At 70.2% G+C, this 45,361-nt stretch carries 38 protein-coding genes; 27 read left to right on the top strand and 11 right to left on the bottom strand.

From position 1 onward, the window contains the following. Positions 1 to 952 precede the first annotated feature (952 nt). Entirely contained in the window at positions 953 to 1,594 is a 642-nt protein-coding gene (locus ACFY1P_RS32895) for a hypothetical protein (RefSeq protein WP_390752705.1), read from the top strand. Between the two features lie 1,525 nt (positions 1,595 to 3,119). Here ACFY1P_RS32895 and ACFY1P_RS32890 read toward each other — a convergent pair. From ACFY1P_RS32890 to ACFY1P_RS32850, 9 genes are all read right to left on the bottom strand, one after another. Next, positions 3,120 to 4,115: a hypothetical protein gene (locus ACFY1P_RS32890; protein WP_390752704.1), complete on the bottom strand. Its 996-nt coding sequence runs from the start codon at positions 4,113 to 4,115 to the stop codon at positions 3,120 to 3,122. 395 nt (positions 4,116 to 4,510) lie between these two features. Further along, positions 4,511 to 4,690 (bottom strand): hypothetical protein, encoded by a 180-nt coding sequence (locus tag ACFY1P_RS32885; RefSeq protein WP_390752703.1) that lies wholly within the window; start codon positions 4,688 to 4,690, stop codon positions 4,511 to 4,513. A gap of 31 nt (positions 4,691 to 4,721) precedes the next feature. Next, positions 4,722 to 5,270 carry a hypothetical protein gene (locus tag ACFY1P_RS32880; RefSeq protein WP_390752702.1) on the bottom strand — a complete coding sequence of 183 codons (549 nt, stop codon included), beginning with the start codon at positions 5,268 to 5,270 and terminating at the stop codon, positions 4,722 to 4,724. Positions 5,271 to 6,483: 1,213 nt separating this feature from the next. Beyond that, on the bottom strand, positions 6,484 to 7,422 hold the full coding sequence (locus ACFY1P_RS32875) for a hypothetical protein (protein WP_390752701.1): 939 nt from the start codon (positions 7,420 to 7,422) through the stop codon (positions 6,484 to 6,486). After that, a complete protein-coding gene (locus tag ACFY1P_RS32870; protein WP_390752700.1) occupies positions 7,419 to 7,892 on the bottom strand; it encodes a hypothetical protein in 474 nt (157 codons plus the stop codon). Before ACFY1P_RS32870 ends, ACFY1P_RS32875 begins: the two co-directional genes overlap by 4 nt. An 11-nt stretch (positions 7,893 to 7,903) precedes the next feature. Beyond that, the gene (locus ACFY1P_RS32865) at positions 7,904 to 8,935 is read right to left on the bottom strand and encodes a hypothetical protein (protein WP_390752699.1); all 1,032 of its coding nucleotides are present in this window, start codon (positions 8,933 to 8,935) and stop codon (positions 7,904 to 7,906) included. Positions 8,936 to 9,159: 224 nt separating this feature from the next. After that, positions 9,160 to 10,719: a DUF2637 domain-containing protein gene (locus tag ACFY1P_RS32860; protein ID WP_390752698.1), complete on the bottom strand. Its 1,560-nt coding sequence runs from the start codon at positions 10,717 to 10,719 to the stop codon at positions 9,160 to 9,162. Next, positions 10,716 to 11,000 carry a hypothetical protein gene (locus ACFY1P_RS32855; protein WP_390752697.1) on the bottom strand — a complete coding sequence of 95 codons (285 nt, stop codon included), beginning with the start codon at positions 10,998 to 11,000 and terminating at the stop codon, positions 10,716 to 10,718. The genes ACFY1P_RS32860 and ACFY1P_RS32855 overlap by 4 nt, the downstream gene beginning before the upstream one ends. After that, positions 10,997 to 11,644: a WhiB family transcriptional regulator gene (locus ACFY1P_RS32850; RefSeq protein WP_390752696.1), complete on the bottom strand. Its 648-nt coding sequence runs from the start codon at positions 11,642 to 11,644 to the stop codon at positions 10,997 to 10,999. The genes ACFY1P_RS32855 and ACFY1P_RS32850 overlap by 4 nt, the downstream gene beginning before the upstream one ends. A gap of 207 nt (positions 11,645 to 11,851) precedes the next feature. On the opposite strand from ACFY1P_RS32850, the gene ACFY1P_RS32845 reads away from it, so the two are divergent. From ACFY1P_RS32845 to ACFY1P_RS32795, 11 genes are all read left to right on the top strand, one after another. Beyond that, a complete protein-coding gene (locus ACFY1P_RS32845) occupies positions 11,852 to 12,565 on the top strand; it encodes a GntR family transcriptional regulator (RefSeq protein ID WP_390752695.1) in 714 nt (237 codons plus the stop codon). Between the two features lie 1,058 nt (positions 12,566 to 13,623). Continuing rightward, entirely contained in the window at positions 13,624 to 15,252 is a 1,629-nt protein-coding gene (locus tag ACFY1P_RS32840) for a hypothetical protein (RefSeq protein ID WP_390752694.1), read from the top strand. 1,631 nt (positions 15,253 to 16,883) lie between these two features. Continuing rightward, positions 16,884 to 17,834: a hypothetical protein gene (locus ACFY1P_RS32835; protein WP_390752693.1), complete on the top strand. Its 951-nt coding sequence runs from the start codon at positions 16,884 to 16,886 to the stop codon at positions 17,832 to 17,834. Positions 17,835 to 18,028: 194 nt separating this feature from the next. After that, complete coding sequence (locus tag ACFY1P_RS32830) at positions 18,029 to 18,295, top strand: hypothetical protein (protein ID WP_390752706.1); 267 nt, start codon at positions 18,029 to 18,031, stop codon at positions 18,293 to 18,295. Then, positions 18,292 to 19,443 carry a conjugal transfer protein gene (locus ACFY1P_RS32825; RefSeq protein WP_390752692.1) on the top strand — a complete coding sequence of 384 codons (1,152 nt, stop codon included), beginning with the start codon at positions 18,292 to 18,294 and terminating at the stop codon, positions 19,441 to 19,443. The genes ACFY1P_RS32830 and ACFY1P_RS32825 overlap by 4 nt, the downstream gene beginning before the upstream one ends. Positions 19,444 to 19,464: 21 nt before the next feature. Beyond that, positions 19,465 to 19,800 carry a hypothetical protein gene (locus ACFY1P_RS32820; RefSeq protein WP_390752691.1) on the top strand — a complete coding sequence of 112 codons (336 nt, stop codon included), beginning with the start codon at positions 19,465 to 19,467 and terminating at the stop codon, positions 19,798 to 19,800. Continuing rightward, a complete protein-coding gene (locus tag ACFY1P_RS32815) occupies positions 19,797 to 20,375 on the top strand; it encodes a hypothetical protein (protein ID WP_390752690.1) in 579 nt (192 codons plus the stop codon). The genes ACFY1P_RS32820 and ACFY1P_RS32815 overlap by 4 nt, the downstream gene beginning before the upstream one ends. 43 nt (positions 20,376 to 20,418) lie before the next feature. After that, positions 20,419 to 23,025, top strand: a complete 2,607-nt coding sequence (locus ACFY1P_RS32810) for an ATP-binding protein (protein ID WP_390752689.1) — start codon at positions 20,419 to 20,421, stop codon at positions 23,023 to 23,025. Further along, the gene (locus tag ACFY1P_RS32805; protein ID WP_390752688.1) at positions 23,022 to 25,502 is read left to right on the top strand and encodes a hypothetical protein; all 2,481 of its coding nucleotides are present in this window, start codon (positions 23,022 to 23,024) and stop codon (positions 25,500 to 25,502) included. The genes ACFY1P_RS32810 and ACFY1P_RS32805 overlap by 4 nt, the downstream gene beginning before the upstream one ends. Before the next feature lie 73 nt (positions 25,503 to 25,575). Continuing rightward, on the top strand, positions 25,576 to 26,241 hold the full coding sequence (locus tag ACFY1P_RS32800) for a hypothetical protein (protein ID WP_390752687.1): 666 nt from the start codon (positions 25,576 to 25,578) through the stop codon (positions 26,239 to 26,241). Continuing rightward, positions 26,234 to 27,694 carry a peptidoglycan DD-metalloendopeptidase family protein gene (locus ACFY1P_RS32795; RefSeq protein WP_390752686.1) on the top strand — a complete coding sequence of 487 codons (1,461 nt, stop codon included), beginning with the start codon at positions 26,234 to 26,236 and terminating at the stop codon, positions 27,692 to 27,694. Before ACFY1P_RS32800 ends, ACFY1P_RS32795 begins: the two co-directional genes overlap by 8 nt. Positions 27,695 to 27,789: 95 nt before the next feature. Here ACFY1P_RS32795 and ACFY1P_RS32790 read toward each other — a convergent pair whose 3' ends face one another. Both ACFY1P_RS32790 and ACFY1P_RS32785 read right to left on the bottom strand, forming a co-directional pair. Then, the gene (locus ACFY1P_RS32790; RefSeq protein ID WP_390752685.1) at positions 27,790 to 28,089 is read right to left on the bottom strand and encodes a hypothetical protein; all 300 of its coding nucleotides are present in this window, start codon (positions 28,087 to 28,089) and stop codon (positions 27,790 to 27,792) included. Positions 28,090 to 28,206: 117 nt separating this feature from the next. After that, the gene (locus ACFY1P_RS32785; protein WP_390752684.1) at positions 28,207 to 28,854 is read right to left on the bottom strand and encodes a hypothetical protein; all 648 of its coding nucleotides are present in this window, start codon (positions 28,852 to 28,854) and stop codon (positions 28,207 to 28,209) included. A 459-nt stretch (positions 28,855 to 29,313) separates the two neighbouring features. On the opposite strand from ACFY1P_RS32785, the gene ACFY1P_RS32780 reads away from it, so the two are divergent. The 15 genes from ACFY1P_RS32780 to ACFY1P_RS32710 form a co-directional block, all read left to right on the top strand. Next, the gene (locus ACFY1P_RS32780; protein ID WP_390752683.1) at positions 29,314 to 29,832 is read left to right on the top strand and encodes a hypothetical protein; all 519 of its coding nucleotides are present in this window, start codon (positions 29,314 to 29,316) and stop codon (positions 29,830 to 29,832) included. Positions 29,833 to 29,854: 22 nt separating this feature from the next. Then, a complete protein-coding gene (locus ACFY1P_RS32775) occupies positions 29,855 to 32,293 on the top strand; it encodes a type IV secretory system conjugative DNA transfer family protein (RefSeq protein WP_390752682.1) in 2,439 nt (812 codons plus the stop codon). Continuing rightward, positions 32,290 to 33,303: a replication-relaxation family protein gene (locus ACFY1P_RS32770; protein WP_390752681.1), complete on the top strand. Its 1,014-nt coding sequence runs from the start codon at positions 32,290 to 32,292 to the stop codon at positions 33,301 to 33,303. The genes ACFY1P_RS32775 and ACFY1P_RS32770 overlap by 4 nt, the downstream gene beginning before the upstream one ends. A gap of 40 nt (positions 33,304 to 33,343) precedes the next feature. Then, positions 33,344 to 34,690: a ParB N-terminal domain-containing protein gene (locus ACFY1P_RS32765; protein ID WP_390752680.1), complete on the top strand. Its 1,347-nt coding sequence runs from the start codon at positions 33,344 to 33,346 to the stop codon at positions 34,688 to 34,690. Beyond that, positions 34,687 to 35,802: a hypothetical protein gene (locus ACFY1P_RS32760; protein WP_390752679.1), complete on the top strand. Its 1,116-nt coding sequence runs from the start codon at positions 34,687 to 34,689 to the stop codon at positions 35,800 to 35,802. The genes ACFY1P_RS32765 and ACFY1P_RS32760 overlap by 4 nt, the downstream gene beginning before the upstream one ends. Before the next feature lie 79 nt (positions 35,803 to 35,881). Then, positions 35,882 to 36,292, top strand: coding sequence for a hypothetical protein (locus ACFY1P_RS32755; RefSeq protein WP_390752678.1), 411 nt, complete (start codon positions 35,882 to 35,884; stop codon positions 36,290 to 36,292). A 77-nt stretch (positions 36,293 to 36,369) separates the two neighbouring features. Next, the gene (locus tag ACFY1P_RS32750; RefSeq protein WP_390752677.1) at positions 36,370 to 38,931 is read left to right on the top strand and encodes a hypothetical protein; all 2,562 of its coding nucleotides are present in this window, start codon (positions 36,370 to 36,372) and stop codon (positions 38,929 to 38,931) included. Beyond that, positions 38,931 to 41,189, top strand: a complete 2,259-nt coding sequence (locus ACFY1P_RS32745) for a hypothetical protein (RefSeq protein WP_390752676.1) — start codon at positions 38,931 to 38,933, stop codon at positions 41,187 to 41,189. The genes ACFY1P_RS32750 and ACFY1P_RS32745 overlap by 1 nt, the downstream gene beginning before the upstream one ends. A gap of 16 nt (positions 41,190 to 41,205) precedes the next feature. Continuing rightward, positions 41,206 to 41,664: a hypothetical protein gene (locus ACFY1P_RS32740; protein WP_390752675.1), complete on the top strand. Its 459-nt coding sequence runs from the start codon at positions 41,206 to 41,208 to the stop codon at positions 41,662 to 41,664. Beyond that, positions 41,657 to 42,340 (top strand): multiprotein-bridging factor 1 family protein, encoded by a 684-nt coding sequence (locus ACFY1P_RS32735; RefSeq protein ID WP_390752674.1) that lies wholly within the window; start codon positions 41,657 to 41,659, stop codon positions 42,338 to 42,340. Before ACFY1P_RS32740 ends, ACFY1P_RS32735 begins: the two co-directional genes overlap by 8 nt. After that, positions 42,337 to 42,762, top strand: coding sequence for a hypothetical protein (locus ACFY1P_RS32730; RefSeq protein WP_390752673.1), 426 nt, complete (start codon positions 42,337 to 42,339; stop codon positions 42,760 to 42,762). Before ACFY1P_RS32735 ends, ACFY1P_RS32730 begins: the two co-directional genes overlap by 4 nt. Positions 42,763 to 43,009: 247 nt before the next feature. Then, the gene (locus ACFY1P_RS32725; protein ID WP_390752672.1) at positions 43,010 to 43,519 is read left to right on the top strand and encodes a hypothetical protein; all 510 of its coding nucleotides are present in this window, start codon (positions 43,010 to 43,012) and stop codon (positions 43,517 to 43,519) included. 80 nt (positions 43,520 to 43,599) lie between these two features. After that, positions 43,600 to 44,127 carry a hypothetical protein gene (locus tag ACFY1P_RS32720; protein WP_390752671.1) on the top strand — a complete coding sequence of 176 codons (528 nt, stop codon included), beginning with the start codon at positions 43,600 to 43,602 and terminating at the stop codon, positions 44,125 to 44,127. Positions 44,128 to 44,181: 54 nt separating this feature from the next. Beyond that, entirely contained in the window at positions 44,182 to 44,586 is a 405-nt protein-coding gene (locus ACFY1P_RS32715; protein WP_390752670.1) for a hypothetical protein, read from the top strand. A gap of 5 nt (positions 44,587 to 44,591) precedes the next feature. After that, positions 44,592 to 45,361 (top strand): hypothetical protein (locus ACFY1P_RS32710; RefSeq protein ID WP_390752669.1); only part of this gene is annotated, 770 nt, incomplete at its 3' end.

The raw sequence follows: 45,361 nt of genomic DNA, 5'->3' as shown, positions 1-45,361 counted from the left end.
CCCCGCGGAGCGGGTACAGAGGGCGCGGAGCGCCCTCTGAGAGACCGTCAGCGCGGAGCGCTGACCGGCCGGCGGAGCCGGCCGAGAAGCCGGCCCGCGGAGCGGGACCGGAGGGCCGGGGGGTGTTCCGGCCGGTATCTTGCTTTCCCTTCCTGGGGGTTGGGGTTACTGAAATGGCTGGCTAGGTGGCGGGGGTTCTCCCGTTGTCCTTGCTTGCCTTTTCGGTGGTTTCTCTGACGGCTATTTCGTGACTCCGGTCCGGTGCTTTCGATCCGGTACCTGACTGCCTTGCCGTGTGAGACCAAGTATAGGGGTGACGGTCCGTCTTTTTCAACGCTCCCAAGGGGCTTGACGGGCAATTCGCTACCCGTATCCACGGGGTGGCCCGCCCTCGACCGTGGGGACCTCTGTGCGGCTCCAGGGCGAGCGTACAGGGCTGAGAGCGAGTCAGGGAAGGCAGTCCCGGGGCGAGGGCGTGTGAGCCGCGCACAGGCATCCCTGGGGGATTTTGAAGGCGGCGTTAGATTCACGTTCCGCTGCCTGCCGGTGCGTTAGATCCGTGGCGCCCGTGACCGTTAGTTCCGGGGCGGCTCAACACGCCGCGAACGGGGTGGCGTTAGATTCGCGACCGATCCGGCCGGGCGGCCTCCGGGAGCGTTAGATTCGCGGCCCCCGGAGTCCACGGGCAGGCGCGTGCACGAGCCTGCCGGGCGCGGTCACGGGGCGCCCGGGGGTACCCGGGCGGGGGCGCGGAGGGTCGCGGCCGGGAGCCGAGACGGACCGCCGACCGGACGAAGTTCCTACTTCGGAGGCCGGTTCAGAGAAGCGTAGACAGGGGAACTCTCTGCGTTGCACTTCGCGATTCTTGCGTGTACAGTAGTTATCACGAGGTCGGGGGAACGAAGAACCGGCCGAGAAACCAACCCAACTGACCCTTCTGGAGGGGACCTTCATGTCGACCAAGACCTTCACCACCGCCGCCGGTGCCACCTACTCCTACGAGATCGAGACCGGCGAGCACGGCGAGGCCGTCTACAACCTCTCCCGCGTCTTCCAGTCGGGCGCCCTCCCGGTCGGCGCGATCGTGGTCCACCCCGACTACAACCTGGACCCGGCCGTCCCGGGGCTGCTGAACATCCAGTTCGGCAAGAGCGGCGCGGACAGCTACGACCGCCACGACCGCACCGAGGTCCCCATGCTCGGTGGCGAGCACGACACCTACGTGATCGGTCACCAGCTCATCAACCCCGCCGACCTCGACGCCAAGGCGGACCCGGAGACCGGCGAGATCACCGACCCGAAGATCACCTTCACCCGCTCCGTGCGCGCCGCGAGCACCGCAACCGGCACCGCATCCATCCGCGCCACCCGCGAGACCTTCCACAAGGTCCAGGACCTCATTACCGCCCTGGTCAAGGAGTACCGGGCCGACAAGGCCACCCCCAAGCGCGAGGCCCAGTACGCGGCCTTCCTCAACGCCCAGCGCGCCGAGAAGATCCAGCCGGAGCTGGACGCGATCGACGCCCAGATCAAGGCCCTGATGTTCCGCAAGGCGGAGCTGACGGAGAAGCTGAACGGCTACAAGACCGCGTAACCCACCCACTGGGCCCGGGGCACACATCCCGGGCCCACGGGCGCCACAGACCGGGCCGGGCGGCCCCAACCCCCACCCCCTCCCCCGGGGCCGCCCGCGCCCACCAAACCCGGGGCGCGCACCCCAACACGCGCCCCGGACCCCCCGGCCCGGGGCCCCAACACCCCACCACCCCCGGGCCGGGGGACCCGTGTGCCGCTCTCTCATCTGCTCGCACGCCTTTCAGGAAGACCGCTGCCATGTCTAGTCGAACCTTCCGCGCCCTGCTTGCCGGTGACCCGCTGCCGCGTGACCGGTTACAGATGGCGCCGACTACAAGCCGTCCCGAGGCCGTCATCCATCCCGTCTTTAAGGAAGAGACATCGATGCACTCTGACCGGATCGACAACCTGCTCTCCCGCGCGGCTCAGGGGGACACGGACGCTGCCGCCGCGTTCATGAGGGCGCGCGACGCGCGTATATGGGCTCAGGGCCGGTTCACGGCCGCTGGGCGCGCTGCCGCATTGCGCATGCTCCGGGCGTCGAAGTAGCCCCCCCCAACGCCCGCCCACCCCGCCCCGCTCAGCGAATGCTGAGCGGGGCGCACCGTTTTCCGAATTGTCCTGTTCGGCCGGTGCCGGGTTCAGGGGGAGCGGTGCTCCCCGGCCGTCGGCAGTCATCGGCGGTTTCCCCGTGTGGTCCCCGGCGCATTCGCTGTGCTGCTCCCCGTACGTCGGTTGTCGTTGTGCTGCGTCGTCTCTTCTGGCCTGTTCTGGTAGCTGTCCTGGGCTGTCTGTTCGTCTCGTTCTATGTGCTCGCTCTTCTGCCTTCGTTCTGTAGTGGCTGGTCCTCTGTGTTTCCGTCTCGTCTGTTCTGCTCTCCGTCCCGTTCTCGTCCCTACGTGCTCGGTCGTTTCTGCTTGCCTCGGTCTGCCTCTCCCTAGTGGTCCCGGTTCCTGCCTGTCTTCCTTCGCTGGTGCCTTCATTGCCCTTTGGGGGTCTCGTAGAGAAGTAGTCGGCGCGGTCTTCCCCCCTTGACCGTGCTGTTGACCTGCGCTTTTCCTTCTCCGGGTGGCGGTGTTGAGGCAACTCGTAGGGCAACTCGTAGGGCAACTCGTAAAGCAACTCGTAGGGATACTCGTAGGGCAACTCGTAGGGCAACCTGCGTTCGGGAAGGGCTGGGATGGGAGGTCCAGACGCTTTGGAGGGGGGTGATTTCTCTCCCCTCTCCTGGTCGCGATGGGAGGGGGGAGGAATCTCCTCTCCTTCTTGGTCCCGAAAGCCGTGGAGGAGGGGGAGAGAAATCTCCCCCTCCTGATAGGGGGGGAGAAGTCTCCTCCCTCCAGAGACTTGGGTAAGGGGGGAGAAATCTCCACCCTCCGCTGCTCTTGGGGGGAGAAATCTCTGTGGCTCGACGGAGCGTCGACCATGTGGCACTTGTTGGGCCTTGGCGAGCGCTGTCCAGTGCAGGGCTCGGGAATGGTTCCGAAGTCAGTGGCGCTGCTGACCGCCGGCGAGGTCGGGAAGGCCGGCGGTCGCGCTGGCGGTCATCCTCCCTGCGGAACCGGGGAGGTTTCCTGGGCTTGGTGGTCGCCGCTCGGGGCGCGTCCGTCCAGGCAGAGTTCGCGGTAGCCGTGGGCGTAGGTGTACCCGTGGCCGTTGCAAGTGGTGCAGTCGGGCTCGTGTCGGACACGGCTGGTGCCGGGGCAGGTGATCGGCTCTTGGTGGACGGGGATGTAGATGCCGTCGCCCTGCGACTCCCAGGTGAGTACGGTGAGGATCTCGCCGTCACCGGCGCAGCCCCCTGCACAGTCTGCGGGGTGGGGGGCCTCTTCGTCGTCTTCGTCGCAGAGGTCTCGGAATGCGTCCAGAAGGTAGGCGCGGGCGCGGGCGTCGTTCAGAGCGAGCCGGCCGTCGAGTGCTCGCAGGGCGTGGCCGGCGGTGGCTGCTGCCGCGGCGGATGCGGTGTCGGTCGGGGCCGCTGCGGCGGCTAGGTCAAGGATGAGGCCGCGGGTGAGCAAGTGCCGCCGTTGTTCAGCGGATACGTCGACGGCGGGGAAGTACGGGGAGCGCCCCATGGTGGCCCAGGCGTAGGCGTCGCACATGTGGTGGATGAGTTGGGGCCCTGCGGGATAGATCGGAAGTCGGCGACGCGGTTCGTCCAGGGCCAGCATGGGGTGGTGGTCGGCTCCGTGGTCGTGGCCGTGGAGGAGGCCGTATTGGGTGCGGAGGTGGTCGAGGCCGTTGCGAGGGTGGTCGTCGAGGGTCAGGCCGTCGGCTTTGCGGAGGAGTTCGCCGTAGTCGCGGGCCATCTCGTAGAGGTCCGGATCTTGGGTCCGCAGGGCGAGGACGTCGGTGAGCGCGCCGAGGTGGAGGAACCTTTGGTGCCGCAGGGCGGGGACGGTCTCGCTGTCGGGGTAGTGCTCCAGGGCGTACGCGAGCTGATAGTGCGCCCACCGGGCCTCGCTGACGAGCCGGGTGATGGATGGGCGTTCGCGGAGGTACGTGGTGAGGTCGAGTTCGGGGAGTGCTGGAGCGTGCATGGGCTACACACCTTTCTGGGGGGATGGCTCCGGCCGGCAGTGCCGGACCAAGCGCGGCGGGTTACGCGCGGCCGTGGTTGACGGGTGGTCAGCCACGGCCGTCGGGGTTCAGGTGGTGGGCGTGTGGGGTCCGGTGCCAAGCTCCTCGTCCAGGGGGTACGCGTTGCCCCACGGGGTGGGCTTCGAGACGGGCCGACCGCGGGCGATGTCGCGGAGCCGTTCTCGTCGGCGTTCTTGGACGTAGCCGCGACATTGCAGGGCGTCGTGCTGGGACGTGGGCCAGTTCGAGGCCGTTGCGCACCAGGGACAGTGAGGACGGCGGATCTGTCGCCGCCGGAGGGCAAGGGCGAGAGCAGTTGCTATGGCGCCGAGAAGCGCGCCCAGGGCGAGTTGGGTCACCGAGGTGTCTCCGGGGTGGGCAGTGTCTGAGGGCTGTAGTGGTTCGCACGCTGGACGATGTAGGGGCGGCGGTAGGGGCCGTGGACGGCCTGCCCGAGCCAGTGGGAATCGTCGACGGGGTGGAGCTGAGCCTTGGCGATGTAGCTATAGGGGTTGCCGGGTGGGAGCGGGTGCACGGTCTCGGTTCCTTTCGTGTGCTGATCGGGGTCAGATCCGGTCGTGAAGGTTGGTGTCGTCGTACGTGGTCTGCGAGACCTCGACCCATGCGGTGCGGCCGCCGTTGCGGAGCTTGAGCTCCCACTTCCCCTGCTGCCACCGTCGGCTGGTTTCCTTCCGGCCGACGGACTCCCGCTTGCAGTTGGTCAGGGGCTTGCTGCCACTGGTGGCCGAGCCGGTCGAATCCGGTGTTGTGCTGTCGTTGTTTCTGCTGGGGTTGAGCTGTTTGCCTCCGGTCCGTGAGCCGCCGGAGGACGACGACCCCGCCTTTCCGCCGGACCCGCGCTTGCCGCTCCCTTTGGATGTGGTGCTCTTGCCGCCGGTGCTTCCACCACGGCCGAGGAGGGCGCTGCTGAAGGCGGTGGTGCGGGTGGTTGCGCAGTTCTCGCGGGCGATGTCCTCGTACGCCGGGACCCAGTGGCCGGCCTGGCTGCGCTTGTCGATGACCTCGCCGTGTTTGACGGGCTGTTCGGTGCAGCCGGTGAGGAGGAGGGTGGCTGCGGCTGCGGAGCTGACTATCAGAGTGCGGGCAGTGGGCACGGCGGGCTCCTGGGCGTGTTTGGGTGCGCTCGTTTGCTATAGGTGTGGTGCGCGAGCCGCGTGTGACAGTGAGGCGGAACCTCTTCTGCGCTGCTCAAATTACATGCAGGTTTGGAGTTACGCAACGGCGACTTTCGGGCGCCCTCAGCCTCGGCGAACGGCTGGCCGTGTGTCCGCTTCATCTCCGGTTCGCCTACAGCGCCGCGCCGTCTCCGGGGGACGCGGACGCCCCCCTCCCGCCCACCGGCTCCGTTGATTCCTCGACCGTGGCGGGGGCGGCACCGTTCCTGCCCCGTCTCACTTCACCCAGCCCCTGGGGCCCGGCGGCCACTGGGCCACCGTCTCGGCACCCGGCATCTGGACGTCACTCGGTGGCGCGGGCGGCCAGCGAAGCCGGCCCGGCCCCCTGCGGCAACCCCACGGCCTCGGCCCTGACGGGGCCGAGCGCCCCCATGGGCACCCTCGGCTGTCCGTCCGGCCTGGCCCTGCCTACAAGCCTGGCGAGGCGGGCAAGGGCAGTGGTGGCGACGGTGGAGCTGGAGAACGCTGTGGCGCCGAGGCGTCCGGCGCCGCAGCGTTGTGCCGAGCACCCTGCTGGATGGCAGGCGGGCAACAACACTGGCCGTCGATACCGGGGGTCGGACCGCCCGCGCGTATAGCCCCAGGTCGATTCACGCCGCTCCGGCAGGGTCAATGCAGGTGGCTGGCGAATGCGGCCACAACGACGAGGAAGAATACGAGAATTGCTGTGCGCTCTCCGCCTTTCGGGGCCCGGAATTCGGGCGCCTTGATGGATTCGCTGGCCGGGTGCATTCCATCGTGGCAGCGGTGGCGGTGGTCGTGGCCGACCTTCTCCGCTTGGTATCGGAAGAGGTAGGGCGGGGAAGTGATCTGGCACACCGGGCAGTCGTAGCGGTATGGGCCAAGCACAGCGGCGCATCTCCCCGTGTGCGGGTGCGGACGGACTGGTGCGCGTCCACGGTACCGGGGCGAGGGCTCTGGTCTCTGCCTTGTTTCCGGTCGCGTTCTGGCAGCCGGCCGAGGCTTTCCCGAGGCAGGTAGGCAAGGTAGGTAGGCGGTAGGAGGTAGGCGAGCGGGGCTCTCCGCGGGCCGGGGGAGGGGTTGGGGTGCGCGGCTCCCCTGCGGCCGGCCCGACCTCGCACCCCGGTCCAGCCGCCAGGGCCGGCTGCTGGACCGGGGTGACCGGGGGTGGTCACCGGGTGGTGGGGGCTTCTCCCGCGGGGGCCTGCTGGCGCGTGAGGTCGGGGACCAGGTGGGCGGGAAGGAGCGGGCGGCGTCCCAGGTCCTCGGCGAGGTCGTCGACATGTACGCCGGGCTGGTTTTGCTGTTCTCCGCCGACGCGGAATTTCATCTGATCTCGGACGGTGATTCCTGCCCTTCCCAAGAATTCCCTTGTTGTTTTCCTGTCCCACTCTGTGGTGGCGATGCCTTTGGCCTGGAGTCCGGCGAGGATGTCGTCGATGCGGGCGCCTTTGCCCTTGGCCTCGGCGTGGCCGGCAGCTGCGGCCGCGACCTTGCCCTCGACGAGTTCGCGGACGGCTTGCCGCTGCAGGGGCCACTCGTCTGGTTCCGAGGGCTCCTCCCCCGCGGATTTTTCATGATCGTTTTGGGTGCCGGGGCTGTCGCTGTCTTCGGGTTGGAGGGTGTTCTCCTGCGGGGCGGCGATGGCAGCTGCGAAGCACCAGGCGATGGCGAGTCCGAGGGCGATGCCCCAGCGGTAGGGGGCGAGGAGCTGGCCGAGGTAACCGAGGACCATGCCGAGGACGGTTGCCGCCACGGCCAGGGTCAGGAAGCCAGTGGCGGCGGTCTCGGCCATATCGGCCAGGCTCCGGCCGGCGGTCGGCGCAGGTGCGGCCGCCGGCGGATCCTTTCGGCTCTTCTTCCAGGGCGGCCCGGTCAGCTGTCCGTTCGAGGGCTTCACCGTGCCAGCCTGCTGGTCCTCCCCGGCCTCGGCGAGGTGCCCCTTCACCAGCGCCGTCGTAGCACCCCTCCGGCGTCCGATGCCGCGAAGGACGGCGCGCAGTGCGACGTGAAGCCCTCGGGCGATGTGGCGGGTCAGGACCGGAGTGCCGCGCCGGATGTCGCGCGGCAGCCCACGGAACGGCGCCAGGACCTCGTCGCGCACGCTCATGACCCGGTCACCTTCGTGACGACAGTGGCCAGCACCATGCGGATGACGTTGGCGATGATGCCCCACAGTCCGCCAACCTCGGGCATGACGACACCGGTGGCCAGGCCGAAGATCGCGGGCCAGACCATGCGCTTCCACTTCGGGGCCCAAGCGCAGGCGGCGAGGATGAGCGCTACGCCGCCCAGGCCGGGACTGGAGCCGAAGAGTTCGTCGCCGCCGAGGACACCCTTGCTGATGGCGCCGACGCCGTTGGCGATGTCGGCGAGCGTGCCGCCTGCAGCTACCCACAGGTTGCCGATGACGACGCCCCACCACGCCGCCTTCTTCTTGTTGTTGATCTTGATGGTGTCGCTGCCGCGGAGGCCGGCGACAAAGGCGATGGTGGCGGGGACAGCGATGCCGACGACCGTGATGGTGCCGAGGAGCTTGCCGCCGATGATGCCGGGGGCGGCGGCGAGGAGCGCGTTCACAGCGAGGCCTTTCAGGTGGTGTAGAGAGCGCAGGCCAGCAGGGCGGAGGCGAGGGGGATCCGCAGGACCCAGCGGCCGGTCCAGTGCCAGTTGCGGGTGCGGCGGTCGATGAACCACCACAGGCCGCCGCAGATACCGAGGGCGGTGAGCACGAGGGAGACGGAGCCGGCGCTGAGCCCGAATTGAGCTCCCTTGCGGTTCAGCCACTCGACCGGGATGGGCGCCAGGCGGCGGCCGAACTCGGCGAGTGCCGCGGTGCCGATCAGACGGACGAAAGGCGTCATGCCGCCGAAGACGGTCCGCACGGCGGGGTAGCCCGTGGCGCGCCAGCCGAGGCAGGCGCCGACTAGGGCGAGCAGCAGGCCGAGGACGCCGCGGGCGGCCTGTTCCGCGTAGGGCAGGAACTGGCCGAAGTAGTCGACGAGGGGCGTCACGTATCCGACGGCCGCGGCCGTGCCGTTGAACACGAGGATGCGCATGTTCGGGTCGTCGGCGGCGCCCATGACGCGGCGCGGAGCCGATTTGGCCACAAGGAGCCGGCCCCTGCTGTCACCGGCGGCCTCGGCTGCGTGCGGGCCGAGGCCATCGGCAGGTCCCTCTTCCTCTCCTTCTGCGAGCAGGGCCTCCTGCTCTTCCTGGGCTTCGTCGTCAGCGTGGTCGGCTTCGTCGGGAACTTGCTCCTCGGCGGCCGGCGGGCCAGCGGCCGTCTCGTCCTCGTCGTCGACGGCGGAGAGCGTGATGGTGTGGCCGGGCGGGGGCAGCCGTCCGTACGGGGAGGCCGAGGAACGCTGGCGAGCGTCGGCACTCGGCTCGTCCGGGTCAGGCTGTGCGGGAGGGGCGGACGGCGCCGGCTCCTCGGCAAGCTGGTCGGCGTGGCCGAGCGGCCGGGCACCGACCTTGATCAGCATGCGCCGGATCAGCTTCTCGTCGGGTCCCGCGGTCCGGTGCCTTTCGGGGGTCGTCGGCAGGGCTCGTGCTGCGGGGGCCCGCAGGGCGCGCCGGGCCCGGCCGCGGCGGCCGCCCGCGGAGGGGGTGGTGGTCATCGCTTGAGACCCCCCTCGGAGTCGGGGCTCGGCACGAGGGCCAGGCGGGGTCGGGGCGCGTGGGCGGGCCGGGTACGGGGGCGGGCTGCCGGGCGTCGGTCCCGGGCGATGAGGGCGAGGGCTTGGTTGACGTGTTCGTCGAAGGTGGCGGGCATGGGAGTTCGGTCCTCACGGTCGTGCTCGCGGGCAGGCCCTTGGGGCGCCCTGCGGAGCGGTGCGTCAGGTCAGGTCTGCTGGGTGCCGGCGCCGGCGGGAACGAGGAGGCCGCTGCCAAGCTGCGCGTAGCCGTCGCGCAGGTGCGGCTCGAGCAGGAGCTCGTCGAAGGGCGGCTGTACGGCGGCGGGAGGAGCGTCGGCGAGCAGGCGGGCTCGGGCGGCGGATGCCGGCTGGGGCTGGTTGGCGACGGCGACGGCCTGGTCGAAGTGGTCCTCCAGGCCGTGATCGGCCTCGGCGGCTTCGGGAGTGGCGGGATGGGCCTGGAGGGCCTGGGGCAGCCACTCGTGCTGGGTGTTCAGGAAGCGTCGGGCCCGGTTGTTGCCGATGCCGAGTTCCTTGGCGACCTTGTTGATGCCCCAGGCGAAGGTGCCGTCATCCCGGCGCGGCACGATCGCGACGAAGGCGGCCATGACCTGCTCGTCGGTCTTCGGGTCGGCGTTTGCCGGTTCATCCTTCTCGGCATCCTCGCCCGGGTCGGGCAGAGGCGCGTCCGTGCCGTCGGCGTCATCCCCGTCCTGTTCACCGTCACCCATCCTGCCTGTGACCTGCGGATTTTCCTCAGGGCCTGGGTGGGATGGGGAGGCGGGATGGGGTGTCTCCGTCCGGGACGGGATGGGCGGGATGGCTCCGATCAGGGTGCCGCGGATCTGCTCGAACGCTGTGGCGGTGCGCAGGTTCATCCCGGCCCAGTCCGCCTGGCGCACTCTCAGCTGGAGTCGCGCGACGACCTGTTCCAGCACCTGGGGGTCGGAGCATCCCGCGCGTTCGCTGGCATGCTGGGCTCGCGCGTCGGCATGCATCTCGGCCAGGCGGTATGCCCAGCGGGTCCATCGGCCAGCATCCTTGACGCCATCGTGTGCCCGGCGCAGCCGGTACCAGCGGTAGGCGACGCGGGAGATGCGGACCTCGGCGGTGGCGTCTTCCTGGGGGAGGTTGGGGCGGGCGGCGAGCAGCAGGGCGACGCGGAAAGACTCGACGGGGTGGAAGAGCCGGACCAGGGCGATGCGGCGGTCCGGTCGGTCGTGCTTGGCGCGTGCGGCACGGCGTTCCTCGAGCGAGCCGATCTCCCAGAGGACGGCGGCCAGGACGGGCCAGACGGCGCGGACGGCTGCCCCCAGCGGGGAGGCGGCTTCCGCGGCGGAGAAGAAGGCGCTGATGGTGGCGAGGGTCCAGAAGAGCGCTCCGGACACGCCCGGCCCGTCACCGGCGCGGGCGCGGCGGCGTGCCCGGCGTCCGCAGACCATGGCGGCGACGTCCAGGGCGACAAAGGGCAGGAGATCGAACGGGGCGTCGAGGCCCATCTGGTGGTGGCCGACCCTGCGCAGCCCGGAGGCCGACAGGGTGGCTGCGGCCGCGGCGACGACGACGGTGAGGAGGTCCTCGATCCGCCGGCCCCGGCACTCGGCGGCCTCGGCGCGCTCGGCGTCGGTGCGCGCGGCCAGGGCGAGGCGGCGCCGGTGGAGGGCGATCGCCGGCCCGGTGGTGAGGACGAGCGCCCCCAGGACGAACTGCCAGCTGCTGAGCAGTTCGACCGCGGCCGTGCCGCGGGGGACGAGGTCGGGTGTCACGGGGAATCCTTCCTGGCGATGAAGCCGGCCGCTTCGGCGGCGTGGGTGCGCAGCTGGGCGTCGTCGGGCGGGGCGGGGTCCTGGGTGATCCAATCCCGGTAGGCGTCGCGCTCGGCGGTGACCTGGCGGAGCTGGGCCAGGAGCAGCACGGTGAGCGGGTGGATGAGGGGTGCCTGGGCGCCGGCCGGGACGGGGACGGGGAGTAAGAGGAGGTCGTCACGGTGGGCGAGGTGGCTGATCAGGGCGCGGTTGCGGGCGCGTTCGGCGTCGGCGGGGTTCATGCGGCCTGCGTCCAGCCCGTGGCGAGGCGGTGGGTCGCGAAGAGTTCGTCGCGGCGGCGGGCCGCGGTGGCGATCGCGGCGTGGTTGGCCTCGCGCTTTTTCGGGGGGATCGATCCGCCGAGGTACTGGCGGGCGAGGTGTTGGACTTCCACGGCCGCGGCGATGCGGGCCTGCTGTTCGCGTGCGGCGCGCTGGTCTTCGGCGCGGGCCTGGTCCAGCCCTGCGGCCTCGGCCTGGAGTCGGGTGCGGAGCTTTTCGGGTGTCAGGCCGCCGCGGAGGCCTTCGGTGTCGTCGTCGCGGAGCGCGAGCTCGGCGCACGCGGCGCGTACCGGGCAGGCGGAGCAGTTGCTGCGGACCGTGCCGGCGCGGCGTCGGCTCCAGTCGGTGTCGCTCTCGCCGTCGGCCTGGTAGAAGTCGTCGACGTCCGGCCGGGCCGTGTGGCACATGGAGTGCGTGAGCGCCTGGCGCAGCTGCGGGGCGCGCAGCTGGCGGGCGATGAGCCGGCCGTCGTGACGGACGAGGTAGCCGTCGGCGACGAGCTGGTCGATCGACTCGCTGCTGGCGATGTACTGGGCGATGCTCTCTTCACCCGGCTGGGAGTTCCTGCTCCGGACTGGCGGCTGGGCTGCCATCATGGTGTTCATGCGTTCTCATCTCCTGTGACGGGTCTGATGAGGGCGCTGCGGCCTCCGGGGGATCCAGCCCCGGGGGTCGCTTGCTTTTCCACGCCCCATCTGCCTTAACTGTCTTGCGTCAGTTAAGGCAGATCATGCACGCGAAAGCGCAGCACGTCAAGGAAAGGGGTGGATCGCTTGATCAGGAGGCTCTGGCGATTGCGGCAAGATGTGCTCATGACGTCCCAGAACCCGTACGAAAGTGCCGCCGCGGCGCTGCGCGCCGACATCCTCAGGGGCACGTTCACCTCGGGAGAGAGCCTCCCGGGACAACGGGTACTGGCCGGCAGGTACGGCGTCGCACCGAACACCATGGGCGATGCGTTGCGGCTCCTCGCGAAGGAGGGGCTGGTCGAGATGGCCCCCCGGCGCCGGACCCGGGTGCTGCAGCCGGCAGCCCCCATGGAGGCGCGCCTGTCGCCGGACGGTCTCATCAGCCCCGTGGACGCCGGCGGCGCGAGCTACGACGAGCTTCGCCCGGACGGCCGGGGCGCCGGCGCGATCGCGGCCGAGATCCCCTTCGCGACCGAGGCGCTGGGCCTTGCGCCGAACGTCCGGCTGTTCGTCCGGCAGGTGACACTCCTGCACACCGGCGTCCCCTGGGCGCTGCAGACCCTGTTCACCACGGAAGCGCCCGGCGCCGCTCCCGGCGCACACGCCGGCGCCGTCGCCCCGTTCCTCGCCGGCACCGCCAGGTCCGAGACGCGGCACACCAGCCGCTGGTCGGCGCGGCCGGCCACGCCCGACGAACGCGAGCTCCTGCGGGCCGGGCCGCAGGCTGTCGTGACCGAGATGCGTAGGGTCGGATTCGTTGAAGACCGGCCGCATTCATACCTTTTGACGGTGGTACGGGCCGACAGAGCGACCATCCTTACGGAAAGCGGAAATTAGGGGCCGAGTCTCCCAATTACCCCTTTTTGTTGTGCACTTCCGGCGTTCTGCAGAGGGGCCATCAACAGCCGTCCCAATGCGTGTGCACCGCCCCGCCCAGGGGATAGGGTGGCTTCCACTTGATCCACACTCGCCTCATCCTCAGGCCCGGCGCGCAACACCCCGCCAGGGCCCGGCGAACCGAGAAGGCGGTTTCCTCATGACGTACACCTGCTCGCGGCCACGGACGCCGAGCGGGATGCACACAGCACCCGTGACACTGTCACGGGTGCTGCTCTGGCGCGTCCCGGCTGGTGGGTGCGTGGCCCCCTCGAAGGGGGACTCGACGATGTCGTAGAAGCTCCGGGCGGGCGCCTCTAGCAAAGGCCGCTCCTCGCCCTCCCGCCGGCTTCGGAGTTAGCAGCTCCTCCACCGGCCGTCACCGCTCAGCCGAGTTAGCAGCTCGTCCAAGCGAAGACCGGACCGAATCGGTCCGGTGATCACTGCCCTCCAGCAGCAATCCCCCCGAGGGGGTTTGTCGTTTCCCGGGGCAACCCGGGGGAACGGGGTCCATCTTGCAGTACAGCCATGCCCTTTGTCAGCTCGGCCGTCCTCGGCGCCCGCTGTTCTCGGCCGACTTTCACCCTTCCGTGATCTCCCCGCCACGTCCCGTGTCCGCTCGTGCGGCCTGCCGTGCGCTGTGGGGGCAACACGGCCCCTTGCCCGCCGGGCACCCCTTGACCAGGCCTGGGCTGCACCCCTTGACCACCTCCGGCGGCACCGTCGTCCACGGCGCCCACGCAGTGGCCGCGCCAGACCCCGGTCAAGGGGTCGGCGAACGTCTCCGGCACCCCCTTGACCCGCAGGTCACAAACTCGTCGGCGATTTTTTCGGCCGAACTGTCACACCGCCGGGATTTTCGACACCCGTAGCAGCTGAAGGCCCGTACCTCAGCTCCGGCCGAGTGCCACTGGCCAGAGACCCAGACCCACATGCGGCCTTCCCCGTCCCCGGAGATGCCGTCAAGACCCAGCGCACCACGGCCGCCGCCCTGCGGCACCAGGTGCGCCAGGAGAAGCGTGCCCAGCACAGCAGCAGTACCCACCGACCCGCCGACGGCGGGCACGGCCGCGCGCCCGCAGCGCCGCCAGCGAGTGAAGGTGCCCATGCGCCTGATCACCGCGCCGCAGTACGCCGACGTCGCGGTGAGCGTGTACGTGAAGATCGCCGCGCTGGCGTCCCGCCCCGAGGGGTGCACCGCCGCGACCGTGACCCTCGCGGGCTACCTCGGCGTGTCCAAGTCCTCCGTCGAGCGCGGTATGACGCAGCTGATGCGGCCCGGCCCCGACGGCGTCGTCGAGCTCTCCTCGATGCGCCGTTCCCTGCCGGGCGGGTCCGGCACCTCGGCCGTGCGCCGCACCCGTCCGCTGACGGCGACCGAGCGGTTCGTCTGGATCCCGGTGGCGGCGGCCGAGGACCTCACGGCGCGTCAGCTGCGTGTCTACGCCCTCCTGGCGTACGCCCAGGCCCAGGGGATTCCCGTGACGGAGTCGGAGATCGCAGGGGCACTGCGGCACCACAGCGGGCGCCGCGCCGGCCAGCCGCTGACCACCGCGGCCGCCGGGGAAATCGTCGATGCACTGGAGGCTGCACGGTGGATCACCGTGCAGCGGCGGGCCGGTGCACGCGGCCGCCACCGGTACATCACCCACGACATCCTGCCCGAAAGCACCGCTGCATCGGCCTGTGGACAACCCTCCTCGCCGACTGCAACGCCCGGGCGCACCTCTGCATCTGGTGAGGGATCGGGTTCCCCGGATGGTGCGGGATCGCTCGCGTATTCGGAAGAACCTATGACTGACCGACCTGATGACGAGCGCGCGCCTTCCTCACCCGCCGTAGGCGAAGTACAGGTGAGTGAAGGTGTGGAAAACCCCGATGCGCATGCTGGCGACGGGCTCGCGCTGCGCGCGGATGACAACCACCACCCCTTGACCAACCCCTTGACCAACCCCTTGACCGCCCCCTTGACCACCCCGAAACGGCCCTACTCCGGGCCCGAGCTCACCATCAGCACCCGCATCCACGCCGTCCTCGAACCGGTGCACTGGCTCTACCGGCAGGCCAACGTCTACGTGCAGCGCCGCATCGCCCGCGAAGTCGGCCGCCAGCTGAGGTCCGGCATCGATGACGCCCGGCTGCGCCAGCGCCTGACCGACCGGTACGCCCGCACCATGAGCGACGAGATCCGCGACCCCGGCCGGTGGATCCTCGGTGTCGGCCTGCCCGCCTGGGGCTGCGGGATCTTCGACTGCGAAGCCGGTGTGCTGTGGGGCAGCGGCCAGCGGTGCCCGGTGTGCGAGGAGATCGTCCAGGACCGGCGCCGGGCCGCCATGCCGCCCGCGCCGCCCGTTCCCCGTCGGCCCAGGCCTGCCATCGACGTGATGCCTCTCGCCGCATCGACGGTTCCCCACAGCGAGTGCCGCGGGTGCAGCTGCCGCATCGTCGAGGGGGACCCGGTGCTCGAGGACGGGCTGTGCCAGCTCTGCCGGGCGCGGCCCGGTGCATCCGCGCCCGCGCCGATGCCGACGGGCGCACCGGAGGTCTGCACCGGGTGGGACGGTGCAAGGTGCACGCGTCCGGCACTCGGCACCGCCGGTCTGTGCGTGCGATGCCGAACCCGACGGCTGGAGTGCGCAGCATCGTGAACCGGTGACGCCCCCGATCGGCCGAGTGCCTGCCGCGGCCGGCGATGCCCCCTCGGGGTGCATCGGGTGCACGAGCTACGCCTGCTGACGATGCACTGCATCCATCGGCCCCGGCCGGTGGGCCGGCCCCGCATCGCCCGCACCGACGGGGTGGGAGAGGCCGACCTCTTGGGGTGGGGCAGCTCCGCATTGCCTGCATCCCGGTGCACCGCATCGGTCCCGGTGGTCTTCCTCAGAGGACCGTCGAAGGTCCCGGCGGCGAAGGACCCGGCCAGCTGACACCCCTTGACCAGGCGCGCGGCCCGGCGTGTTTCCCCTGGACCACGCCCCTGGTCCAGGGGAAACGGATGCCCGGTGGCCCACCACCGTGGGGGGCGACGACCTCGCTCGGCCGACCGGTCGGACGCGGCCTCGGCATGGAGTGCAGCGGGCAGTCACCAGGGCGCCGAGCGGGGCCTGCACCGTGCGGCCGTCCGAGGTGCTGGGTGCGGGGCCGGGCCGGTGCACCCGGTGCACTGCCCGCGATTCCACGGCACGGGCCGAGTTCTGTGACGGTGCAGTGCCGGTGCGGGTGCCGCCCTGCGGCATGCCCCCGCGATGCCGTGCATCGGCACCCGCCCTGCATCGATGTCCCTCCGGTGCACGTGCATCCGATGCCGAGCATCGGATGCATCCGATGCCGAGGACGGTGCGATGCCAGTGCACCGGGCGCACTCGGTGCATCGCACCCGCATCCCAGTGCGATGCACTGCACCCGATGCCTGCGGGCCGGCAGTGCGCGGCATTCTGTTCCGGCTGCCCATCCGCATTCCGCTGCTCCGCATCCCACCGCCATGGGGCTCCCCTGCCCTGGCCGGGCAGCCGGCCTCACCGAGGGCGCGCCGCGGTGAACCCCGCTCCCCCGCCCCCCTCTCGGCCCGGTCCCCGTGAGCCGGCGGCCCTGCCCCGACCCCTTGACCGCGCTCACGCTTCCCCCCTTGACCAGGGGCGCTACCGGGGGTGTTTCCCCTGGACCAGGGGCGTGGTCCAGGGGAAACACCCGGTCCGCTCTCGGCGGCTGGCCTGTGGGCGCTGGCGACCGTGGCCATGGACGTGATCGCGGAGAGGGGGCCCGGCGGCTGCCAGGGGCCGGCCCCGTGATCGCCGTGGCACGCGGTGCGCGGGTCGATCGCCATCAAGGGGGGAAGGCCGGGGTGCACATCCATCGGGAGGGCGGATCGCGCATCGCGATGGATGCATGCTGCCGGCATTCGGTATTCACCCCTGGGCATCCGATGCGGATGCCTGACACCCGGTGCGGTGCGGATGCCAATGCCTCCAGTGCCGGATGCGGTGCGCGGATGCAGTGCATCGGCGGCATCGGCACCCGCATCCGCACCGGCACCTGGAGGGTGCACGCCACCGAACCCGATGCCGGTGCACCGCACTCCCGCATCGGCGGGTTCCGACCCCTTGACCGCCACGCCTCACCTCTTGTCCTCCTCCCCCTTGCCCACTGGTCTGCCGCACGGGGCGACGGCCGTTTCCCCTGGACCGCGCCCCATCGGCATCGCCGACAGACCGCGGACAAGGGGGGCCTCGGGAGTGTGAGCGCCATCGAGACCAGATGGCGCGAAAGGACGGACACGGACGTGGCCACCACTCAGATCACCCCGGCGCTCGGCTCCTCCGAGTCCGTGACTTGCTACACCACGCTCAGCCTGATGAACCGCGACTGGGACGTGCTGTGCCGCGACCTGCGCGCTGCCGACCAGGTCGCCATGTGGGCCGGACGGCACCCGGAGCTCGCCGGCGCGACCGGTCCCCAGGACGTGGTCGACATGATCTCCCGCTACCACCGCCGAGGAGACTTCGACAGCCACGACCGCGTGATGCGCCTGCTGGTCGAGCGGGCCGGCGGCGACGGATTCGACGGCCACCTCGCGTGGCGCATCGCGGTGCGGGTCCTGCTGCCCAAGGCGGTCTTGATGGCCAAGACCCAGCGGCGGACCGGGCTGTCGTGGGACGACGTGTGCGCGGCCGTCTTCGGAGCCGCCTTCGAGGTCGTACGCACCTACCCGCTCGACCGGCGCCCGCAGCGCATCTACAACAACATCGCCTTCGACATCCTCCAGCTGGCCCGGCGCACCCTGGCCGCCTACGCCGACCAGGCGGAGGAGCTCGAGGAGTTCGCCGCCGGTGTGGTGCCGCTGGCGGAGGCCGAGGGCCACACCCGGTACACGCACGTGGTCTCGGGCGAGGCACCGGACATCTCCCACGACTCGGTCGAGCTGGCCGACCTGCTGATGCGCGCGGCGCAGCTGGAGCTCGTCGATGCCGATGAGCCGTCGCTGTCCCGGCATGAGGCGCGGACGGAGGTCCTGGACCTCCTGGTGTGGGCGGTGGAGATCGGGGCGCTCAAGGACATCGAGGCACAGCGCATCGCTCGCTACTACCTGTCCGCCGCGGTCCGGCCCGAGCAGCGGCACTTGACCACCCGTGCCATGGGCAGTGAGGGCGCGCTGGTGCGCCAGCACGCCAGCCGTGCCGTGCGGACCCTGCGCCAGAAGGCCGACCTCACCCAGTACCTCGCCGCCGCCTGAAGCTCCCCGCCGGAGCCCGGCGCGCGCCGGGCTCCGGCGGGGCGGAAGCCCTTTTCGAAAAAACCTGGGGCGGAGTGTCACACCGCGCCTCTCTTCGACACCTGTAGCAACCGAGAGCCCCGCCCCAGCGGCGCCGCCCCACCCGATGACCTGCCACCACCCATCTCGACTCCGGGAGAACCGACGTGACCACGATGTCCCCCGCTGACACCGGCCGACAGCTGCTCGACGCCGACGAGGCCCGTGTGGCTCGGGCCTCGCGTCAGCTGACGCAGCTGGCCGCCGCCTTGGTGAGCCGGCCGATGGACCGGGAGCTGCACGCGCGGATGCGCGCCTTCCTCGAGCGGGATTCGGAGCCGGCTCTGGCGTCCTGGGACGTCCTGGTCGCCCGTACGCCCGACGAGCTCAGGCAGCGGATCTCGACCGTTCTGACCGCCCAGGCCGTGCGGAGGGCCTCGTGATCAAGCGGGCGCGCCGTCAGCGCAAGGGCGGCAAGAAGCAGATCCCCGTCGCCGAGGCGGTCGAGGCGGAGGTGTGGGACGAGGAGGCCGGGCAGCCGCAGGAGGCGGTGCCGGCGTCCGAGCCGGATGAGACCGGGTGGAAGACCAGCACGGCTCACCTGTCCGGGATCGCCCGCCTGGTGCGCGTCGGCGCCTGGGCGTTGGTGGCGTCGGGGCCGGTCTTCGGTGTGATGGCGCTTGTTGGTGCTTCCGGTCCGGCCCAGGGCGTGGCCAAGCCGGTTGCCGCCCCGTCGCCGGCGTCGCCGGTCGGCCCTGCGGGCTTCGCGCAGTTGTTTGTCACGGCCTACCTGGAGGCCGGGCAGGGCACCGAGCGCGACCTGGCTCCCTACTACTCGGGGTCCGTCGCGTTGTCGGTGAAGCCCGGCACCCGGACGGCCTCGCGGCCGGTGGTGATCGCCTCCCGGGAGGTCCAGCCCGGCTACTGGTCGGTCACGGTGGCCGTCGACGTCACGGCGCAGGACGACAAGGGCAAGGCGAAGCGCCTGGGCGTGCAGTACTTCCGCGTCGGCATCCAGGCCACGGGCCCGGCCGGGGCCGGGGGCACCGCGACGTCGGCCTCGGCCGTGGCGGGCTACACGGCGACGTCCCTGCCGGCGCAGGTGGCCGCTCCCGCCGCGCTCAAGCCCGGTGCCCTGGCGTACGAGTCCGACCGCGGCTCGAGCAGCACGGACCCGGCGGTCGAGACCGCGCGGGGGTTCTTGACGGCGTACCTCGCCGGTACCGGCGAGCTCGACCGCTACACCTCCCCCGGTACGCGCCTGCGGGCCATCAGCCCGGCGCCGTACACCGCGGTCAAGGTCACCGGGGTCCAGGACGACGCCGGTGCCGGGCAGCAGAAGGTGCCCGCCGACGGCACCCAGCTCCATCAGCTGGTCCAGGTCGAGGCTACGGACCAGGCCGGGAGCGCCGCCTCGCTGAGCTACGCGCTCACCCTCACGTCCCGTGCCGGCCGCTGGGAGGTCGCGTCTGTCGATGACGCCCCGGCGATCCGCGCGAGCAGCGCGCCGTCCGCGGCGCCGCACACCACCCGAACCCCCACCCGGACCCCCGACGGCGCGGTCGCAACGCCCGCGCCTTCGAGCTCCTGAAAGAAAGAAGAGGAATCGTTCATGCACACCTTGGCCAGCCCCGACCACGTCGTCCTCGCCGGCGACATCCTCGACTGGGCCAACACCAAGACGGGCCAGGTCCGCACCCTGGCCCTGACCGTGGCCACGCTCATGGCGATCATCGCGGTGCTGATGGCCTGGTGGAAGACCCGCTCGTTCGTGGGCACCCTCGTGGCCTTCGTCCTGGCAGCCCTGGTGCTGTGGGGCATCAGCAACCTGTCGGTCCTCAAGGACAAGGTCGGCTCCGAGATCGACGACAAGGGAGCATCCGTCTCCATCGTCCGCATAACCGGGGCAGGTTCCGCGGCAACCGTTGAGGCCGGGCGGCTGTCGTGAGCGCCTCCGAGGAGGAGCTGATCGGGCACTCGTACACGCGGGCCCGGAAGCATCCGCTGGTCATCGGCAAGCTCCCGGGAGCCGGCCGGCTCCCGGGAGGGCCGTACACGATCACGCAGGTCATGACGATGGTCATCGCCTTCGGGCTCCTGGTGATGACCCGGGACCTGTGGGCCCGCTTCGGCGCCATGAACTTCGTGCTGATGGTCGTTGTGCCGTGGGGTCTGGCCTGGGTGCTGCGCTACGCGCGGCTCGATGGGCGTGATCCGGCCCGGGCGGTGCGGAGCCTGTTCATCTACTCCTCCACCCCGGCCCAGGGCCGGCTGGCCGGCCGGCCGCAGCGGGTCGCCCGTCCGCGGCTGGCGTCCGCCACCTGCACGGTGCGCGTCCGCTCCGCCGGGCGGCCCGCCCCGGCGGCAGCACCGGCCCCCGTGCCGGCGGCGGTTCCGGCACCGAAGGCCGGTCCCGGCCCGAAGCAGGTCCGGCCGGTCGCCCCGGCACCGGCCGCGACAGCGGACCGGCCGCAGCCCAAGACCGGGCTGCAGGCCCTCCTTGCCTCTCTCGACGAGCACTGACCCGCCGCTCGTCCTTCACCACCAGCACAGAAAGAGAACCACCATGCGTCTCCCCGTCCGGCACATCAGCGGCCACCTCATCTGGACGACTGCCGCCAGCGTGTGGGCGGTGTGGCGCGTCGACACCGAGAACTACACGCACGCCTCCAAGTCGACCAAGCGCGAGCGCCTGGACGCCCTGGAGTCCCTCTTCAAGTCCCTGCGCGGCGAGGCGCTCCTGCTGAGCCTGTGCCCGAGCGTCGATGCCGCGTCGGTCGTCACCCGCATGACCGCCGGCGTCGACCTCGACCAGTCCCCCGAGTTCGTCGACCTGTCGCTGAAGGTCCTGGACCAGCTCCAGGACCTGGAGCTGACCGGCCGCGTCGACTTCCTCGCCCTCCCCCTGGCCCACCTCGACCTCAAGCAGGGCGCCCGTGCCGTCCTGTCCTCCCTGCAGGCCGAGGTGATGGGCACCCTGGGCCTGCCGGTCGCTCCGATATCGGTGGAGGAAGAGCGCCAGCGCCTGGAGCAGGCCACCCGCCTGGCCGCGGGCTGGCCCGCCGGCATCAAGATGCGCCCCGCCACCGAGGCGGAGATCCTGTGGATCTACGGGCACAGCGCCCGGCGCGGCCTGAGCGAGCCGCTGCTCCCGGAAGACGGCGCGCCGCGGGCCCTGCGCGGCCGCGGCCACACGGTGACCGCCCACACCCAGGTCATCCTCGACGAGGGCGGGCGCGGCACCCGGACCTCCAAGGGCCCGACCAACCCCTTCAAGCGCCGCTACCTGCGCGCCACGAGCGAGCACGGCGACTCCTACCAGGCATTTTGCGTGCTCTCCGAGATGCCGGAGGCCTTCCGCTTCCCCGGATCCGAATACCTGGCGGCACTGGACGAATTCAGCTTCCCCGTGGACTGGGCCGTGCGGCTGCACGTGGAGTCCGGAGCGAAGGCGGAGCCCAAGAGCCGGCGCCAGCAGCGCGAGCTCGCCCACCAGCGCGGCGAGTACGACGGCGAGACCTCCGGCGTGCCGGCCTCGCTCGACAAGGCATCCTTCGCCCTGGACGAGTACCGCGACCGGCTGACCGCCTCCGCGACCGAGGTCGAGATCCGCGCGACCGTCGCCACCTGCGTGTGGGGGACGAGCGCGGAGGAGGCGGACGAGAAGGCCCGGTCGCTGGCCAACCACTTCGGCGGCAACGACTACACCCTGGTGCGGCCCACCGGCGACCAGGTCGCGCTCTTCCACGGCATGCTCCCGGGCACCAAGACGCCCCGGCCGATGCTCGACTACACCCAGTACCTGCTGGCGCGCGACTTCGCGATGTCCATGCCGTTCTGCGGCGCCGGGCTCGGAGACGACTCCGGCAGCCTCTTCGGCCTCCAGCTCAACGGCGGCGGCGTACGGCCGGTGCTGCTGGACTTCTCCCACGGCCCGAGGGTCAACGCCTCCGCCTCCGCCGCGTTCGTCGGCGAGCTCGGCTCCGGCAAGTCGGTGGCCATGAAGTGCGCCATGTACTCCATCCTCGTCGCGGGCCACCGCACCGACCAGCGCAACTCCCGCGGCCGCGCCCTGGTCATCGACCGCACCCCGCAGCAGGAATGGTCGCGCTTCGCCAACGCGTGCCCGGGCACCACGCAGATCATCAACGTCGACGAGAACGCCGGCGTCTCCCTGGACCCCCTGCGCGTCTTCCGCGGCCCCCGCGCCGCCCGCTACACCGAGTCCTTCCTCACCCCGCTGCTCGGCATCGGCTCCATGAGCGTCGAGGGCATCACCCTCGCCGAGGCCATCGAAACCACCCGCCTCGGACCGCAGCCCAGCATGACCGCGCTGATCGACACCCTCGCCGACCGGGCCCGCACCCCCGATGCCGAGGAGCCCAACGACGCCGCCGTGCGCGCCGCCGCCTCCGAACTGGTCCGCCAGCTGCGCTCGCTGGCGAAGAAGGACCTCGGCCGCGTCATCTTCGACCCCACCCTGCCCGTCGTGCGGATCAGCGACGCCGACAGCATCGTCTTCGCCGTCGACCGCCTGGGCCTGCCCACCAAGGAAGAGCTCGCCGAGCACCGCCTGCCCTCGCTCGAGGTCGAAAAGCGCTTCGGCTGGCGCCTGATGTACCTGATGACCGCGCTGTGCCGCGAGATCGCCTTCGCCAACCCCAAGGAGTTCACCGGCGTCTTCCTCGACGAGTGCTGGTGGCTCACGGCCTCCGCTGAGGGCACCAGCCTGCTGCTGGAACTCATCAACGACGGCCGCAAGCACCACGCCGGGGCTTTCGCGGGCAGCCACGATCCCTACGACATCGGCCCGAAGAACGAGGCGGGCGACAAGATCCGGGGGCTGCTCTCCCACATCTTCGTCTTCCGCCACCGCAGCAAGGCCCTCGCCGCTCGCTGCCTGGAGTTCCTGGACCTGGACCCGTCGGACGACGAGATGCTCAAGGTCGTCACCGAGAACCTCAGCCCGCTCAACGTCAGCGAGACCGAACGCGCCCTGCGAGCCGGCGAGTGCCTCTACCGCGACCTGCGCAAGCGCATCGCGGGACTGAAGGTACTGATCCCCGCCGACGAGAACGCGGCCGCCAACATCTACACCACCCCCGGCAAGGACCAGGACGAGGACGACGAGCTCGCGGAGTTCACCGCCGTGTCGGACGGAGCCCTGGTATGAGCCGCGCACGACGACAGCCGGGCGGCCGGCCGAGACTGGGTCTGATCGCCGTCCTGCTGGGCCTGTTCACCCTGCTGCTGGCGCCGATGGCGTTCGCCGACCCCTCCCCCACGCCCACACCAGGCGCATCGGCCTCCCCCACCCCGGGGACCTCTTCCTCCCCCGCGCCGGAGACCTCGGCCACGCCCGCACCGGGCACGTCGGCTTCCCCGGCGCCGTCGGCCGACGACAAGGGCAAGTGGCCCGACGACCTGACGAAGAAGCTGGACGACCTGGCGGAGAAGCCGAAGGACGGCAGCGACGGCCTTCTGCAGCCCTTCAACGTCAAGGACAAGGACGGCGTACCGCTCTCCGCCTACTCCGTGAAGACGGACACCGGCGGCTGGAAGGACATCGACCTCAAGATCTGGAACATCATCGCGCAGCTGTTCTTCGGCGTGGCGAAGTGGGTCATCGGCTTCACCTGCTGGCTGATCCGGTGGGCGCTGAACTTCGGGCTCGCCGAGGTCCTGGTCGGACCGGTGGACAACATCGCCAACACCATCAAGCACCAGGTGATCGACCGGCTCGGGCTTCCGGGGCTCTTCCTGCTCTTCGCCGGCCTCTACTCCGGCTGGCTGATCCTCTTCCGTGAGCGCTCGCGGGGCTTCGCCGAGATCGGCGTCTCCCTGGTGGTCGCCGCGGTGACCACGACCGTGCTCGTCTCGCCCGCCCAGGTCCTGCTCGGCCAGCACGACCGGCCGCAGCCGCAGGGCTCGACCATGCTCCTGTCCGAACAGGGCCTGCTGGGCAAGGCCAAAGACCTCACGCTCGAGATCGCCAGCATCGTGCTGTCCGAGGACCCCGAGCACGCGAAGGGCAGCACCGACCCGAACAACGTTGCCAAGCCCATCACCGACGCCCTCGTCGACGCGTTCGTTGTCAAGCCCAACGAGCTCATGGTCTACGGGAGGACTTTCGACGGCGCCTGCGACAAGGCCTTCCGCGAGTTCAAGCTCGTCGAGTTCAACCTCGACCAAGCGGGGATGGACTACTGGAAGGCCACCATGTCGGACTCGATGTTCGACACGCACTACATCGAGACGATCACGAAGGCCGCTAACAAGTTCGAGGCGGCGTGCGGCAAGCAGAAGCCCCAAGCCAAGCGCGCATCCCCGGACCTGGCGTTCAGCTCCGTGTTCGTGGCCATCGCCACCGTCATCGTGGCCATCCTCATGCTCCTGGTCACCGGCGGGTTTCTCACCTCGCAGGGCTGGCTCGCCTTCGAAGCCATCCGCGGCCACTGGGCCCTGTGCGCCGGCATCCTGCCCGGCGGCGGCCGGGCCACGCTCTGGCGATGGGTCTCCGCAATCACCAAAGCGGTCCTCGGCATCATCCTGGCGATCTTGTTCCTGGCGATCTTCATCCTGATCGTCCTCGCCCTCATCGACGCGGACACCGGCGACGTCCTGGCCGTGAAGTTCATCGTCATCGACGTCACGGCCATCGCCGGCCTGGCCGGCCACAAGCGCATCAAGGCCACCGCGCAGAGCATCGCGGTCAACCTCAACCGCAAGCTCGCCAACGCCCGCATCGGCGGCGCCCGCCGGTCCGTCTTCACCAGCCCCGGCCGCTACGCCGAGACCGCTCCGGGACTCAAGCAGATGTGGGGCGAGGCCCGGGGTGAAGCACGGCGTCTCAGCCAGCCGGTGGGCAAGGGCCTGAAGACCGCCCGTAACGCCTGGGTCGGATCGCCACAGGCGAACCGCAAGGCCGGCCGCCTGCGGACGGCGGCGCGCCTCGCCACCAACGCGGCCGCGGCGGTCGGCACCGGCGGCGCGAGCGCGGCGGCGAAGGCGGCCGCCCAACAGGCGGCCAAGCAGACCCTCAAGAAGCGCCTGGCCACGGCCGCCGCCGACAAGATGGCCCAGACCCGGGGCGGCCGGGCCACCATGGCCACGGGCAAGGCAGCCGCCGGCGTCGCGAAGTACGGGGCGAAGGCGACCAAGTTCGCGTTCATGGCCACGGCCGGCGCGCCGGTGGGCATCCCGCGGGGCGTCGCCGCGACCAAGCGCGGCGCGGCCGCGGCCAAGACCCGGGCCGATCAGGTGCGCGGTCAGCTCACCGCCGTCAAGGCGCGCACGATCGACAAGAAGGTCCAGGAGGCCAAGGACTTCGGCGCCGAGTACAAGCGCAACGTCGTCACGGCCGGCAAGTTCGTGGCGAAGGCCGGAACCAAGGCCCAGGTGAATCTGGGCTTGGCGCCGATCCAGTCGAACCCCAAGACGTCGGCCCCGCCCGGGCCGCGGGTCGGCGCGATCGCGCCGAAGACCCCCGGCACCACCCCGCCGAAGCCCGTCACGTCCCCGGCGGCCGGGCCCACCACGGTGCCGACGATGCCCACCCCGCCCACCCCCGTGCCTCCCAAGCCGGCGGCCGCGCCCCGCACCGTGAGGCGCGCCACCCGTCCGGCCGGCCCGCCCAAATCGCGGCCGTAACTCCACGCGGCCGGGACCCGCAGGTCCCGGCCGCCCAGATCACTGCACCACGACCACCTGACGGGGGACCCTCATGCCCACATCCGAGGCCACGCGTGCCCGGCGCGGCACGATCGCGCTGTACATCGCCTCCGCGGTCCTGGCCGTGGTCGGCGTGGCCCTGCTGCTCGGCGGAACCGGCGGCGGGCATCGCTCCGCCACCGGCGCGGTGTCGGGAACGGCCGGGCCCTCCTCCGAGGGCGGCCGCGGGCCGGCCGCCCCGAAGACGACGGCCTCCGCCCCCGTCGCGGGGCCCTCCGTGTCCTCCGCCCCTGCGGCACCGAAGCCGCTTCCGGCGCCGATGCAGGAGGCGGCCCGCGCCTTCACCGTCGCCTGGGCCAGCCACGACGCCCGTCCCGGACACGACAGCTCCTACGACGAGGCATCCCGGCGCGCCGCAGCCTACGCAGCGGACCAGCTCGCCGACGACCTGCGCACCCGCACCAGCGGCACCTCCGGCCGGCAGCAGTGGCTGCGGTGGAAGAAGGGCCAGGTCCAGGTGACGGCTTCGGTCCAGCGGGTCGCGCTGCCGGACGGGGCACCCGCCCCGACCGGGGACTCCGGTTTCGCCCGTGTCCACTACCAGGTGACGGAACAGCCGGCCACCGGACCGTCCGTCACCTCGGAGCAGCACGTCGCGCTCAAGCTCCGCAGGGGCAGCGACGGCACCTGGCGCGTGGTGGGGCTGCCCAATGCCTGAGCAGAGCGAGTCGAAGACCCTCAAGCGCCTGGTGATCGCCGTCCTCGTCCCCTCCCTCTTCGGCTTCGGCCTCATCATGGCTGCGGTCCTGGCCCTCACCTCCGCCATCGGCGAGGACAACACGAGCAACGCCTTCGAGAACGCCGGCTTCGGAGGGGGCCTGTCGAACACGAAGGAGATCCCCGACTGGCTGCGGCCCATCATCATCGACGCGGTGGCCAAGCACGGCTGCCCCGAACTCACCCCTTCGCTGCTGGCCGCCCAGCTGTACACGGAATCAAACTTCGACCCCGACCCGCCCGATGGCGGAGCTGGCGCGCTCGGCATCGCCCAGTTCATCCCGAGCACGTGGGCGGTCGAAGGGATCGACGGAGACGGCGACGGCAAGAAGGACCCGCTGAACCCGAAGGACGCCGTCCCCTCGATGGCCTCCTACGACTGCAAGGTGGCCAAAGACGTCCGCAGTGTCCCGGGCGACCGCGTGGACAACATGCTCGCCGCGTACAACGCCGGCCCGTACGCCGTGGAGCACTTCGGCGGCATCCCTCCGTACAACGAGACCAGGGGCTACGTCCGCGACATCCGCAAGCTGGCGGAGAAGTGGGCGGCCCCCATGACGGGCAGGGGCTCCTCCGGCGGCCTCGGCAAGGTCGTCGCCGCCGCGAAGGAGGCCCTGGACACCCCTTACGTGTTCGGCGGCGAGTGCCAGCCTCCGTTCACCGGCACGAACGGGTGCGACTGCTCCAGCCTGGTCAAATACGCCTGGAGCAAGGTGGGCGTGAACCTGCCGCGCACCACGTACGAGCAGGTCAACATCGGCACGGTGGTGCCCTCGGTCAAGGACCTGCGGCCCGGCGACCTGATGTTCACCGACGGCAGCGCCTCTTCCCCCGAGCACGTGACCATGTACATCGGGGGCGGCGAGGTCATCGACGCCCCGCACACTGGCGCCACCGTCCGCATCCGGCCGATGTCCTTCTGGGAGTCGCGCATCCTCGTGATCAAGCGCCCCGACTACGCCGAACCGTCCAATAGCAGCAACTCGGGCAGCTGGGTCACCCCGGTCGCCGACCACTCGATCGGTACCGGCTACCACGTGCCGGGCTCCATGTGGTCCAGCGGCTACCACACCGGCGTCGACTTCCCCGTGTCCACCGGTACCACGATCCGCGCGGTCGGCCCCGGCACCGTGGTCACCGCCGGCTGGAACAACGCGTACGGAAACCAGGTGGTGATCCGGCACGAAGACGGGCGGTACTCCCAGTACGCACACATGTCCTTGCTGTCCGTCAGCGCCGGGCAACAGGTAGGCGGGGGCCAGCAGATCGGCGTCTCCGGCGCCACCGGCAACGTCTCCGGCCCGCACCTGCACTTCGAGATCCGCACCGGCCCCGAATACGGATCGGACATCGACCCACTGGGCTACCTCCGCGACCACGGGGTCAACATCTGACCCGAGCGTGCAGGCCTGACCGGGGTTCCTGTCCTCGGACGAAGTGGGCCGCCCCGAACTACCGGGTGCGGGGCGGCCTGTGGTCGGGTGTGGCTTTAGGAGGGGCGCGAGGTGCGGCAGGAGTGGCAGAAGGTGCACGGGTCCGCGTCCCGGGCCCCGGATTCCATGGCGGCTTCCCACAGCGCGTAACCCTCGGGGTCCGCCGCGCGCCACTCGGCCAGGCCATCGGCCAGGCGCCCGGCGGCCCGCTCGGTCTCCTCCCGGGTGAAGGCACGGGCGTACCGGCGCCCCTGGGGGTCGTAGTCCCAGCGCTCAGCGCCCGGCGTGGCGTCGTGGATGCGGTGCCGGAGGTTCATCGCGATCACCTGGGACATGCCGACGGTGGGGATACGCATAGGGTTGCTCCTGTCTCTGCTTTCGATGTGGGACAAGGGGGGCCGGTCCCTCTGGGGAGTTGGACACCGGCCCCCGTGTGCGGCCCCGGGGTGGCATCCCCGGGGCCGCACCGCGTGTCAGAAGTGGGCGTGCGCCGGGTACTTGAGGACGAATAGCGCCTTTTCCTGCCGGGTGGCGGTGCGGATCAACTTGGTGTACTGCGGGCCGCCCCACACCCGCCACTGGTCGCCGCCCAGGGCGGGGGACCAGGTGAGCGCGTACGTTTCGCCGGTGCTCACGGTGGCGATCCACCGGCCGCGCTGCGCGCGCCGGAAGGTGACGCCGGGGGTCTGCGGGATCACCGGTTCCGGCCCGAACCGGCGCTCTACGTACTCCAGGTAGCCCGTGGTCGGCTCTATGGCCAGGTGCGCCCGGTCGCTGTTGTGCTGCCAGTACGCGCCGCGCACCACCTGGAAACCGCGCTTACGGATCTCGGCCAGGGCCGCGCTGGTCAGTTCGTCGGACACCGGCGACGTGTGCCGGGTGCCGGGCAGCGACGTGACGTCCCCGGCGCTGTGGGTGCGGCCTTCCGCGTCCTGGAACCGCACACCGGCCGTGCCCGTGATCGGCGACACGTACAGCTCAACCCGTGCCGGACGCGAGGACAGCTCACCGCGCCGGGCACGCTCCAGACGGTCAGCCTCGGTCAGCTTCACGCCCGGCCAACCCTCGGCACCCTTGGCCGTGCTCCGGCACACTGCGCCCCGCTCGCCTTGACTGCTCATCTGCTGTGGTCCTTCCGGTAGGTGGGGGCCGTTCCCCGGTCGGGGTGGCCCAGTGCTCCCCGGCCCGACCTGATCGGGCCGCACACCGGCTGTGGCGGGAGCTGAGTGCCTAGAACGGGGGCAGCACAGGGCGTCGGCGCACACGTGGGGGAGCGGAGTTCGCGAGCCCCCACCCTGCACAATCAAGATACATCTAATAGTAGAGCTTTGCAATGTCCCTCGTGGCGCTGGATCCGTACAGCGGCGGGCCCCGGCCGCCTCCGGGAGGGGGCGGCCCAGCAGTGCGACTTCCCCCTTCGTTGAAGAAATTTCTGGCTGAGTGTCACACCGAGCCCCCTTTTCGCACCTGTAGCAGGCGAAGGATCCGTTTGCTCTTGGAGGTGCCGCCGTGTTCCCGACTTTCCCCCGCGCCGTACCGGCTGCCAGCCGGACGTCGCCCATGGCCCTGGGCGGTGGGCGATGACCACGACCGATTTCATCGACCGTGTGGTCGGCGTCGCGCAGGACCTGCCGGGTCATGCCGAACGGCTGGCCGGCTGGGCCCTGGGCAATGCGTGGTGGATCGCCTTGCTCGCCCTGGCCTCGGGTATCACCGTCGGCGTCGGCCGTCGGCTCCTTTCCCGGGGCCCGCTGGCCGACAGGGCAGCGCTGGAAGTGCTGCCGACCACCGGCTTCGACCCCAAGGCGGAAGACGTGGTGCGTTTCGCGCACCAGATCGTGCGCGCGCATAAGAGCGTCTCGCGCTGGCTGTTCGTCCCGTCCCGGGGCACCGCGCTCCGTGTCCGTTTCACCTGCTCCGGCGGCCCGCTGACCATGCAGGTGGAGGGCCCGGCTAAGGCCCTTTCGGTCCTGCGTCACCAGGGCTACGCCCAGTGCGAGATGCGGCCCGTGGAGGCCGGAGACCTTCTCTCGCGCGAACTTCCCAAAATCCAGCTCGGCTCCCGGCCCCACGCCAGCGCGCAGCCCGCCGCGGCCTGACGCACCGTAGAACGGAATCTCCATGACCACCGCATCCGACCCCGCTGCGCCGCGCGTCGACCTCGTCAAGCCCACAGCGGACACCCGCGAGAGCGCCGAGCCGGCGATGCACTACGCAAGGGCCGAGCTCGTTCTGGCCCTCCCCGATCACCTCTCCCTGCGAGAGGTGCCTCTCACCCCGGATCCGCTCGAGGCGCTGGCCAACGCCGTCGCCGACGTACGCGAGGACCTGGGCGAGCGGGCCGACGTCGTCCTGGACCTCGTCCCCGTCGCCCCCTCGCAGGTCAACAGCCGTCGCCGACGTCTTCTGGGACAGGCCCGCCGCAACCCCGCGGACGGGCCGGCCATCCCCGGTATGCCGCGGCACAACCGCTCCGGGTTCGACCTGTCCTCCGTGCTCTCTGAGATCGCCTCCGAGATGCAAGGCAACCAGGGGCGCAGCCAGCGGCCCCAGCATGCTGGGAGCCGGCGCGCGCACAGTATGGGCGACATGAAGGCCGCCATGGGGAAGTTCGCTCCGGGGGCCGAGCCGGTCTTCTCCCTGCAGATGCTCGTGCGTACGTGCGCCCGGGATGCCGGGCGGGCGCGGATGCTGCTAAACCAGGTCCTGGCCGCTCTGGAGCCGTGGAGCGGTGAGAACCATCTGCGGCCGGCCGGGCTTCACCTGGGGATCACCCGTCTTCGGGCCGACCACTGGCTGTACCGGCGGGGGTTCGACCGGCGTTTCGAGACCGGGGAGTTCGTGGCGCGCCGCAACAGCTGGGTCACCGCGCAGGAGATCGCCGGCCTTCTCAAGCCGCCGACGAAGAACAACGGCGCGGCCAACCTCAGCCGCTCGGGAGGTGTCGTTCCGCCGCCGCCGGCCGCGCTGCCGTCGTGGACGGGGCAGCGGAACCTGCTGCCCTTGGGGTGGGTGGCCAAGGCCGGCGGCGGGGAGCGTCTGGCCGGTCTGCCGTTGAAGTACTTGCTGTTCGCGCTATTCCTCGGCAAGGCCGGCTACGGAAAGACGGAGATGTCCCTGGTTCAGGCGATCGCCCTGGCCCACAACGGATACGGCGTGCTCTTCCTCGACCCCCACGGCGACGGCTGGACGCGCGCGCGGCCCTACCTGGCGCACCAGGAGCTGGCCGACCGGATATGGGAGATCGACCTGACGTCTCCGGAGCTGGAGAAGAAGGTCGCGTCCTGGAATCCGCTGTCGATGGAGCGCCGACGTGAGGCCGAGATCCCCGACATCGTCCAGTACATCGTCACGGGGTTCGCGTCCGCACTGAACTGGTCCGACTCCGCGGGCCGTGCCAAGACGATCCTGACGCGCGCGGTGGAGTCCCTGGTCTACCTGTCCTGGCACGTCTGCCGGGCCGGCAAGCCGGAGGTGGCGCCCACGATCTTCCAGATCCGCACCATCCTCACCGATGCCGTCTGGCGCACCAGCATGCTGCCCTACCTGCCCAGGGACGTGCGCAACTTCTGGAACCACACCTTCCCGGGATACTCCAAGGAGGCCATGCCAGTCGTCACGAACATCATCGAGCGGCTGTCCTCCTCCAACGCGATCAAGGCGTTCCTCGGGTCGAGCCGCTCGACGTACGACATCCGGCAGGCCATGGACAGCGGCAAGATCGTTTTCGTCTGTCCGGCCGGCACGGGTGACGTCGACCGCATCATCAGCTCCCTGCTCATCTACGACCTGTTCAGGGCTGGCCTGTCCCGGCGCGACACGGCTCCGGAGAAGCGCCGCCCCTTCTACTCCTTCATCGACGAGCTGACCAGCGTGGACGGTGCGTCGAAGGGCACGCTGGCCCAGATCACCGAGCAGCTGCGGAAGTTCAACGTCAAGCTGCTGGCGATGACGCAGATGGCGCAGCGGCTGAGCGCCACCACGCGGCAGGGTCTGCTGCAGAACCTGTCGATCCTGTCCACGACGGCGTCCGATGTCGACGAGGCCACCTTGGTGACCCGGCGCTGGGGCAAGAAGGTGTCGCCCGACACGATCACCCAGCTCAATCGCTACAACTACGTGATGTCGGTGACCCTCGACGGGGGCCAGACCGACCCCTTCCGTGTCCGCGGTGCCTCCGTGGAGGACCTCTACGCCGACTACTACCGGCCGGAGAACGAGGAGCGGCTGAGCGGGGAGATCGACAAGAACCTGCAGCGCCGTACGGTCCGCGACATCCTGTCCGACCTGCGCCAGCTGGACAGGAAGCTGTGGGAGGCCATCGTCAAACTCGACGTGCCGCCGGACGACGACGGCCCCTCAACCGACGGGCAGCCTCCCCAGAAGCCCGGCGGCGGGCCGGGCGGGAACGGCGGCGCGGCGCCGTCCGCCCCGAACGCGGCCAAGGCGCGCGTCCACGACAGCGAAGGCACCGTCATCAGCGGCGAGCAGCCCGCCCATGGCGACGACACTCCCGACAACGTCCGGCCGATCAACCCCAACCAGTCGAGGCTCGCATGACCCTTCATCTTGCCGAGGCCCCCGCTGCGCCGGGGCGCACCCGCAGCTTCCACACGATGGGGCGCCGCGTCCTGGAACTGCTGTATCAGCACCGGGTGCTGTCCACCCACCAGATGCACGTGCTGCTGACCGCGCCGGACAAGCGGCCCGCGCGGCCGGTCTACCTGCGCCGACAGCTCGGCGAGCTGTGCGAGGCGGGGCTGGTGAACCGGGTGCGGGCCCAGGGCGGCGGGGATGGGCCCGGGCGGATCCAGAGCCAGCCGTACTTGTGGTTCCTCACCGATTTCGGTGCCGAGTCTGTCGAGGAGGCCGGTGAACTGCCCACGCGTCCTTACCGGGTGACTCCGGATTCGGTGGCCGGTGCCCGGCAGGCTCACACGCTCGCGGTCAACGACGTCGGGGTCGCGTTCGTGGAGCACGCGCGTCGGCTCGGGCACGAGTGCGGCCCGCTGGACTGGACGCCGGAGGTGGCCAACCGGATCCGCGACGGGCAGCGCCGCTTCGAGGACGACCACGTCATCAGCGACTCCGTGCTGAACTACGTGCACATCGAGCGCGGGCAGCGCACGATGCTGACGTTCTTCGTCGAGGTCGACCGGGCCACGATGACCTCCGCGCGGCTGGCCGCGAAGCTCGCCGCCTACGGACGGCTGTACGAGTACGTCCCGCAGAGCCCGGACCGGGCGCGCCGCACCCCGGACACCACCCGTCCGGCCTGGATGTACAGCTACCCGGTATTCCCCCGGGTCCTGGTGGTCCTGGATGCGGCGCCGCCCCGGGAGGGCCAGGTGGACCGGCGGCCGCAGCGGCTGGCGGCGCGGACGGAGGACCTCTACACGCGCACGGCCGCGGATGTCCGGCTCCAGCGGCTCAAGGAACGCCTTTCGGTCGGCGTCACCACCTTGCAGCAGCTCCAGCAGCACGGCCCGTGCGCCCCGATCTTCACCCCGCTGCTGCGCGGTACGCCTGCCGCCCGGCCGGCACCCACCGATCTGTACCTCACCACGTAAGGAACGGCCGCCGGGCGCGGCCGTGTAAGGAAGCACAGCAATGACCAGCACTTCGCTTGAGGCCGTGCACGACGGCCAGAGCATGATCCGGCTCACCGAGATCCTGCACCGCAGCGTGAAGCTGCGGCAGCGGCGATTCGACATGCTGCCCCTGCGCGGCCCGGGCGCCCCGTTCACCGAGGCCCACGCCCGTAACCCGTCCGATTCCCTTCCGCCCTCCGAGATCGCGGACCTCATCTCCTCCATGTCCGTCGTCGGTCTCCTCGAGCCGGTCCTGGCCGAGGAGATCAACGTCAATGGCAAGGCGCCCACGATCCGCCTGGTCACCGGTGAGCGCCGGCTGCGGGCCATGCGCTGGGGAGCAGTGAACCGGCCGGACAACCCTCACTTCGCGGCCCTGCCCGCCGTGGTCTGCCCGGGCCCGCTCAGCGAAGAAGAGCGCCACATGTGGCGGTTCGTCGAGAACTTCGCGCGCGAGCCCCTCAAGCCCGGTGAGCAGGCCGCCGCCCTGCTGTACCAGCGGTGCGCCATCCTCGTCGGGAAGCTCCTCAAGGCCGGCAAGCCCGTGCCCCAGGAGGTCTACGCGATCCCCGACCCGGCGGAGCGCTTCCAGGCCCTGGAGAAGATCCGCGGCACCGACAGCTCGTGCGCCGCGCCCTGGAGCGAGGTCCTCGACCGGCTGGGGCTGCAGCTCAACGAGCGCAAGGCCGGAGAGCTGGTGCGGGCCTTTCGCGCGTTGCCCCGGGACCTCACCGAGGAGATGGACGAGGCGGCGATCCGGCTGAACACCCGGATTCGCTTCGCCGAGCTGCGCAACGGCCGTGCGGAGGCGGCCGAAGGGATCTGGGCGGCGCTCAAGACGTCCAAGCGGCTTCATCTCCTGCCGACCGCCGTCAACGTCGGCCTGGAGAAGCCCGGTCTCAACACGGATGAGATCATCACGGAGGCCGAGGACCGTCAGGACGCCGCGAACGCCGGGCGGCGCGCGAAGCTGTCCCGGGTCGCCGGCCCCGACGAACCGCAGGAGACCCCCGACGAGGACGACGGGGACGGCGCGCCTCCGGGCCCGGCCGCGGATGAGCTCGAAGGCGGGCCGGCGCCGTCGGCCGCCCCGCTGACCACCACCGCGCCAGAAGCCGAGCCCCGGCCCGACCCGGCTCCCGCGCCGGAGCCGCAGCGGCCCGCTGTGGCGCCGGACATCGTGCGCACCGCGCTGGACGGCGTGCGGAGCCTGCTGGCCGAGGTCAGAGCCGGGCGTGAGATCGCCCGCTACGACCGCGGATCGCTGCGCCTGGCCCTGGGCGAGCTGAGCACGCATCTCGAAGAGGAACCCGCCCAGGCCCGCGCCGGCCGGGGCACGACCCACGAAGGAACCCAAGCAGCATGACCCGCGTATCCCTGCCCACCCCGACCGTCGGTCTCCCGCTCCCCGGCCGCGGCTGCGACTGCAACGCCTGCGCCTTCTACGCCGGGCCCGACGGCAGCGGCGGCCCGGCCACCGTCGAGCCTTTGTGCTCCGGCACGAATTCGGACTGCCGGTTCTGCGGGTGCGCCGCGGCGGAGGCCGACGCCCCCGCGAACGCGTGCGTGACGCGCACATGCCCCATCCGGTGCGGCAGCCGCACCGACATCGCCCAGTGGATGGCGGATGTCGGCGGCACCCTGTCCTTCGACGACATCACCATCGACGGCAGCCTGCCCGAGGGACTGCCCGCCTTCATCCCCATGACCGACGGCTCCTCCGTCACCACGCTCGACGCCAGCTTGAACTGGCCGGCCTACGGGGTGGGCCTGCGGCGCGTGTTCTCGCCCACCACCCACACGCTCTACCCGCGCTTCACCGAGCAGACCGCGCGCCAGGCCCTGGACCTCAAACCGCACCAGAAGGCGGTCCTCGTCGGCTACGGCGAGGACCCGCTCGTCGAAGCGTTCTGGACGCGGCGTCAGCGGGACAACCTCGTCGAGCGGATCGCTCAGCAGCAGTGGGACCTGGTGCTGTCCTGCAACTACTCCATCTACGGTGACTGGCCGCGCACCGAGCACCTGCTGAACATGCGCCGCTGCCTGATGCTCGCTCAGGAGTTCGCCGAGGCCGGTGTGCCGGTAGTCCCGAACGTGTACTGGTTCCGGCTGGAGGACCTCGAGCGCTACCTGGCCTGGATCGAGGACGCCCCGCCCCCGGCGATCGCCGTCAACGTGCAGACGGTGCGGGACAACGGCACGTGGGACACCTGGGAGCGGCCCGGCCTGCACTGGCTGGCCGCGAACCTCCCCCAGGACATGCCCGTCATCCTCACCGGTCTCTCACGCACCAACCGGATCGCCGAGATGGTGCAGCTCTTCGGCTCCCGGCTGACCCTCGTCTCCCAGAACCCGCACCAGTACGCCCTGCACGGCGCGATCATGACCGCCAACGGGCGCGAGGACGTCCACGCCCGGCCCGCGGACGCCTTCGCTGCCACGGTTCAGTACATGGCCTCACTTCTCCCGCCCCGCTGAAACTTTTTCGCCCCAACTGTCACACCAGCTCTTCCTTTCACACCTGTAGCAGGTGAAACCCCTGATGGAAGGAGCCCCTGTGACCACCGAACCCGCCCAGCCCGCCGCCCCTGACACCGACGCGCCCGCGACGGCGCCCGCCTCCGCCACGTGGCAGCTGTGGATCCTGCTCATCTGGCACCCGGCCCTGGGCCTGCCCGTGGACCCCGTCGCCGTGCTGGGCCTCGACACCCGGCCCGACGCCCCCACTGGGCGCGTGGTGCGCTGGGTCCCGCTGGTCTACGACGCGGCCGACCCCTGGCGCGAGCGGCTGGGCGAGAGCACCACCCAGGAGGACATCGAGCGCTGGGCAGCGCAGTCGGGGGTCTGCGCCGTCGAGCCCGCAGAGGTTCCCGACGGCGCGCTCGATCTGGCCCACGCCGCCGACCTGGTCCTCGACGAGCTGCTCGCCGAGGTCATCCCCGCACTCCCGCCGAGGGGCGCTCTCTGATGGGCACGGGAAGCAAGTCCAGCCACGCCTCCTATGCCGTCGGCCCCACCGCCGCCTCGGAAGGACCGGAGGAGCCGGTGACCGAGGCGTCCGCGGAGCCCATGTCCGGCGAGGAGATCCAGGCCAAGGCCGACCTGCTGGTGGCCATGGACCTCCTGGGCGATATAGCCGACCCGCCGTTCGCCATTGACCCGCAGGACGCACTCCCCGACGACCCGGTGGAGCGCTACGACCTCTTCGTCGGCCAGGTGGAGGACGCGAAAGCCGCTATCGAGAAGCTGAAGGAGGCCGGCGCCTCCGAGGAGGAGATCGAGGCCCACATCAAGACCCTCAAGGCCCAGACCGTCGCTTACCTGAACTCTCTCGACGAAGAGGACCTACGCGCGATCGCCGAGGCCAAGGGGTTCGAGCACCCGGCACTGGTGGGCCTGTCCGGCAAAGGCCAGCACCCGCTGGTCCACTGGCTCGACCCGGCGTACGACAGCGACATTCCCTCGAAGCAGAAGATCCAGGCCGCAGCACTCGAGCGGTACAACGAGCTTCTCGCCGGCGGCACGGTCGGCGGAATGACGCTGGCCGACCTGCACCAGCTCGAAGGCACCGAGCCGCCCACCAGTAGTGGGTCATGGACTGCGACGGCGGAGGAGGCAAAAGAGGCTGCCGGGGCCCTCACCGGGGCCATCAGCACCTACCACCACGCCGCGAAGTACAAGGGAGGCGCGGAGCACGCCGAGGCGCTGCAGGCCATGCTGGCCGCAGAGCACAAGCTGGCGACGGCGGACTGCCCCGAGCTCGGCGAGGACTTCGACAAGGCGAAGGCGCACGCCAAACTCATGGTCGACCAGACACTCGCGCACCACCAGCTGTGGCCTACCGCCATCAAGCCCTTGGTCGCCGAGGCCGTGGCGTCCGGTGAGCTGACGGAGACCCAGGCGAATCACCTCACCCCGCGCCAGCTCGTCACGCTCATGCGGTCGACGACGCCGGAGAGCGAGGCGAATTCACTGACGGAACTCGCGGACAAACGGAAGCAGCAGTTGGCGGACCTCGACGCCGCCTACGCCACGCACTCCACCGTGGCGCCCGTAGACGGGGAGGCGCTGAAGCTGCCACCAGCGGGTTCCCCGGAGGCGCCCCAGGCGATCGCCGCCTGGGCGAAGAACGCCGGCGAGCTCAAGGACCTGCAGCACGACGCTCACGGCTGGTACCTCAAGAGTCAACAGTTCCTCGCCGACGATCCGTTCGCCGAGCACCCGGGTGCCGATGCGGCGAAGTACGTGAACCCTGACGGCCTTACCCACGACTTCAACGCGTGGGCCAAAGGACAGAAACTCGCCGACCTGCGTGCTGTCGCCGGCGAGATGGGGATGGACAACAACGCCACGGCCACACGTGCCCAGGTGCAGCAGTACATCGCAGCGAGCTTCAACCCGAAGTACGACCAACAGGCCATCAAGGACAAGGTCTCGGCTGCCGCGGCGAAGAAGGAAGCCGCCAAGGCGGCCAAGAACGCCGCCGCCGCGACACCGGCGGCGACCCCCGGCAGTGAGCTCGCCTCCGACGAGGCGGTCCAGGCCCTGGCGAGCAAGCTGAAGAGCAGCAGCGGCACCGTTGCGGCCTCCGAGCCCGCGAAGCCGACAGCCCTCGCCGCGCCGAAGACGGCGAAGGCGCCGAAACCCGCTAAACCCGGGTCGTTCAACGCGAACATCCAGGCGCTGATGGCCGAGGTGCAGCATGCGAAGGCGACCAGCCAGGATGTGCCGGCCCGCATCGACGCCAAGGAGCTCGCGGCCTGGGACTTCGGCCCGGGTACGACGGCGTCGAACCTCGGCGGGACGTATGCCAAAACCGTGCACGCGGCACCGGACGGTTCGCAGTGGCTGTTCAAGGCCGACCACAACCACGGCGGAGCCCTAGGGCACACCGAGGCCGCCGCGTCCCATGTCCTGTCGCTGGGCGGCGTGCCGTCGGTGCCGGTGTATCACCACAAAAAGGCCGACGGGACGGCCGGCTCCATTCAGCCGATGCTCAAGGGCGCCAAACCCTTCACCAGCCAGCCGGGCGAATGGACGCAGAGCCAGGTCGATGCGATCGTCCGTTCGCATGTCGGCTCCTGGGTCGTCGGTGAACACGACGGCCACCCGCACAACTGGCTCGAGACCCCGTCCGGCGGCCTGGTACAGGTCGACCGCGGCCAGGCCTACAAGCACTTCGGCAGCGACAAGCTGTCCGTCGACTACGCCCCCAGCGGAGGAGGCGGGTTCACCCCCGTCCATCAACGCCTCTACCAGGCCGCCCTTGGCGGGGAACTCGCCCCGGGCGTCAAGCTCAACCCGGCCGCCGCGCACCCGGTAATCAAGAAGTTCGAGTCCATCCCGGACGCACAGCTGCGCTCGATCCTGCACTCCACCGCCCATGAGGGGGCCAAAGCCGGCGTGGCGTGGGTGCCGCAGATGCGCAGCCGGGCCGCGAAAGCCCTGAAGATCCCGCAGTCCCAGGTGACGCACGAGCAGATCGCCAACGCATTCCTGGACCACGCAGTCGAAAGGAAGAACTCGTTGCGCCAGAACTTCGCCGACTTCTTCGTCAAGCAGCTGAAAATGCCGTCCGCCGTCTCTCTCAAGCACGGGGGTAACTGATGGGAACCGGTTCGAAGTCGAGTCACCAGAGCTACGCGGTCAGCCCCGCGACCCCCGCGGAAAGCCCCGCCGCTCCGGTGGACCTCGTCGGGGCGCCGGCCGGGGCGGGAGACGGTGATCTCGCGGGCACGGCCCCGGGTGGCGCGCAGGCGGAGATGCCGGAGGGCCAGCAGACGCTCCCTGAGCCCGGTTCCCCTGTGGAGCCGCCGGATTACGAAGCTATGGAGGCTGCCGTGGACGAATTCCTCAAGGAGTTCGGACCCGGTGAGGAGGAGCTCCAGGAGACCGAAGCTGGAGCAGCTTCCGGCGAGCTCCAGGAGGCCGTCGCCTTGGCCGAAGTGGGCGCGCTGGAGGACGAGCAGGCTGACCACGAGATTGCGGAAGCTGGCGGCGATGTGCTGCTCGTCGAGGAGACCGAGGACGAGGAGGAGACGGACCCGCCGCTGACCCCGGTCCCCGTGGCGCCCCCGGTCGGTGAGCCGACCGGCGCGCCGATTCTGGTGGGCGGGGTCGACTTCATCAACTCCGAGGCGTCGCTCGTGGCGTACGACTCGCCGGATGGACCGCGCGAGGTACTGCTCACGCACGTCTCCGAGGAGGCGGAGGGCAAGCTGCTCGACGCGCTGAGCATTCCCGGCACGCACATGGAGGAGGTCGAGGTCGAGGAGGAGGTCAAGGACCGTCTCAGCCTGGACAAGGAGAAGAAGCTGGCCGAGCTGACCAAGACCGCGGTCAGTTCCGTGCAGCACAAGCTGAAGAACGACCTCCCGGTCTCGGAGGCGTCGATCTCCAAGCACCAGAACGCCGTCGATGCCGTCTCCGCGGTGCTCAACGATCCCGGGACCAGCGCCGAGGAAAAGGCCATGGCCCAGCACTACATGGACCAGCTGAACCTGGTGAAGGACAAGATCGACAACGGCGGAGCACCGTTGCCATGGATGGATGCCTACGAGGTGACCACGACCAAGACGGTCACCAAGCAGATCTCCGTACCCAACGGCGATCCCGAGCCGGGGACCCTCGAGGCGACGGTGCGCAAGGCCAGCCGGATCAAGGCCACCCTGGACCCGGAAACAGGGCAGACATCCTGGGACGGCGTCACCCGCAGCGACGCCAAGGGTACCGAGTACGAAATCGACATGGGCGACGGCTGGAAGGCCGTCTACCGCCCGTACAAGGAGAACGACCCCACCAGCACGGAGTACTCGCTGCGCGGGCAGCTGGAAGTCCACGCACCACCCGGCGCGGGCCACGGCAAGGAGCTCGTGGAGCGGCTCGAGCAGCTGCACCTGATGAATAAGCCCATGACCGCGGCCGAGGGTGAGTGGACCTACCTGTCGAACAACATCCAGGCGCAGGGGCTGGGCAACGCCGCCGGCATGAAGGCCGCCATGGAGACGGCCCAGGGCCTTCAGGACCTCCAGGTCCAGGAGATCGTGCACCAGCGGATGGAGTCCCTCATGGGGCTCGACAGCGACGCCCTGCAGACCCAGATGAAACGCATCCACCTGGAAGCGGCCCAGAAGGTGCTGCCGATGAAGGTCGACGTGGTCCGGGACGCGGTCGCCAAAGCCTCCGGATTCGCCGACGGCGCCGCACTGGCGGCCAGCCCGGGCTACGACCCCACGCCCTCGACGACCGGGAAGTGGTTGACCTGGTCGCGCTTCGACGTGACCGGCAAGCAAGAAGAGATCAAAACCGCGTTCAAGGGACGGCGCTTGACCCACAGCATCGGCGGCGGCGGCCTCTCCAGCCTGCTGGGCACCGGCGTGCTCGCCTCCACGGAGAAGCGCGCCGTCATGGGCATCGGCAGCGGCCTCGGACAAAGCGAATTGGACGACAAGATGACGGGCGGCGCCAACAGCGTCTTCCTGCGGGTCCAGGACAGCGACGACTACCTGGGCGGAGGCACGCTGATCTGGGACGACCCCAGCGTGCTCATGCGCCGCAGCGACTACTACGGCTACAACGGCGACCACTACGGGGCGATCAACCCGAAGCACTACAAGTACAGCAAAGGCGCGATCACCCGGGACCCGATGAAGATCGCGAACTTCCACGCCGGCAGCAACGAGGTGATGTTCAGGAACGGCATCGACCTGCTCGGGGCCGAGGCACCCAGCCGGATCGTGTGCAAGTCCGCCAGCGAGCGGACGCAAATCCTCGCTTCGCTTTCGTCCCGGGGCATCACCGAGCTCGGCGGCAAACCGGTCGAGGATGTCCTGTGCCTGACGAGCGACTACAGCGACTACAGCTGATACGAGGAGATTCACGATGACAGCACAGCAATGGCGGCAGCGGTTCTCGGACCTCCTCGCCGGCAACCACAGCACCACGGGCGACCCAGTTGACGCCGGTGCGCGCCTGGTCGTTCTCGACCCTGACGGCAACGAAGCCTTCCGGGCCGCCCTCGCCCGTCACCACCGCTTCGTGGATGAGGACCAGGCCGTGTGGATCAGGCCGCTGGTCGGCGGCCAGGACACTTCGGACGGGTACGTGTTCAACCTCGGCGTGGCCCGTCGCCGCGCCCTGCAGTGGAAGGGCGCCCAGCTCGTCGACGGCGCTGTCGAGATAGACCTCGTCACCGGGCAGCGAGCCCGGGTCGAACCGGCCGAGGGCGCCGAATTGGAGGAGCTGGCCCGCTGGGACGACTTCACCGACCGGCTCACTCCGGAAGAGGACGCGGCGCTGCGACGCCTGGACGCGGACTCCTGGCAGGGGCGCTATGCCTGAGCACGGCCGACACCAAGGGTGCCGGCGACCGTCTTGGCATGATGGCCTCTCAGCACGACGCAGCACGAAACGCCGGCCGGGCCTCCGGTCGGCACGACACACCAGGGAGGTGATCAACGTGGCACGACGTCGCGGCGCACGCGGCTTCGACGGAACCGTCCTTCGGCACACCCGGGAACTTCGGCGCATGTCCCAGGAGGACCTGGGGCGGGCCACAGGGGTTTCACCCTCCCTGGTCTGTGCCTACGAGGAGGGCCGGCGAACTCCGGAGTGGGCAACGCTGGCCGCGTTCGCCACCGCCCTCTCGAGCACCATCGGCGAGCTGCGCCCCGGACAGCCCACCACGATGGAGGACCTGCGGTGCGGGGCCGGCCAGAACCAGGCCGCCGCAGCCGAAGCGGCAGGCCTGGGTCGCAGCGGATACGCCATGGTCGAGGGCGGCCGCACACGTTCCCTCAAGCCCGACGTCGCGCGGCGGCTCGCGGCCGCGTGGGGGGTCGGCGTGGACGAGGTTGTCCAGGCCCATGCGGCGGCCGTCGAGCTGGCGGGCCAAGCAGCACCGGTTCTGCAGGGCGCCGTACTCGAGGGCCTGGCCGGCCACTTCGGTGTAACGACCGAGGCTCTCCTCGAGCTCGCCCACCGCATTCAGGACCAGAAGGAAAGGGGGAACTCATGACCGTGCACCGGGGACACCCGCTGACCAACGCCCGGCACGCGGCGCTGCGCAGCCCGCTGCCCGACCACGAGCGCGACCTCCCGGTCGACATGACCTGGCTGCGCCGACGCGCCAAGATGTTCGCGCACGTCGCACAACGTCCCTTCCACCTGGTCGTCGACCTCCAGGCCTACACCTCGGCCACCGGGCTGCCCTTCTACCCGCACTACGCCGCCCAGGTCTTCCGGGGCCCCGAAGGGGCACGGTTGAGCAAGCCGTTGATGGCCATCAACCTGGACTTGGTCACGACGCGCGAGGAGGCCGACCGCGCCCTGGCGCACGAGAGCATGCACCTGGTCGTGCCGTCGTACGGCCACAAGGAGAAGGCCTTCGCCCGCGCCCAGCTCCTGCTGGACCAGGTGGGGCAGCTGGCCGCTGCCTAGCGCGCCCGCGCCCTTTGCCGGCCACTGACGCCCCGCGTCTTGCACCCCCCACCGGTCAAGACGCGGGGCTTCCCCAACCCTCAAGGCATTGCATTTCACGCTTCTTGCGTGTAATTTGGCATTGCAGGGCGGGTGATTCCCCGCCCTGATCCAGGACCGCTATACGCGGTCCTCGAATCCGGCACGGGCGTCACCAGCCAGCGAACTCCGCTCAAGCCCCGCACGCCCCATCCACCTCGGAGACATCATGCCGAGCACCACGATGAAACCGGCCCTCCACCACATCGAGTCCGCCGCTGTCCAGGCCGCCATGCGGCGGGCACGGACCGGCCAGGCCATGCCGCTGGGCCCGGACCCGGCAGTCCACCTCTCGGACGATGAACTCAGCGGGATGGCACAGGTCCTTCGCCACCGACTCCGCCTCGACACCCTCAGCCGCCCCGTCGTGATCCGTCGCGCCCCCGACAGCCTCCACCCGCTCCTCGCGGGCGGCCAGCACTACCGCGCCATCGCGCTGTCCATCCCCCTCGGCGGCCGGGCCCTCGGCTTCCTCGCGGCCTACAACGACCGCCGCCGCCTCATCTTCGACATCACCGCCCCCTGTCCGCACTGCCGCGAGAGCGTCCCCACCGAGGAAATCAACCGTCTGGAAGACCTGGGCGACTACCTCCTCCAGGCCCGCGACTTCCTCGGCGGCTCCCCCCGGTTCCGCTCCTCCCCCGCGCACACCGCCAACTGCCCCGCACGCGGCGACTGACGCACCGACCGCTCTCCCATTCCTCGGCGCCCCCGGCTCACACAGAGCCGGGGGCGCCCTGCATGAAACGGCACTTCACCATGACGACCTCTCCGCACGCCACCGACACCGCTGAAGAGTTCACGGAGCTCAAGGCGCGCATCACCTTCTCCGAGCTGGTCACCTACGAAGTGGAACGCAGCTTCGAGATACCCGTCGAGGTAGCCCACAGCCCCCGCGCCATCCGGCGCTACCTCGACAAGGAGCTGGGCCCCGACGAACTCGCCGACGACTGCACCAACGAGAACTTCGACAGCTGCGAGGACCGCACCATCGAGGAAATCCAGGTCCTCGAAACCACTGCTGACCACTGGCGCGCCGACGGCGTCACGCAAGTGGCCATCAACCGCTACATGCGGTCGGTCCGAGGACCGGTGACCGTCTGGCTCGCCCCCGGCCGCAAGCGGCCGACCGGCCGCTGCACGGTCTGCACCGGCCTCACCCTTCTGCGGCGCGGGGCACGTGCTGCCAGTCACCGCCCCGCCCCGGGTGCCGAACCGTGCCCGGGCACCGGCGGGCCGGTCGCGGACCGCAACGCCCCCTCCACGCCTCACGAAACCAGCGCCTGACCGCCGTGCGCCGATCCAGCGTCGGCGCACGCCCGAACCCGGGAGACACCCGCCATGCAATTCGCCGCCCACCCTTCGGAGCCGGAGTCCTACGGCCCCTTCGGCCTCGTCGTCACGGACCCCGACAGCACCACCTCGGTACCGCACATCTGGACCGACTGGCTGCTGTTCATGGTCCCCCTCTGCATCGCCGAGATGCGCGACCTGACGGAAGCGGAGTTCGACCGCGTCCGTGCCGAGAGCAGCGGCCTTATCGCCAGCCACGGCGACGACGCCCAGTTCGGCGGCCGCCACCAGGCCGGCGCCCGTACTGCCATCGCCAAGGGCCTTGCCGTACTCGCCCGGGCCGACGGCGGCGTGACCGCGCTCGGGATCCATGCATGCGTCCGCCCGCACGCCGGCTGTCCCGGCGGGGTCCAGGCCGCGCCCCGCGTTCTCCTTTCGAAGACGACTAAGTGACGGATATGAGCGACACCACCACCCCCGCAACGAAATCAAAGCCCCGGAAGTGGCTCCTGACGCAGAATTCCGAGCTGCGGAAGGAGGGCATTTTCAACTGGACGCTCCCCGCTTTTGCGGTCAAATTGCCGGACGGGAGTAACTTCAACGTCTGCCCTCAGGCGGGGGTTTGTGCCCCGCTTTGCTATGCAAGGTCTGGGGCCTATCGGTTCAAGAATGTGAGAGCCGCTCACATCAGGAATCTTCTCCTTTGCCGGGACTCCCCGGAGGAGTGGGAGGAGCGCATGACGGAGGAACTTTCCCACAAGCGCTATTCGGGAAAATGGATTCGGCTACACGATGCGGGAGACTTCTTTTCCGAATCCTACCTACTGGCCTGGATGCGCATCATGAAGAAAAGCCCGAAGAGCCGCTTCTATTGCTACACCAAGGAGATTAGCCTTTTTAAGCGGATTGTGGAGACCGGGGCGCCAGAGAATTTCCTGTGGTGCTACAGCCTCGGCGGCCGTGAGGACCATCTCATCGACATCGGGACGGAAAGGCATGCCGACGTCTTCCCCGATGCAGAAGCGGTAGCCGTCGCGGGATACACCGATCAGACCGACTCGGATCTTCTTTCGGTTCTCAGCGAGTCGCCGCTTGTCGGAATTCCGGCAAATCGCATTCCTCACCTCCTCGACTTTTCCGGCCATGGAGGCTGCGAAGGGCTTGTGACCTGCGCCTTGGCTAACGAGCATGTTCGCCATGTGAAGTGGGTGCCGCAGAGGATCGCTCA

Source organism: Streptomyces sp. NPDC001407 (assembly GCF_042895325.1).
GTDB lineage: Bacteria > Actinomycetota > Actinomycetes > Streptomycetales > Streptomycetaceae > Streptomyces.
Note: the sequence above shows the minus strand (reverse complement) of the source record. Positions and strands in the feature narration are given on the sequence as shown.

What these genes read in the sequence shown, in the direction of transcription:
- ACFY1P_RS32895 (WP_390752705.1), top strand. Translation starts at nt 953, where the DNA reads ATGTCGACCAAGACCTTCACCACCGCCGCCGGTGCCACCTACTCCTAC.
- ACFY1P_RS32890 (WP_390752704.1), bottom strand. Translation starts at nt 4,115, where the DNA reads ATGCACGCTCCAGCACTCCCCGAACTCGACCTCACCACGTACCTCCGC.
- ACFY1P_RS32875 (WP_390752701.1), bottom strand. Translation starts at nt 7,422, where the DNA reads ATGAGCGTGCGCGACGAGGTCCTGGCGCCGTTCCGTGGGCTGCCGCGC.
- ACFY1P_RS32865 (WP_390752699.1), bottom strand. Translation starts at nt 8,935, where the DNA reads ATGACCACCACCCCCTCCGCGGGCGGCCGCCGCGGCCGGGCCCGGCGC.
- ACFY1P_RS32855 (WP_390752697.1), bottom strand. Translation starts at nt 11,000, where the DNA reads ATGAACCCCGCCGACGCCGAACGCGCCCGCAACCGCGCCCTGATCAGC.
- ACFY1P_RS32850 (WP_390752696.1), bottom strand. Translation starts at nt 11,644, where the DNA reads ATGAACACCATGATGGCAGCCCAGCCGCCAGTCCGGAGCAGGAACTCC.
- ACFY1P_RS32845 (WP_390752695.1), top strand. Translation starts at nt 11,852, where the DNA reads ATGACGTCCCAGAACCCGTACGAAAGTGCCGCCGCGGCGCTGCGCGCC.
- ACFY1P_RS32830 (WP_390752706.1), top strand. Translation starts at nt 18,029, where the DNA reads ATGTCCCCCGCTGACACCGGCCGACAGCTGCTCGACGCCGACGAGGCC.
- ACFY1P_RS32820 (WP_390752691.1), top strand. Translation starts at nt 19,465, where the DNA reads ATGCACACCTTGGCCAGCCCCGACCACGTCGTCCTCGCCGGCGACATC.
- ACFY1P_RS32810 (WP_390752689.1), top strand. Translation starts at nt 20,419, where the DNA reads ATGCGTCTCCCCGTCCGGCACATCAGCGGCCACCTCATCTGGACGACT.
- ACFY1P_RS32805 (WP_390752688.1), top strand. Translation starts at nt 23,022, where the DNA reads ATGAGCCGCGCACGACGACAGCCGGGCGGCCGGCCGAGACTGGGTCTG.
- ACFY1P_RS32800 (WP_390752687.1), top strand. Translation starts at nt 25,576, where the DNA reads ATGCCCACATCCGAGGCCACGCGTGCCCGGCGCGGCACGATCGCGCTG.
- ACFY1P_RS32795 (WP_390752686.1), top strand. Translation starts at nt 26,234, where the DNA reads ATGCCTGAGCAGAGCGAGTCGAAGACCCTCAAGCGCCTGGTGATCGCC.
- ACFY1P_RS32790 (WP_390752685.1), bottom strand. Translation starts at nt 28,089, where the DNA reads ATGCGTATCCCCACCGTCGGCATGTCCCAGGTGATCGCGATGAACCTC.
- ACFY1P_RS32785 (WP_390752684.1), bottom strand. Translation starts at nt 28,854, where the DNA reads ATGAGCAGTCAAGGCGAGCGGGGCGCAGTGTGCCGGAGCACGGCCAAG.
- ACFY1P_RS32780 (WP_390752683.1), top strand. Translation starts at nt 29,314, where the DNA reads ATGACCACGACCGATTTCATCGACCGTGTGGTCGGCGTCGCGCAGGAC.
- ACFY1P_RS32775 (WP_390752682.1), top strand. Translation starts at nt 29,855, where the DNA reads ATGACCACCGCATCCGACCCCGCTGCGCCGCGCGTCGACCTCGTCAAG.
- ACFY1P_RS32770 (WP_390752681.1), top strand. Translation starts at nt 32,290, where the DNA reads ATGACCCTTCATCTTGCCGAGGCCCCCGCTGCGCCGGGGCGCACCCGC.
- ACFY1P_RS32765 (WP_390752680.1), top strand. Translation starts at nt 33,344, where the DNA reads ATGACCAGCACTTCGCTTGAGGCCGTGCACGACGGCCAGAGCATGATC.
- ACFY1P_RS32760 (WP_390752679.1), top strand. Translation starts at nt 34,687, where the DNA reads ATGACCCGCGTATCCCTGCCCACCCCGACCGTCGGTCTCCCGCTCCCC.
- ACFY1P_RS32745 (WP_390752676.1), top strand. Translation starts at nt 38,931, where the DNA reads ATGGGAACCGGTTCGAAGTCGAGTCACCAGAGCTACGCGGTCAGCCCC.
- ACFY1P_RS32740 (WP_390752675.1), top strand. Translation starts at nt 41,206, where the DNA reads ATGACAGCACAGCAATGGCGGCAGCGGTTCTCGGACCTCCTCGCCGGC.
- ACFY1P_RS32735 (WP_390752674.1), top strand. Translation starts at nt 41,657, where the DNA reads ATGCCTGAGCACGGCCGACACCAAGGGTGCCGGCGACCGTCTTGGCAT.
- ACFY1P_RS32730 (WP_390752673.1), top strand. Translation starts at nt 42,337, where the DNA reads ATGACCGTGCACCGGGGACACCCGCTGACCAACGCCCGGCACGCGGCG.
- ACFY1P_RS32725 (WP_390752672.1), top strand. Translation starts at nt 43,010, where the DNA reads ATGCCGAGCACCACGATGAAACCGGCCCTCCACCACATCGAGTCCGCC.
- ACFY1P_RS32720 (WP_390752671.1), top strand. Translation starts at nt 43,600, where the DNA reads ATGACGACCTCTCCGCACGCCACCGACACCGCTGAAGAGTTCACGGAG.
- ACFY1P_RS32715 (WP_390752670.1), top strand. Translation starts at nt 44,182, where the DNA reads ATGCAATTCGCCGCCCACCCTTCGGAGCCGGAGTCCTACGGCCCCTTC.